The 57,472-nt window shown below is 71.3% G+C and carries 50 protein-coding genes (2 of these 50 only partly in view); 31 read left to right on the top strand and 19 right to left on the bottom strand.

Features of this window, described 5'->3' with window-relative positions; genetic code table 11:
- A protein-coding gene (locus ACIPKM_RS06310; RefSeq protein ID WP_070417631.1) for a type 1 glutamine amidotransferase domain-containing protein crosses the window boundary here: on the top strand, nt 1–467 show its 3' portion. It extends 76 nt beyond the left edge of the window; only the last 467 of its 543 coding nucleotides appear in the window; its start codon lies off the left edge, out of view; it ends in the stop codon at nt 465–467.
- A 162-nt stretch (nt 468–629) separates the two neighbouring features.
- On the opposite strand, the gene ACIPKM_RS06305 is transcribed toward ACIPKM_RS06310, so the two are convergent.
- The gene (locus tag ACIPKM_RS06305) at nt 630–1,199 is read right to left on the bottom strand and encodes a molybdenum cofactor biosysynthesis protein (protein WP_254790790.1); all 570 of its coding nucleotides are present in this window, start codon (nt 1,197–1,199) and stop codon (nt 630–632) included.
- Nucleotides 1,200–1,309: 110 nt separating this feature from the next.
- Here ACIPKM_RS06305 and ACIPKM_RS06300 point away from each other — a divergent pair, with 110 nt between their 5' ends.
- The 5 genes from ACIPKM_RS06300 (at nt 1,310) to ACIPKM_RS06280 (ending at nt 6,875) form a co-directional block, all read left to right on the top strand.
- The gene (locus tag ACIPKM_RS06300) at nt 1,310–2,869 is read left to right on the top strand and encodes an AlkA N-terminal domain-containing protein (protein ID WP_071295227.1); all 1,560 of its coding nucleotides are present in this window, start codon (nt 1,310–1,312) and stop codon (nt 2,867–2,869) included.
- Complete coding sequence (locus ACIPKM_RS06295) at nt 2,866–3,378, top strand: methylated-DNA--[protein]-cysteine S-methyltransferase (protein ID WP_070417632.1); 513 nt, start codon at nt 2,866–2,868, stop codon at nt 3,376–3,378. The genes ACIPKM_RS06300 and ACIPKM_RS06295 overlap by 4 nt, the downstream gene beginning before the upstream one ends.
- A gap of 159 nt (nt 3,379–3,537) precedes the next feature.
- Nucleotides 3,538–4,356, top strand: a complete 819-nt coding sequence (locus tag ACIPKM_RS06290) for an alpha/beta fold hydrolase (protein WP_071295182.1) — start codon at nt 3,538–3,540, stop codon at nt 4,354–4,356.
- Nucleotides 4,357–4,373: 17 nt separating this feature from the next.
- Complete coding sequence (locus tag ACIPKM_RS06285; RefSeq protein ID WP_070417634.1) at nt 4,374–5,255, top strand: hypothetical protein; 882 nt, start codon at nt 4,374–4,376, stop codon at nt 5,253–5,255.
- A gap of 144 nt (nt 5,256–5,399) precedes the next feature.
- The gene (locus ACIPKM_RS06280) at nt 5,400–6,875 is read left to right on the top strand and encodes an amino acid permease (RefSeq protein WP_070417635.1); all 1,476 of its coding nucleotides are present in this window, start codon (nt 5,400–5,402) and stop codon (nt 6,873–6,875) included.
- Nucleotides 6,876–7,018: 143 nt separating this feature from the next.
- Here ACIPKM_RS06280 and ACIPKM_RS06275 read toward each other — a convergent pair whose 3' ends face one another.
- Nucleotides 7,019–7,753, bottom strand: coding sequence for a LysE/ArgO family amino acid transporter (locus tag ACIPKM_RS06275; protein WP_402736377.1), 735 nt, complete (start codon nt 7,751–7,753; stop codon nt 7,019–7,021).
- Nucleotides 7,754–7,822: 69 nt separating this feature from the next.
- Here ACIPKM_RS06275 and ACIPKM_RS06270 point away from each other — a divergent pair, with 69 nt between their 5' ends.
- Nucleotides 7,823–8,746 carry a LysR family transcriptional regulator ArgP gene (locus ACIPKM_RS06270; protein WP_402736376.1) on the top strand — a complete coding sequence of 308 codons (924 nt, stop codon included), beginning with the start codon at nt 7,823–7,825 and terminating at the stop codon, nt 8,744–8,746.
- Here the strand turns inward: ACIPKM_RS06270 and ACIPKM_RS06265 are convergent.
- Entirely contained in the window at nt 8,728–9,273 is a 546-nt protein-coding gene (locus ACIPKM_RS06265) for a TetR/AcrR family transcriptional regulator (protein WP_083295158.1), read from the bottom strand. The genes ACIPKM_RS06270 and ACIPKM_RS06265 overlap by 19 nt on opposite strands.
- Nucleotides 9,274–9,389: 116 nt before the next feature.
- Between ACIPKM_RS06265 and ACIPKM_RS06260 the strand changes: the two genes are divergently transcribed.
- The 4 genes from ACIPKM_RS06260 (at nt 9,390) to ACIPKM_RS06245 (ending at nt 15,388) form a co-directional block, all read left to right on the top strand.
- Nucleotides 9,390–10,424 carry an aldo/keto reductase gene (locus tag ACIPKM_RS06260; protein WP_402736375.1) on the top strand — a complete coding sequence of 345 codons (1,035 nt, stop codon included), beginning with the start codon at nt 9,390–9,392 and terminating at the stop codon, nt 10,422–10,424.
- A gap of 344 nt (nt 10,425–10,768) precedes the next feature.
- Complete coding sequence (locus ACIPKM_RS06255) at nt 10,769–12,529, top strand: glycosyltransferase (RefSeq protein WP_402736374.1); 1,761 nt, start codon at nt 10,769–10,771, stop codon at nt 12,527–12,529.
- Complete coding sequence (locus tag ACIPKM_RS06250; protein ID WP_092385340.1) at nt 12,526–13,266, top strand: HlyD family efflux transporter periplasmic adaptor subunit; 741 nt, start codon at nt 12,526–12,528, stop codon at nt 13,264–13,266. Before ACIPKM_RS06255 ends, ACIPKM_RS06250 begins: the two co-directional genes overlap by 4 nt.
- A 4-nt stretch (nt 13,267–13,270) precedes the next feature.
- Nucleotides 13,271–15,388: a glycosyl hydrolase gene (locus tag ACIPKM_RS06245; protein WP_402736373.1), complete on the top strand. Its 2,118-nt coding sequence runs from the start codon at nt 13,271–13,273 to the stop codon at nt 15,386–15,388.
- Nucleotides 15,389–15,505: 117 nt separating this feature from the next.
- Here the strand turns inward: ACIPKM_RS06245 and ACIPKM_RS06240 are convergent, their stop codons facing one another.
- Entirely contained in the window at nt 15,506–16,309 is an 804-nt protein-coding gene (locus tag ACIPKM_RS06240) for a DNA-formamidopyrimidine glycosylase family protein (RefSeq protein ID WP_261646744.1), read from the bottom strand.
- Nucleotides 16,310–16,329: 20 nt separating this feature from the next.
- Nucleotides 16,330–21,114 (bottom strand): DEAD/DEAH box helicase, encoded by a 4,785-nt coding sequence (locus ACIPKM_RS06235; RefSeq protein ID WP_402736372.1) that lies wholly within the window; start codon nt 21,112–21,114, stop codon nt 16,330–16,332.
- Nucleotides 21,115–21,284: 170 nt separating this feature from the next.
- Here ACIPKM_RS06235 and ACIPKM_RS06230 point away from each other — a divergent pair, with 170 nt between their 5' ends.
- A complete protein-coding gene (locus tag ACIPKM_RS06230) occupies nt 21,285–21,923 on the top strand; it encodes a PadR family transcriptional regulator (protein WP_402736371.1) in 639 nt (212 codons plus the stop codon).
- Nucleotides 21,924–22,060: 137 nt separating this feature from the next.
- On the opposite strand, the gene ACIPKM_RS06225 is transcribed toward ACIPKM_RS06230, so the two are convergent.
- Nucleotides 22,061–22,678, bottom strand: coding sequence for an alpha/beta hydrolase (locus ACIPKM_RS06225; protein ID WP_071295191.1), 618 nt, complete (start codon nt 22,676–22,678; stop codon nt 22,061–22,063).
- An 85-nt stretch (nt 22,679–22,763) separates the two neighbouring features.
- Here ACIPKM_RS06225 and ACIPKM_RS06220 point away from each other — a divergent pair, with 85 nt between their 5' ends.
- Nucleotides 22,764–23,306: an NUDIX hydrolase family protein gene (locus ACIPKM_RS06220; protein ID WP_070417646.1), complete on the top strand. Its 543-nt coding sequence runs from the start codon at nt 22,764–22,766 to the stop codon at nt 23,304–23,306.
- Nucleotides 23,307–23,386: 80 nt separating this feature from the next.
- On the opposite strand, the gene ACIPKM_RS06215 is transcribed toward ACIPKM_RS06220, so the two are convergent.
- Together ACIPKM_RS06215 and ACIPKM_RS06210 are read right to left on the bottom strand one after the other, a co-directional pair.
- Nucleotides 23,387–23,590: a CsbD family protein gene (locus ACIPKM_RS06215; protein ID WP_070417647.1), complete on the bottom strand. Its 204-nt coding sequence runs from the start codon at nt 23,588–23,590 to the stop codon at nt 23,387–23,389.
- A gap of 125 nt (nt 23,591–23,715) precedes the next feature.
- Nucleotides 23,716–25,323 (bottom strand): DEAD/DEAH box helicase, encoded by a 1,608-nt coding sequence (locus ACIPKM_RS06210; RefSeq protein ID WP_071295192.1) that lies wholly within the window; start codon nt 25,321–25,323, stop codon nt 23,716–23,718.
- A gap of 273 nt (nt 25,324–25,596) precedes the next feature.
- Here ACIPKM_RS06210 and ACIPKM_RS06205 point away from each other — a divergent pair, with 273 nt between their 5' ends.
- Nucleotides 25,597–26,421, top strand: a complete 825-nt coding sequence (locus ACIPKM_RS06205) for an endo alpha-1,4 polygalactosaminidase (RefSeq protein WP_071295228.1) — start codon at nt 25,597–25,599, stop codon at nt 26,419–26,421.
- 133 nt (nt 26,422–26,554) lie between these two features.
- Here ACIPKM_RS06205 and ACIPKM_RS06200 read toward each other — a convergent pair whose 3' ends face one another.
- The 4 genes from ACIPKM_RS06200 to ACIPKM_RS06185 form a co-directional block, all read right to left on the bottom strand.
- The gene (locus ACIPKM_RS06200) at nt 26,555–26,914 is read right to left on the bottom strand and encodes a GntR family transcriptional regulator (protein ID WP_071295229.1); all 360 of its coding nucleotides are present in this window, start codon (nt 26,912–26,914) and stop codon (nt 26,555–26,557) included.
- Nucleotides 26,915–26,924: 10 nt separating this feature from the next.
- Nucleotides 26,925–27,494, bottom strand: coding sequence for a DUF1684 domain-containing protein (locus ACIPKM_RS06195; protein WP_071295230.1), 570 nt, complete (start codon nt 27,492–27,494; stop codon nt 26,925–26,927).
- A gap of 118 nt (nt 27,495–27,612) precedes the next feature.
- Nucleotides 27,613–28,104 (bottom strand): hypothetical protein, encoded by a 492-nt coding sequence (locus ACIPKM_RS06190; protein WP_070417649.1) that lies wholly within the window; start codon nt 28,102–28,104, stop codon nt 27,613–27,615.
- A gap of 70 nt (nt 28,105–28,174) precedes the next feature.
- Complete coding sequence (locus ACIPKM_RS06185; protein WP_071295193.1) at nt 28,175–28,807, bottom strand: GNAT family N-acetyltransferase; 633 nt, start codon at nt 28,805–28,807, stop codon at nt 28,175–28,177.
- 96 nt (nt 28,808–28,903) lie between these two features.
- On the opposite strand from ACIPKM_RS06185, the gene ACIPKM_RS06180 reads away from it, so the two are divergent.
- Nucleotides 28,904–29,512: a 2-phosphosulfolactate phosphatase gene (locus tag ACIPKM_RS06180; protein ID WP_139201898.1), complete on the top strand. Its 609-nt coding sequence runs from the start codon at nt 28,904–28,906 to the stop codon at nt 29,510–29,512.
- Nucleotides 29,513–29,566: 54 nt separating this feature from the next.
- Entirely contained in the window at nt 29,567–29,869 is a 303-nt protein-coding gene (locus tag ACIPKM_RS06175; RefSeq protein WP_402736370.1) for a DUF427 domain-containing protein, read from the top strand.
- A gap of 15 nt (nt 29,870–29,884) precedes the next feature.
- Here ACIPKM_RS06175 and ACIPKM_RS06170 read toward each other — a convergent pair whose 3' ends face one another.
- The 6 genes from ACIPKM_RS06170 to ACIPKM_RS06145 form a co-directional block, all read right to left on the bottom strand.
- Entirely contained in the window at nt 29,885–31,135 is a 1,251-nt protein-coding gene (locus tag ACIPKM_RS06170; RefSeq protein ID WP_071295194.1) for an Nramp family divalent metal transporter, read from the bottom strand.
- A 104-nt stretch (nt 31,136–31,239) separates the two neighbouring features.
- Nucleotides 31,240–31,935, bottom strand: coding sequence for a CGNR zinc finger domain-containing protein (locus ACIPKM_RS06165; RefSeq protein ID WP_070417654.1), 696 nt, complete (start codon nt 31,933–31,935; stop codon nt 31,240–31,242).
- Between the two features lie 47 nt (nt 31,936–31,982).
- A complete protein-coding gene (locus tag ACIPKM_RS06160) occupies nt 31,983–32,459 on the bottom strand; it encodes a SprT-like domain-containing protein (protein ID WP_309777405.1) in 477 nt (158 codons plus the stop codon).
- Nucleotides 32,456–33,298 carry a hypothetical protein gene (locus ACIPKM_RS06155; RefSeq protein ID WP_070417655.1) on the bottom strand — a complete coding sequence of 281 codons (843 nt, stop codon included), beginning with the start codon at nt 33,296–33,298 and terminating at the stop codon, nt 32,456–32,458. The genes ACIPKM_RS06160 and ACIPKM_RS06155 overlap by 4 nt, the downstream gene beginning before the upstream one ends.
- 135 nt (nt 33,299–33,433) lie before the next feature.
- The gene (locus tag ACIPKM_RS06150; protein ID WP_071295195.1) at nt 33,434–34,189 is read right to left on the bottom strand and encodes a hypothetical protein; all 756 of its coding nucleotides are present in this window, start codon (nt 34,187–34,189) and stop codon (nt 33,434–33,436) included.
- 126 nt (nt 34,190–34,315) lie between these two features.
- Nucleotides 34,316–35,158 (bottom strand): spermidine synthase, encoded by an 843-nt coding sequence (locus tag ACIPKM_RS06145; RefSeq protein WP_070417657.1) that lies wholly within the window; start codon nt 35,156–35,158, stop codon nt 34,316–34,318.
- 133 nt (nt 35,159–35,291) lie between these two features.
- On the opposite strand from ACIPKM_RS06145, the gene ACIPKM_RS06140 reads away from it, so the two are divergent.
- From ACIPKM_RS06140 to rpoC, 6 genes are all read left to right on the top strand, one after another.
- Nucleotides 35,292–35,801 (top strand): hypothetical protein, encoded by a 510-nt coding sequence (locus tag ACIPKM_RS06140; protein ID WP_402736369.1) that lies wholly within the window; start codon nt 35,292–35,294, stop codon nt 35,799–35,801.
- Nucleotides 35,798–37,009: a sensor histidine kinase gene (locus ACIPKM_RS06135; protein ID WP_071295197.1), complete on the top strand. Its 1,212-nt coding sequence runs from the start codon at nt 35,798–35,800 to the stop codon at nt 37,007–37,009. Before ACIPKM_RS06140 ends, ACIPKM_RS06135 begins: the two co-directional genes overlap by 4 nt.
- A complete protein-coding gene (locus tag ACIPKM_RS06130; RefSeq protein ID WP_071295198.1) occupies nt 37,006–37,665 on the top strand; it encodes a response regulator transcription factor in 660 nt (219 codons plus the stop codon). The genes ACIPKM_RS06135 and ACIPKM_RS06130 overlap by 4 nt, the downstream gene beginning before the upstream one ends.
- Before the next feature lie 348 nt (nt 37,666–38,013).
- Nucleotides 38,014–38,541: a hypothetical protein gene (locus ACIPKM_RS06125; protein WP_071295199.1), complete on the top strand. Its 528-nt coding sequence runs from the start codon at nt 38,014–38,016 to the stop codon at nt 38,539–38,541.
- Between the two features lie 390 nt (nt 38,542–38,931).
- On the top strand, nt 38,932–42,420 hold the full coding sequence (rpoB, locus tag ACIPKM_RS06120) for a DNA-directed RNA polymerase subunit beta (protein ID WP_070417662.1): 3,489 nt from the start codon (nt 38,932–38,934) through the stop codon (nt 42,418–42,420).
- A 42-nt stretch (nt 42,421–42,462) separates the two neighbouring features.
- Entirely contained in the window at nt 42,463–46,344 is a 3,882-nt protein-coding gene (rpoC, locus tag ACIPKM_RS06115; RefSeq protein WP_070417663.1) for a DNA-directed RNA polymerase subunit beta', read from the top strand.
- 70 nt (nt 46,345–46,414) lie between these two features.
- Here the strand turns inward: rpoC and ACIPKM_RS06110 are convergent, their stop codons facing one another.
- Nucleotides 46,415–46,810: a VOC family protein gene (locus tag ACIPKM_RS06110; RefSeq protein WP_071302477.1), complete on the bottom strand. Its 396-nt coding sequence runs from the start codon at nt 46,808–46,810 to the stop codon at nt 46,415–46,417.
- A gap of 79 nt (nt 46,811–46,889) precedes the next feature.
- Between ACIPKM_RS06110 and ACIPKM_RS06105 the strand changes: the two genes are divergently transcribed.
- The 9 genes from ACIPKM_RS06105 to ACIPKM_RS06065 all read left to right on the top strand — a co-directional run.
- Entirely contained in the window at nt 46,890–47,912 is a 1,023-nt protein-coding gene (locus ACIPKM_RS06105) for a GNAT family N-acetyltransferase (protein ID WP_071295201.1), read from the top strand.
- Between the two features lie 208 nt (nt 47,913–48,120).
- A complete protein-coding gene (locus ACIPKM_RS06100; RefSeq protein WP_070417667.1) occupies nt 48,121–49,791 on the top strand; it encodes a GspE/PulE family protein in 1,671 nt (556 codons plus the stop codon).
- A 16-nt stretch (nt 49,792–49,807) separates the two neighbouring features.
- Nucleotides 49,808–51,478 (top strand): PilT/PilU family type 4a pilus ATPase, encoded by a 1,671-nt coding sequence (locus ACIPKM_RS06095; protein WP_402736368.1) that lies wholly within the window; start codon nt 49,808–49,810, stop codon nt 51,476–51,478.
- Complete coding sequence (locus tag ACIPKM_RS06090) at nt 51,478–52,701, top strand: type II secretion system F family protein (protein WP_083295163.1); 1,224 nt, start codon at nt 51,478–51,480, stop codon at nt 52,699–52,701. The genes ACIPKM_RS06095 and ACIPKM_RS06090 overlap by 1 nt, the downstream gene beginning before the upstream one ends.
- A gap of 192 nt (nt 52,702–52,893) precedes the next feature.
- Nucleotides 52,894–53,325 (top strand): type II secretion system protein, encoded by a 432-nt coding sequence (locus ACIPKM_RS06085; RefSeq protein WP_071302478.1) that lies wholly within the window; start codon nt 52,894–52,896, stop codon nt 53,323–53,325.
- Nucleotides 53,326–53,405: 80 nt separating this feature from the next.
- Entirely contained in the window at nt 53,406–54,869 is a 1,464-nt protein-coding gene (locus ACIPKM_RS06080) for a prepilin-type N-terminal cleavage/methylation domain-containing protein (protein WP_139199263.1), read from the top strand.
- Nucleotides 54,866–55,570 carry a type II secretion system protein J gene (locus ACIPKM_RS06075; protein WP_071302480.1) on the top strand — a complete coding sequence of 235 codons (705 nt, stop codon included), beginning with the start codon at nt 54,866–54,868 and terminating at the stop codon, nt 55,568–55,570. The genes ACIPKM_RS06080 and ACIPKM_RS06075 overlap by 4 nt, the downstream gene beginning before the upstream one ends.
- 47 nt (nt 55,571–55,617) lie before the next feature.
- The gene (locus tag ACIPKM_RS06070; RefSeq protein ID WP_402736367.1) at nt 55,618–57,447 is read left to right on the top strand and encodes a hypothetical protein; all 1,830 of its coding nucleotides are present in this window, start codon (nt 55,618–55,620) and stop codon (nt 57,445–57,447) included.
- Nucleotides 57,414–57,472 carry the 5' portion of an A24 family peptidase gene (locus ACIPKM_RS06065; protein ID WP_254789424.1) on the top strand. Its footprint extends 817 nt past the window's final position, so only the first 59 of its 876 coding nucleotides appear in the window; the start codon lies at nt 57,414–57,416; its stop codon lies beyond the right edge, outside the window. Before ACIPKM_RS06070 ends, ACIPKM_RS06065 begins: the two co-directional genes overlap by 34 nt.

The raw sequence follows: 57,472 nt of genomic DNA, 5'->3' as shown, positions 1-57,472 counted from the left end.
CGATCGACCAGCTCCGCGAGCGCGGCGCGACGGTGACGGTGGCGGCGCAGGAGACCGGGGCGATCGCGACCCTCGTCGGCGACAAGGACCCGGGCCAGCACGTCGACCCGGACACCACCATCGCCGGTGTCAACGCCGGCTCGTTCGACGCGCTCGTCGTCCCCGGGGGCACGATCAACGCCGACACCCTCCGCACCGACCAGCAGGCGGTCTCCCTCGTGCAGGCATTCGCGGAGGCCGGCAAGCCCGTCGCCGCGATCTGCCACGGGCCGTGGACCCTCATCGAGGCCGGCGTGGTGTCGGGGAAGACGATCACGTCGTTCCCGTCGCTGCAGACCGACGTGCGGAACGCCGGGGCCGAGTGGGTCGACCAGGAGGTCCAGGTCGACGGCGGGCTCATCACCTCGCGGAACCCGGACGACCTGCCGGCGTTCGTCGACGCGATCGAGTCCGCACTAACCGCCTGACCGGCCCTGCGCCCACTCGCGATCGAGTCCGCACTGACCGCGTAGGAGGCTGGGCCGAGTCTCGGCTCGGCGGACTCGGCGTGGGCTGCGGCAGCGCGAAAGAGTCCGCGGGCCCGAGTCTCGGCGCGCTGGCGCGGCGAGCGCGCCGGGCGCGCCGGCGCGTCAGGGGAGCGCGACGGGGCGGGCCGTGCGGAGCACCGCGGGACCGAGGGCGAGGACGCCGTCGGACTCCGGGTCGCACCGCACCCCGCCCCGCCCGCGCATCGCCCGGAACGCCCCCGGGGCCACCTCGTGGTCCATCCAGGCGCACGGGTTCGCCGGCCGGTACCCGCGGAAGCGGACCACCCCCTGCCCGGAGTCGAGCGTGAACGGCTGGCCCCGGAGCGCCTCGACGTCCGCCCCGCGGAGGAACACGTTCCGCCGGGTCGCGACCGGGTCGACGGCCGCACCGAGTTCGGCGGCGACGGCGTCGAGCCCCTCGAGACCGATCACGGTCACCGAGGCGTGCACATGCGCCCGCGACGCGAAGTACCGGTCGCCGACGATCCCGAGTCCCGCGCGCAGCTCGACGCGATCGCGCAGGTCGTCCGGCTCGCCGTCCACGGCGGGCAGCGCCCCGTCCGCCGGTCGCCCCTCGTACCGGTGCCGCCGGGACACCAGCAGCAGCGCGATCTCGACGTCGGTCCGGAAGGGCAGGTCGCCGGAGCCGGCCACGTCGTCCACGTCGGTCACCCACCCCACGCTAGCCGCGCCTCCAGGCCGCCGTTCCCGCACTGACGGACGTCCGCTGCCCTGTCTGATTTCCGCCAGTCGATGTCGGTGAGCCGTGTCAGGCTGTGGGCATGTCCACCGCACCAGACGCACTGCACGCCGAGCGCTACCGGGTCGTCGCCTCCCGCGATGCCCGGTTCGACGGGCAGTTCGTCACCGCCGTGCACTCCACCGGCATCTACTGCCGCCCCTCGTGCCCGGCCCGGACGCCCCGGGAGTCCGGCGTCACCTTCTACCGCACCAGTGCCGCCGCGCACCTCGCCGGCTTCCGCGCCTGCAAGCGCTGCCTGCCCGAGGCGACACCGGGCAGCCCCGAGTGGGACCTCCGCGAGGACGTCGCCGGACGCGCCATGCGCCTCGTCCTCGACGGCGTCGTCGAACGCGACGGCGTGCCCGGTCTCGCCGCCCGCGTCGGGTACTCCGAGCGGCAGCTCAACCGCATCATGACCGCCGAGCTCGGTGCCGGGCCCAAGGCGCTCAGCCGGGCGCACCGCGCACAGACCGCGCGGACGCTGCTCACCTCGTCCGACCTGCCCGTCGCGGACGTCGCGTTCGCCGCCGGGTTCGCGAGCGTCCGCCAGTTCAACGAGACCGTGCGCGAGGTCTTCGCGGTCACGCCGACCGAGCTCCGCGCACGCCGTACGCTCCGACCGGTCGCGGACGGGGCGCTGCACGTGCACCTGCCGGCGCGCGCGCCGTTCGACGCGCAGGGGCTCCTCGACTGGCACGCGCTGCACGCCCTGGCGGGCACGGAGCAGGTGGAGGTCGACGACACCGGGCGGGTCACGTCGTACGGACGGGTGCTCGACCTGCCAGGAGGCGCGGCCTGGTTCAGCGCCTCGGCTTCCGTCCCCGGGGTGGCCGGGCGGGGGACCGGGATCGACCTGCGCGTGCGGGTCACGGACCTCTCCGACCTCCCGACGCTCGTGGCGCGGGTGCGCTCGTACTTCGACCTCGACGCCGATCCGGAAGCCGTCGACGCCGTGCTCGGCGCGGTGCCCGAGCTGGCCGACGCCGTCGCCCGGGTCCCCGGCATCCGGCTGCCCGGCGCCGTGGACCCGCACGAGATCGTCTTCCGGACCCTCATCGGCCAGCAGGTGTCCGTCGCGGCGGCCCGGACGGCGCAGACACGGCTGGTCGCGGCGCTCGGTGCGCCCGTGCCGTCCGCGATCGCGCCGGACGGCCTGCTGTTCCCGTCCGCCGCCGTCATCGCGGCCCGCGGGCACGAGGTGCTCCGTGGCCCGGCTGCCCGCGTCGACACGATCCTCCGGGTGGCCGCCGCGCTCGCCGACGGGTCGCTCGTGGTCGACGGCGGGCAGTCGCTCGACGAGCTGCGCGCCGGACTCCTCGCGGTGAAGGGCATCGGGCCCTGGACGGCCGACTACGTGGCGCTCCGGGTCCGCCACCACCCGGACGTCTTCCTCCACAGCGACCTCGCCGTGCGCAACGGTGCACAGGAACTCGGGCTGCCCGGTTCGGCGCGCGAGCTCTCCCTATGGTCGGAGCAGGTGGCGCCGTGGCGGAGCTACCTCACGATGCACTGCTGGCGACCGATCATCGACCGCGCGACGGCGACGACCGGTGCGACCCACACGACCGCGGCTCCGGCCGCCCGGAAGGACGAACGATGACCGATGCGACGATCCAGACGCTGGACACCCCCGACGGCCCCTTCACCGTGCTCGAGGACACCGAGGGCCGTGTCCTCGCCTCGGGCTGGACGGACGACGCGGAGCGCATCCTCGCGCGCCTCGCCGACCGGCACCGGCCGGAACGCGTGGTCGACGGGCGTGTGGCCTCGGCGGACGCCGTCGACGCGTTCTATGCGGGCGAGGTCGAGCACGCGATGCAGGTGCCGGTGCGTCAGTTCGGCACCGAGCTCTTCGCCGAGGGCTGGCGGCAGCTCCGACTGATCCCCGCCGGCGGGACGTTGACCTACACCGGGTTCGCCGCCGCGATGGGGCGACCCGACGCCGTCCGGGCCGCGGCGAGCGTGTGTGCGCGGAACGCCCCGGCGCTGTTCGTGCCGTGCCACCGCGTGCTGCGGACCGACGGCACGCTCGGCGGCTTCGCGTGGGGGCTCGACGTGAAGCGGTCCCTGCTCGAACGGGAGTCGGTGGGCACGACGGCCCTGGTCTGAGTCGAGAGCGGCCGGACCGGCGTTCTCCCCCTGGTTGCGGGTGTCGACGCGGGGGCACGGGGCTGTCATGCTCGACACAACCGACCCGCCAAGGACCAGACCCGAAGGACCCCACGCGCGCCAGCGGCGCACCGCGGTCGACCCACCTTCGAGGACCCCATGGACCAGCACGTCGACCGCACGGTCGTCTCCGCGGACGGCACGGTGCTCGCCGTGTCCGACGCCGGGACCGGCCCCGCGCTCGTCGTCGTCGGCGGAGCGTTCGACCACCACGGCACCCCGTTCGTCACCGGCCTGACCGCGGCCCTGCACGACCGCTACCGGGTCATCACCTACGACCGACGCGGCCGCGGCGCGAGCGGCGACACCGACCCGTGGGCGATCGAGCGCGAGGTCGAGGACCTCGCGGCCGTCGTCGCCGACGTCGAGGGTCCCGTCACGGCGGTCGGCCTCTGCGTGGGCGCGGGCGTGGTGCTGCACGGCCTCGCGGGCGGGGTCCGACTCGACGCCGCCGTGCTCTGGGAACCGCCCTACCGCGCCACCGTCGACCCGCACGCCGACGACGTCGTCTTCGCGGACGTCCTCGACGAGCACGTCGCGGTCGGACGTCGTGCCCAGGCCGTCCGGGCGTTCCTCGCGCACGTCCTCGGCGTCCCCATGGGCCAGATCACCGCACTCCGGCTGAAGGGTGCGCTGTGGCGGTCCCTCGTGGTCGACGCGCACGTGCTGAGCCGTGACGTCCGGGTCCTCAACGGTCTCGCGATCCCCGAGCGGGTGGCTGCAGCCGTGGGCGTGCCCGTCCTCGTCGCGGCCGGTGGCGACGGCCTCGAGTGGATGCGGCAGGCGGCCCGGGCGGTCGTCGAGGCCGTCCCGGGTTCGGAGTACGCCGAGGTGCCGGGGCAGGGACACGTGCCCGCACCCGAGGCCCTCGGCCAGCTGCTCGACCGCTTCACCGCGCGGACGGCCGCACGGCGCTGACCACCGGGGCTGCAAGGATGGTCGTCGTGAACGCACCTCGCCTCGGACTCCTGCTCGACGTCGACGGGCCCATCGCCAGCCCCGTCTCGCGCACCATCGCGATCCCGAGCATCATCGAGGACCTCGTCGCGCTCGCGGCCGAGGGCATCCCCGTCGTGTTCAACACGGGGCGGAGCGACGCCTTCATCCGGCAGGAGGTCGTCGGACCGCTGCTCGCCGGCGGTCTCGCCGCGGGCGGCCGCGTGCACGCCGTGTGCGAGAAGGGCGCCGTCTGGTGCTCGATCGGCCCGCAGTACGAGGGCGGCATGGGCGAGCTGACCGTCGCCGAGGACCTGGCGCTGCCGCGGGACTACGCCGACGAGATGCGCGAGCTCGTCCGCGACGAGTACGCCGACCTGGTCTTCTTCGACGAGACGAAGCGCGCGATGGTCTCGATCGAGCAGCGCGTCGAGGTGCCGAACGCCACGTACCTCGCCCGCCAGCCGGAGTTCGACGCGAAGGCCATGGCCGCACTCCAGCGCCGCGGGCTCGGGGTCCGCCGGCTCGACGACGTCCGCCCCGACGCGGACGGTGCCGTGCAGTGGCGGATCGACCCGACCATCATCTCGACCGACGTCGAGTCCGACCGCAGCGGCAAGGACATGGGCGCCGAGCGGTCGCTCGAGCTCCTCGCGCAGGACGGCGAGCTGCCCCTCGCGTGGCGGACGATGGGCGACTCCCGGAGCGACTACGCGATGGCGGACTGGCTGCACGCGAACGGCCACGAGGTGGCGCACGTCGACGTCCGCCCGTCCGACGGGGTCCCGGCGACGCCCTACCCGGTGCTCACGGCACCCGACGGCGTGATCCACGACGACGCCGGAGCGCGGTTCCTGTCGGACTGGCGCCGGTCCGTCTGAGCCGAGCCGCGCCTCCCGGGCCCCGGACCACGCGCTGTCGCAGGCCGCGCTGCCGGGCCACGCCCGTCCGCGGTGTTTGCGTGTCGGGGTGGTACACCAGTAATGTCGCGGGGTCCGCCGCCAGCCGATGACGGGATCCACCCCATGGCACAGAAGCTCCGCATCAAGTCGATCGAGGCCTCACTGGCCGACTCCGAGGAGCAGGGCCGGTCCCTGAAACGCTCCCTGAAGACGTTCGACATCGCCGCGATGGGGATCGCGGTCGCCGTCGGCGCCGGCATCTTCTCGGTCGGTGCGAACGCCGCCGCGAACTTCGCCGGGCCCGGCGTCATCATCTCGTTCCTGCTCGCCGCCGTCACCTGCGGCCTCGCGATCATGTGCTACGCCGAGTTCGCCTCGACGATCCCCGTCGCCGGCTCCGCGTACACGTTCACCTACGCCACGATGGGCGAGCTGCTCGCCTGGATCGTCGGGTGGGACCTCATCCTCGAGACCCTCACCGCCAGCGCCGTCATCGCGAAGTACTGGGGCATCTACCTCAGCACCGCGTTCGAGGTGTTCGGCGTCGACCTGCCGAGTACGATCCAGCTCGGTCCGATCCCGTTCACCTGGGGCCCGGTCCTGATCGTCGGCATCTTCACGGTGCTGCTCGCGTTCGGCACCCGCCTGTCGTCGCGGGTCTCGGCCGTCATCACGGTCATCAAGGTCGCCATCGTCGTGTTCGTCATCGTCGCCGGAGCGTTCTTCGTCAAGGCCGCGAACTTCACCCCCTTCATCCCGCCGGCGTCGCCCGCCCGCGGTTCGGAGGGGAGTGTCTGGACCCAGTCGCTCGTGTCCTGGTTCACCGGCTCGGAGCCCGCCCAGTACGGCGTCTTCGGCCTGCTCGCCGCGGCCTCCCTCGTGTTCTTCGCGTTCATCGGCTTCGACGTCGTCGCGACCAGCGCCGAGGAGACCGAGAACCCGCAGAAGACCCTGCCGCGCGGCATCTTCATCGGCCTCGGCATCGTGACGCTGCTCTACGTCGGCGTCAGCGTCGTCATCACGGGCATGGTGTCGTACCAGCGCCTGGCCGAGGAGAAGACGCCGTCGCTGGCATCGGCCTTCGACATCGTCGGACTGCCGTGGGCCGCCGGCATCATCGCGATCGGCTCCCTGATCGGTCTGACCACGGTCGTCATGGTGCTGCTGCTCGGCCTGTCCCGCATCGTCTTCGCGATGAGCCGCGACGGCTTGCTGCCGCGCTGGTTCTCGAAGACGAACGAGAAGACGCAGACGCCGGTGCGCGTCCAGGTCGTCGCGGGTGTCGTCGTCGCGCTGCTCGCCGGCTTCACCGCGGTCGACAAGCTCGAGGGCATGATCAACATCGGCACCCTGTCCGCGTTCGTGCTCGTGTCGATCGGGATCATCGTGCTCCGTCGTTCGCGGCCGGACGCGCCGCGTGCCTTCCGGGTGCCGTGGTCGCCGGTGCTGCCGATCGTCTCGGCGGTGCTGTGCTTCTGGTTGATGCTGAACCTCGAGGTCGAGACGTGGCTCCGGTTCGTCATCTGGCTCGTCGTCGGGTTCGCGATCTACTTCGGGTACAGCCGTCGCAACAGCCGGGTGGGCAAGGGCCTGCAGTAGGGCGCGCGCGGGCGCGCTCTGGCGCCGGCGCTGGCGGGCGGGTCGAACCACGTTTCCGACACCGAACCACGCGCGGGGGCTGGTTCGGTGTCGGAAACGTGGTTCCACGCGGTCGTGGGCGCGGCCACCCGCCGTGCGCCGCGTCAGGCGCCCAGTGCGAGCGCCGCGCCGAACCCGAGCATGACGAGCGCGACGAGCCCGTCGAACACGCGCCACGTCAGCGGCTTCGCGAACAACGGTCGCAGCAGCCGTCCGCCGAACCCGAGCGCGCCGAACCACAGGCAACTCGCGAGGACCGCCCCCACCGTCCACCACCACCGCTCCGCCGGCCCCTGCTGGTTCGCGACGGACCCGAGGAACACGAGCGTGTCCAGGTAGACGTGCGGGTTGGCCCACGTGAACAGGAGCATCGTCACGACGGCCGTCCGCATGGTGACGGCGCGGTCGGTTCGTCGGGGTCCTGGAGGCGCGGTGCGCGTCCGTCCCGCACCCACCGTCGCCGAGGTGGCCGGTCCCACCGCCGCGGTCGCCACCGGCACGCCGTCGTCCGCCGCCGCCGACTCCACCCGCATCGCCGCGCCGGACGGCCACAGCGCCCGCCGAGCCGCGAGCACCCCGTAGGTCACCAGGAACGCCGCACCGACGAAGCGGATCACCACGAGCGCCACCGGGAATCGCTCCACCACGACCCCGACACCGAGCACCCCCGCGAGGATCAGCACGGCATCCGAGAGCGCGCAGACCACCACCGCTGCTGTGACGACCCGCACCGACGAGGTCACCGCGAGCCGGAGCAGGTACGTGTTCTGCACACCGATCGCCACGATGAGCGCGAGCCCGGTACCGAGGCCGGCGAGCAGGGGGAGGAGTGTGGTCACGGTCCGACCGTACGGCCGCGTCCAGGTGCAGTACAGCTCACGTTCCTGATGCTGCGTAAGCTCAGCTGCATGCCACGACTGCAGCGCGAACACCTCGAGACCCTGCTCGCCGCGGTCGACCACGGGACGCTCGACGCCGCGGCCAGAGCGCTGTCGATCACGCCGTCGGCGGTGTCGCAGCGCATCAAGTCGATGGAGCAGCAGGTGGGCCGGGTGCTCCTGCAGCGGACGACGCCCGTCCGCCCGACCCCCGACGGCGAGGTAGTCCTCCGTCACGCACGGCAGGCCCGGCTGCTCGACGAGGAGACCACCCGGGCGCTCGGCGGCGGCGACTCGGTCGTCCCGTCGATCCCGCTCGCGGTGAACGCCGACTCGCTGGGCACCTGGTTCCTGGACGCGCTCGCCCGCGTGCGTGCCGACACCGAGGTCGTGTTCGACCTCCACCGCGAGGACCAGGACCGCACCGCCGAACTCCTCCGCGCGGGCACGGTGATGGCGGCGGTCACGGCCGAGGCCGAGCCGGTGCAGGGGTGCTCCTCGGTGCCGCTGGGGATCGACCGGTACCGGGCCGTCGCCTCCCCGTCGTTCGTCGCCCGGTACCTGCCGGGTGTCGACAGCGAGCAGCGGATGACACGGCTCCTCGACCGGGTGCCCCTCGTGGACTACGACCGCGACGACGACCTGCAGCAGGGGTACCTGCGGCGGGTGCTCGGCCACGCGCCGTCCGGGCCGCGGCACTTCGTCCCGACCTCGGCGGACTTCGCCCGTGCGGTGTCGCTCGGCTTCGGCTGGGGGATGCTGCCGGAGGCCCAGTGCCTCGATGCCCTCGACCGGGGTGACCTCGTCGAGCTCACTCCCGGTCGTCGGGCGGACGTGGCGCTCTGGTGGCAGCGCTGGAACCTGGCCTCCCCGCTGCTCGAGCGCGTGACCGAGGCCGTCCGGGCGACCGCGGCCGAGCGGCTCCACCCCGCCGGTCAGGCCGTCGCGCGGTAGCGGAGCCCGTCCACGAGCAGCCCGACGAGCAGCTGGCTCTGCTCGATCGTCGGAGCGCCGTGGCACAGGTCGGCCACCGCGTGCAGGAGCTGCTGCGCGTCGACGTCGGGGCGGATCGTCCCGGCGGCCGCCGCGGCGTCGAGGAGCCCACCGAGGGCGCCACCGAGCCGCGCGAGGAAGTAGTCCGGCAGCGCCTCGAACGCCGGGTCGCCCGAGTGCAGGGCGGCGGCGAGCCCGCGCTTCGTCGCGACGAACTCGGTGAACCGCTGCAGCCACAGGGCGAGCGCCTCGTCGGGAGCGTGCGCGGCGGCGAGCTCGTCCGCGGCGGCCGCCGTCGACTCGACCGCCCGCTGGAACACCGCGACGACGAGGTCCGAGCGCTGCGGGAACCGCCGGTACAGCGTGCCGACGCCGACCCCGGCCCGGTCCGCGATCAGCTTCGCGGGGGCGTCCACCCCGTCGGTCGCGAAGACGGCCTTGGCGGCGTCGGTCAGGGCGTCGGCATTGCGTCGGGCGTCGGCGCGCACGGAGTCCTCCTCTTGCGTAAACGGAAAGCCGTTCCGTATAGTTCCGGAAGAGCGTTCCACTTCGGGCCACGATACGGCACCGACACCCGGAACGCCATCGACAGGAGGAACCGCACATGCAGTACCGCACCCTCGGCCGCACCGGCATCCAGGTCAGCCCCTTCGCCCTCGGCGCCATGATGCTCGGCACCGACGGCAGCATCGGCAACGGCGACGAGCAGGACTCGATCCGCATCGTCCACCGCGCACTCGACGCGGGCATCAACGTCATCGACACCGCCGACCGCTACTCGCAGGGCGGCTCGGAGGAACTGCTCGGCAAGGCGCTCGCCGGCCGCCGGGACGACGTCGTCATCGCCACCAAGTTCAACGGCCCGATGGGCGACGACCCGAACCGGCGCGGCAACTCCCGGCGGTGGATCACGCAGGCCGTCGAGGGGTCGCTGCGGCGCCTCCGGACCGACCACATCGACCTGTACCAGGCGCACCGACCCGACGACACGGTCGACCTCGAGGAGACCCTGTCCGCCCTGACCGACCTGATCAGCAGCGGCAAGGTCCGGGCGATCGGCAGCTCGGACTTCCCCGCGTCGATGCAGGTCGAGGCGCAGTGGACGTCGGAGCGCCGCGGGCTCGAGCGCTTCCGGACGGAGCAGCCCACGTACTCGATCCTCAACCGCGGCATCGAGCGCGAGGTCCTCCCGGTCGTCCAGCGGTACGGCATGGGGTCCCTCGTGTGGAGTCCCCTCGCCGGCGGCATGCTGACCGGCCGCTTCCGGAAGGGCCAGGACACCGACCTCGCCCGCGCGACCATGTTCCGGCACAACCGCGACGAGCGACGGATCGACGCCGTGGAACAGGTGGTCGCACTGTCCGAGGAGACCGGCATCCGGATGACCCACCTCGCGATGGCCTTCGCGATCGCGCACCCCGGCGTCACGAGCGCCCTGATCGGCCCGCGCTCCGTGGAGCAACTCGACGACCTGCTCGCCGGCGCCGACGTGGTGCTCTCCGACGAGGTCCTCGACCGCATCGACGCGATCGTCCCGCCGGGCACCGACGTCGGACGGCTCGACCAGCAGTACCAGCCGCCGGCCGTGCTCGACGCCACCCTGCGCCGACGCCCCGCCGCGGGACGCTCCGCGGCCTGACGTCGCGTCGGGGGCGGCCGCTTGCGGGAAACCGCACGATCGCCGCCCCCGAGACTTGTTCACACGTTCGTCACGAACCAGCACCACCGTCGGACCTACGCTCGCAACACCGACGGCGACGGGCCGTCGACAGCACGACCGCACCACGACACGACACACCGAACACCGCGACCGCACCCACGGTCGCGAGCACCGCCGGCGCAGGATCCCTAGTCCCTCGCCGGCCGGACCTCCCGAGGGTCCGGATCCATGTCGCCGCAGCCGCCGACGCCCGTCTCACGATGCGTCGGCGCCTGCGCTCGACCACGCGTGAGTCCTCTCCGAACCCGACAGGAGACCACGCCATGTCCGCACCACCCGACGTTCGTCGTACCCAGACGCCACTCCGAGCACCAGAGGCGACCGACGAGCTGCAGTCCTTCGACTTCCAGCTCCCGGCACCGCTCACGCCGCGCGACCGCGAGCGCGCCCGACGCCGCCGGCAGACCGAGCCGGTGCCCTACGTCCGACCGCGTGCCGAGAGCCGGGCGCACAGCCCCGTGATGGTCCTCATCGTGCTCGTCGCCACGCTCGGCGTGATGGCGTACGCGGTGTTCCTCCTCGACCCGGCGAACCGGGGCGACTTCCTGCCGTACGGGCTCGTGATCGTCGCCGAGAGCGTGCTCGTGGGGCAGGCGCTCCTGTCCATGTGGACGATCCTGTCCGGCGGCTCCGACCCCCGGGACTTCGCGTTCCACCACACCCAGGACACCCTGTTCGACCGCGACACCATCGCCCGCAGCGGCGCCGCCGACCAGCCCCACCGCTGGCCGATGCACGTGCGCGGACGCCGGGTGGACGTCGACGTCTTCATCACCGTCTACGGCGAGGAGCTCACCAAGGTGGCCGCGACCGTGCAGGCCGCGGTGGCCATGCGCGGCGAGCACCGCACGTGGGTACTCGACGACGGGCGGAGCGACGAGGTGCGGGCGCTCGCCGAGGAGCTCGGCGCCCGGTACGTCCGTCGGCTCTCGTCGCACGGCGCGAAGGCGGGCAACATCAACCACGCGCTGACGCTCGCCAAGGGCGACTACTTCGCGGTCTTCGACGCGGACTTCGTGCCGAAGCCGGACTTCCTGTTCGAGACCGTGCCGTTCTTCGCCGACGACGGGATCGCCTTCGTGCAGACCCCGCAGTCGTACGGCAACCTCCACAACCTCGTCTCGCGGGGTGCCGGGTACATGCAGACGGTGTTCTACCGGTTCATCCAGCCCGGCCGGAACCGGTTCAACGCGGCGTTCTGCGTCGGGACGAACGTCATCTTCCGCCGCGAGGCCATCGACGAGATCGGCGGCATGTACACCGACTCGAAGTCCGAGGACGTCTGGACGAGCCTGATGCTCCACGAGCGCGGCTGGAAGACCGTCTTCATCCCGATGACCCTCGCCGTCGGCGACGCCCCGGAGACCATCGAGGGCTTCACCAAGCAGCAGCTCCGGTGGGCCACGGGCGGCTTCGAGATCCTGCTCACGCACTTCCCGTTCCGCCCGAAGCACCGGCTGACGATGGACCAGCGGCTGCAGTACCTCGTCACCGCGAGCTTCTACCTGACGGGCATCGTCCCCGGGCTCCTCCTGCTCGTCCCGCCGCTCGAGATCTACTTCGACCTGCGCCCGATGAACCTGACGATCGGGGCCGGCGAGTGGGTGCTGTTCTACCTCGGCTTCTACGGTGCGCAGGTGCTCCTCGCGTTCTACGCCCTCGGGTCGTTCCGGTACGAGACGCTCCTGCTCGCCGCGGTCTCGTTCCCGATCTACGCGAGCGCGCTCTGGAACGTCGTCTGCTGCAAGGAGCAGGCGTGGCACGTCACCGGCGCCTCCCGTGGTCGGACGCCCTCCCCGTTCAACTTCATCGTCCCGCAGGTGCTCGTGTTCGTGTTCCTGGCGTTGACGAGCGTCGTGGCGGTCTGGCGTGACCTCGACAACGGGCAGCTGACGCTCGCGACGGCCTGGAACACCACGAACACCCTCGTGTTCCTCGCGTTCATCATCGCCGCGTTCCGCGAACAGGCCCGGAACCGCGTGACGGACCGGCTGACCGCGATGCTGGACGGGGTGACGGCATGACCTGGACGAACCGACTCCGGCTGTTCGCGGGACTCATCGTGGTGCTCGTCGTCGTGGCGGCGTGCACGCTCGTCTTCAACCAGCGGCAGAGCGCCGTGGCGAGCACCTCGGCGGCGATCGCCGCGCAGGAGTACGCCGTCGGCACCGACTACGGCGGGACCGTCACCGAGGAGTACGTCGAGGAGGGCGACACCGTCCGGAAGGGCGACCAGCTCCTGCAGGTGCAGAGCCTCCAGCTCGCGCAGGACATCCGGAAGGGCGTCGTGGGCGCGAACACGCAGACGAGCGCCTACGACATCGGCGCCGACGGCTTCATCACGTTCAAGGCCGAGGTCTCCGGCACCGTCGCCAAGGTCGACGTGAAGACCGGCGGATACGTGCAGGCCGGCTCCGAGCTCGGCACGATCCACAAGGAGGACAGCCTCTTCGTCACCTCGAGCTTCATCGTGACGGCCCGGGACTACGGGCGCATCCGGAACGGCGCCGCGGTCGACCTGGTGCTCCCGAACGACACGACGATCCGGGGCACCGTGAAGAGCGTCAGCGTCGAGACCAACGACCAGGGACAGGCGAAGACCACGGTCGACGTCGAGAGCCCCGAGCTCTCCGCGTCGCCGTCGAGCGGGATCACGAGCCCCGGGACGCCGGTGGACGCCACCCTGCACCTGCGGGACGACGGCCGGCTCGCGGGCGTCACGGACCTCGTCCGTGACTTCGCGCGGCAGATCGGACTGTAGCCCCATGCTCCGGCTGCCTCGGTCTGCCCGTCGCGACCAGGCGCCGGACGCGCGCCGTCGGGTCGGCGTGCGCCGTGCCTCCAGGCTGTCCACCAGCGTCACCGTCGTGACGGCCGTCGCGATGCTCGTGACCGCGTGCACCGGTCCTGGAGGCACGGATCACCCCGGCGAGACCACCTCGCCCACCACGAACGGTGCGGCACAGGCGCGCGCGGTCGCCGCTCTCGGCGACGTCGCGTCGTCGAAGGCGGGCGCGATGCGCCTCGCCGACGGCCTGCTGCCGCCGACGAACCGCTGGTTCTCGGGACTCGTCTTCGGCGCGGCACCGCAGCCGGTGTTCCCCAGCCCGATCTCGTGGCAGGTGACCGACGACGGCTTCGCGGCCGGGCTCCCCACCATCACGGCCACCGAGAAGACCATCGCCGGCGGCGCGACGCAGCAGGTCGGACTCGACCTCGGTGCGACTTCGACCCTGGTGTCCGCCTACGACTCGGTGTCCGTGACCGTCGAGCACCGTGACGGCTCCACCGTCCTCGGGCACACGGTGGTCGCCGAGGGCTCGCCGCTCGTGACGTACACCGCCGCGCGTGCCGGCACCGTCACCGCGACCTCGCCGATCGACGGCACCGGGGACGGTACCGGGACCGTCACCAGCGGCGGCCGGACCTGGCAGCTCGTCGTCCGCGACGGGACGATCGACGGCGACGCGATCGACCTGCGGTCCGGCGGCAGCGTCGTGCTCCTGCCGGTCCCGGACGGCGCGACCAAGGCGCAGACGACCCGGCTCGTCGCCGCCGCCCGTCCGCTCACGGGGGTCGCGCTCGACCGCAGCGCCTCGCGGGGGAAGCAGCGCACGACGCTGACGTACGACTTCGGCTCCGGCGACCGGGGCGTGCTCGTCCCGCAGCCGGGGCAGGGCACGACCGGCCTGGAGTGCACCGGCCTGCACTACGAGACCGTCCAGGGACCGGCCCCGGTCTGCACCGGCACCGCCCTGCGGTTCGCGGTCGACACGGTCCGGCCATCGGACACCCTCGACCTGTCGGGGCTGTCGTCCGCGGAGCGAGCGGCGCTCGTCACCCAGGTCCGCGCCGACGCGTCCACGGTGGATGCCTCGTCGTACGCCGCGGACAGCTACGGCGGTGGGAAGGACCTCTACCGCGTCGCGAACCTGTACCGGCTCGCGACGCAGCTCGACCTCGCGTCGGTGGCGGACGTGCTGAAGACCTCGGTCGTCGACGAGCTCGACCAGTGGTTCGACCCCGCCGGGTGCGGAACCCGCACGGCGCGGTGCTTCGCCTACGACCCCACGCTGCACGGGCTCGTCGGGCAGGAGGCCTCGTTCGGCTCCGACGAGTTCAACGACCACCACTTCCACTACGGCTACGTGCTGTCCGCAGCCGCCGTCCTCGCCGCCGACGACCCGGCGCTCGTGCGGCGGTGGCGGACCGTGGCCGACCTCGTCGCGGCGGACATCGCCTCGCCGGAGGCCACCGCCTCGTTCCCGGCGCTCCGCGTCTACGACCCGTACGCGCAGCACTCGTGGGCGTCCGGGTTCTCGCCGTTCGCCGACGGCAACAACCAGGAGTCGTCGTCCGAGGCCGTCTCGGCGTGGAACGGCGTCGCGCTGTGGGGAGCGGTGTCCGGCTCGTCGTCGGGGTCGTCGTCGGGGTCGTCGTCGCTCCGGTCCGTCGCGACCTGGCTGCTCTCGAACGAGGCGGCCTCGGCCGCGCGGGACGTGCTCGACCCGGACCTGTCCGCGTTCCCGGAGTTCCGGCACCGGGTGGTCTCGCTGACCTGGGGCGGCAAGCGCGACCACGCGACCTGGTTCAGCGCCGCGGCGGCCGCGCCCGCGGGCATCGAGCTCATCCCGATGCCGGCCGTGGCCGCCTCGTACGTCGATGCCGGCGGGGCGGCGCAGATCCGCCGGGTGCTGGCCGAGGCGGTGCCGGACGGCAGGTACGACGTGCAGTTCGGCGACTACCTGCTCATGTACCGGGCGCTGGCGTCACGGGCCGATGCGGCCACGGCGCTGCGGGAGGCGCGGGCGTTGCCGGACGCGGTGGTCGACTCGGCGAACTCGCGGTCGTACATGCTGGCGTGGATCATGTCGCGCGCGTAGCGCCGGCGCGTTCCACGACAGCGTGCGAGGTTCCGCGCACCGTGCGGCCCTGCTCGCGTCCCACAGTGGTCGGAACCTCGCACAGAGCGCCGGCGCGGTGGCCGCGGCCGCGCCCCGTCAGGTCTGGCAGCGCGGACACCAGTACGTGTCCCGCAGGGTCAGCTCCGACTCACCGAGCTCCCCGTACCGGATCGGCGTCCCGCAGCGCAGGCACGGCTTCCCCGCTCGGCCGTACACCCAGAAGCGCCGACCGGGCCGATCGACCCCGGTGGTCACACGGGCGCTGCGGTCACGGTTGGCGAGGATGAGCCGGCTCGCCAGGGCGATCATCCGCGCTGGGTGGTGCACCTCGCGCACCGGACGGGTCGGCAGGACACCGCGCAGGAAACACAGCTCGTTGCGGTAGACGTTCCCGAGGCCGGCGAGTACCCGCTGGTCGAGCAGCGCGAGGCCGACCGGACGATCAGGGTCCCGCGTCAGGTTCGCCAGCGCGAGGTCGGCGTCCCAGTCGGGACCGAGCAGGTCGGGGCCGAGGTACCCGACGATCTCGGACTCCTGGTCGCGGGGGACGACCTCGAGCACCCCGAGCGCGAAGCCGACCGTCGAGACGTCGGCGGCGCTGCCGGGTCCGCCGCCGGTCGCGTCGAGCACCACCCGCGCCTGGTGCGCCGGGCGACGCCAGCGGTCCCCGGGCGCGTAGACGTCCCACCGCCCCTCCATCTTGAGGTGCGAGTGCACGGTCAGGTCGCCGATCCGGTGCAGCAGGTGCTTGCCACGCGGGACGACCTCGTCCACCGTGCGGCCGACGAGGTCGAGCGTGGCGAACGCCGGCACCCGGAAGTCGCTGCGGGTGAGGACCTTCCCCGCCAGTGCGGCGTGGAGCCGACGGGCGGCGCGGAAGACGGTGTCGCCCTCAGGCACCGGGCACCCCCGTCGTGCGCTCAGACACGGAGACGCAGCCCCTGCGGCGTGGCGGTGAACCCGGCTTCGCGCAGCGCCGAACCGAGCGGGGTCTCGAGGACGAAGTCGCCGTCCACTCGCTCGACCGAGAGCTTCCGCAGGCCGCTCCGCACGGTCGCGGCGATCGACGCCGCAGCCACGGCGAGGTCCGCCGGGTCGTCGGTGAAGGTCAGCACCGACTTGCCACCGCGTTCGACGTACACCGCGAGGTGCCCGTCGACCGTCGTGACGAGCGCACCCGCCTTGCGCCCGGGCCGGTGCCCGCGGCCCGTCGTCTTCACGGGAGCGGAGTCGGCGGCCCCACTGGGACGACCAGCGGTACCGTCGGCGCTGCCCGCACCGTCGTCGTCAGGCCCGGCGGCGGTGTCGGACGGCCACGGCAGCGATGCCCCGTACGCGTTCGCCGGGTCGGTCGCCGCGAGGGTCAGGGCATCACGCGACCGGTCCGGATCGGCCCGTTCGTCGTCGTCGATGTCGCGCGCGTACGTGCGGAGCCGGTCGACGGTGGGCCCCGTCGCGAACTGCGCGGCGCCGAGGCCCTCGACGAAGTAGCCCCGGCGGGCCCGGCCGGACTCCTCGAAGCGGGAGAGCACCCGGTACACGCCGGCGAACCCGCCCCGGACGCCCTCGACCTGCACCGCGCCGCGGGTGACGACGCCGTACCGCTCGAGCAGCTGTTCGGCGGTCGCGGCGGCCCGGACGGTCGCGTCGGACTCGGCGAGGGGGAGCAGGGACCACCGGCCGCCGACGGACGGCGGACCGGACTGGGTCGGCATCGTCGGCCGACGACGGCCGCGGTACGCCCGTGCGCGGGGTGCGCTCGAGCTCTTCGCCTTCCCGCCGAGCATCGCGCGCAACGGCGCGAAGGTGTCGTTCGTGATCTGCCCGGCCCACACCAGGTCCCACAGCGCGGTCGACAGGGCGGTGTCGTCGGTGCTGCCGACGGCCTGCCCGAGCTGCCGGAAGAAGTACGCGCCGCCGCCCGCGAGCGCACCGAGCACGTCCCGCTGGAGCTCGGTCGTCTCGTCACCGGAGGGCTCCGCCAGGGTCGTGGCCGCGGTGTCGGCGAGGTGCAGGCGGATCCAGCCGTCGTTGCCCGGCAGGGTGCCGCCGCCGGACCAGAGGACCTCGCCCGTGGCGGTGAGCTCGTCGAGCATGCTCGGCGCGTAGTCGCCGACGCGTGCCGGCAGCACGAGGGTCTCCCACGCGCTCGCGGGCAGTGCCACCCCGGCGAGCTGGTCGACGACCTGGAGCACCCCGTCGACGCCGCGCAGTCCACCGCGGGTACCGGCGGTCCGGACGTGCTGCCACGCGGGCAGGAACCGCGCGAGGGCGTCCGGCGCGACGGGCTCGACCTCGTGCCGGAGCGCCGCGAGCGACTTCGTGCGGATGCGGCGGAGCACCTCGGCGTCGCACCACTCCGCACCCTGGCGATCGGGACGGAACTCGCCCTCGACCACGCGACGGTCGGCGACGAGGCGGCGCAGGGTGTCCTGCACGACGGCGATCCCGAGCCCCAGCCGTCCGGCGGCGTCCTGCGCGGAGAACGGCCCGTGCGACCGGGCGTACCGGCCGACCAGGTCGCCGAGCGGGTCGGCCACCGGTTCGACGAACGCCGTCGGCACGCCGATCGGCAGGGGCACCCCGAGGGCGTCGCGCAGGCGGGAGGCGTCCTCGATCACGGCCCAGCGGGTCGCGCCGGCGTGCGAGAACGCGAGCACGCGGCGGTCTCGCTCGAGCGCGGCGAGCACGGTCTGCGCCTCGGTCGTCGCTGCGGCGCGGTCGTCCGCCTCCGCCAGCCAGCTCCGGTCCACGATCTCGTCGAGGTCGAGCGCGCCCACGAGCCGCAGGACGTCGACGATCCCCTCGGCGTCGCGCGCCCGGCGGTCCGGCGAGAGCCGCTGCAGGTCACGCTCGACCGAGGCGATGACCGCCGGGTCGAGCAGCTCGCGGAGCTCGGCACGACCGAGCAGCTCGCCGAGCAGCGTCGAGTCGAGGGACAGTGCGGCCGCCCGACGCTCGGCGAGCGGGGAGTCCCCCTCGTACATGAACGCGGCGACGTACCCGAAGAGCAGCGAGCGCGCGAACGGCGACGGCGTCTCCGTCTCGGTCTCGACCAACCGGATGCGCCGGCCCGCGATGTCGTCAGCGATCCCCAGCAGGGCGGGCACGTCGTACACGTCCTGGAGGACCTCGCGCACGGTCTCGAGCACGATCGGGAAGGTCGGGTACTTCTGGGCGACCTCGAGCAGCTGCGAGGCCCGCTGCCGTTGCTGCCAGAGCGGGGAGCGCTGCCCGGGGTTCCGGCGGGGCAGCAGGAGCGCCCGCGCGGCGCACTCACGGAAGCGCGCGGCGAACAGCGCCGACGCCCCGACCTCGTCCGTCACGAGCGCTTCGAGGTCGTCCCGCTCGAACACGAACAGGTCGGCGCCGGGAGGCTCGGCATCGGTCTCGGGGATGCGCACGACGATCCCGTCGTCGGCGGCCATGGCGTCGCCGTCGATCCCGTGGCGCTCACGGAGTCGTGCGGCGACCGCCAGGGCCCACGGCGCGTGCACCTGCATGCCGTACGGCGAGTGCAGGATGAGCCGCCAGTCGCCGAGCTCGTCACGGAAGCGTTCGATCACGAGGGTCGTGTCGTTCGGCACGTGTCCGGTCGCGGCGCGCTGGTCGCGGAGGAAGGTGAGCAGGTTCGTCACGGCCCGTTCGTCGAGCCCGCCGGCGGCGACCCTGGCGCGTGCGTCGTCGTCGGAAGCCCCCTCGACCTCGCGCACGAAGGCCCCGGTGGCACGGCCGAGTTCCGCGGGGCGACCGATGCCGTCGCCCTTCCAGAACGGCACGCGGCCCGGCTGCCCGAACGCGGGGCTGACGATCACCCGGTCGTGGGTGATCTCCTCGATGCGCCAGCTCGTCGCACCCAGCGCGAAGACGTCGCCGACGCGGGACTCGTAGACCATCTCCTCGTCGAGCTCGCCGACGCGCGAGGCCTTCTCGCCGACCATGAACACGCCGAACATGCCGCGGTCGGGGATCGTCCCGCCGCTGGTGACCGCGAGCCGCTGGGCACCCGGACGCCCGGTCAGGGTGCCGTGCACGCGGTCCCACACCAGGCGCGGTCGGAGCTCGGCGAACTCGTCGCTCGGGTAGCGCCCGGTCACGAGGTCGAGCGTGGCCTCGAACGCGGAGCGGGGCAGACCGCTGAACGGGGCGCTCCGCCGCACGAGCTCGAACCAGTGCTCGACGTCGACCGTGTCGATCGCCCCCGCTGCCACGGTGTGCTGCGCGAGGACGTCGAGCGGGTTCGCCGGCACCGAGATCGACTCGATCTGCCCGGCCACCATCCGCTCGACCGTCACGGCGCTGTTCACCAGGTCGGCGCGGTGCTTCGGGAACAGCACGCCGCGCGAGATCTCGCCGACCTGGTGCCCGGCGCGACCGACGCGCTGGAGACCGCTCGCGACCGAGGGCGGCGCCTCGACCTGCACGACGAGGTCGACCTCGCCCATGTCGATGCCGAGCTCGAGCGAACTCGTCGCGACGACGCAGCGCAGTCGACCGGACTTCAGGTCGTCCTCGATGATGGCGCGCTGGTCCTTCGAGACGGAACCGTGGTGGGCGCGGGCGAGCACCGGCACGGCGGCGTCGGAGCCCCCGCCACCGGTCTGCCCGGACGCGCCGATCACCTGCGCCGGGGGCCGCTTCGTGCCCTGCGGGGCGACGGCGTGCGCCGAGGTCCGTGCCGGCGACTGCGGACGCCCGCGCGCGACCGGCAGCCCGTCGTCGGCGGGGGAGGCGCCGGCCGGCACCAGCGCCCCGTCGCCGACCGAGCCCGCCGCCGCGAGCACGCGTTCTTCGTGGATCTCGTTCAGCCGTGCCGTCAACCGCTCGGCCAAGCGGCGGGAGTTCGCGAACACGATGGTCGACCGGTGTTCCTCGACCAGGTCGACCACGCGTTCCTCGACGTGGGGCCAGATCGACCCGTTCGTCGGTGACTCGGTCGCGTCCGCACCGACGGGCGGTGCACCGAGCTCGGCCATGTCGTCGACCGGAACGACGACCCGCAGGTCGAACGTCTTCTGCGCCGGCGGGGCGATGATCGACACCGGTGCGCGTCCGCCGAGGAACCGCGCCACCTCTTCCGGGGGGCGCACCGTCGCCGAGAGCCCGATGCGCTGCACGGGCTTCTCGAGCAGGTCGTCGAGCCGTTCGAGCGAGACCGCCAGGTGGGCGCCGCGCTTGGTGGACGCGACGGCGTGCACCTCGTCCACGATGACGGTGTCGACGTTCACCAGGGTCTCGCGCGCCTGCGAGGTGAGCATGAGGTACAGCGACTCCGGCGTCGTGATGAGGATGTCCGGCGGCTGCCGCAGCAGCTTCTGCCGATCGGACGACGGGGTGTCACCGCTGCGGACCCCGACCGTGACGTCGGGTGGTTCGAGCCCGAGGCGCCGTGCGGTCTGGGTGATGCCGACGAGCGGGCTGCGCAGGTTCCGTTCGACGTCGACGCCGAGGGCCTTCAGCGGGGACACGTAGAGCACCCGGGTGCGCTGCTTCGCGGGCGGACGGTCGGTCGAGCTGATGAGTCGGTCGATCGACCACAGGAACGATGCCAGCGTCTTGCCGGACCCCGTCGGGGCGATCACGAGCGCGTGCTTCCCGGTGGAGACGGCGTCCCACGCACCGGCCTGCGCCGGGGTCGGTGCGGCGAAGGCGCCGCGGAACCACTCCGCGGTGGCGGGGGAGAAGCGCTCGAGGACGTCCGTCATGGTCCGTCCCATCCTGCCCGCCACCACCGACAGCGGCCCGTGCGGACGTACCCCTTGACAGAGCGATAGTTACCGATCTATCGTTAACACATCGCGATACGACGAAGACGATTCCGGTCAGACCGTTCGCGAGCCGACTCAGCACGACGGAAGGACGCATCATGCGACCCATGCACAACGACTTCGACACCACCCAGCACCCGCGCGGCCCCCGCTTCGGCGGCGCGCGGCAGCACCACGGCGCCGGCTTCCCCGGCCGCGACCGCGGTGACCACGACCACGGCGGACGCGGCGGTTTCGGCCCCGGCTTCGGTCGCGGCTTCGGACCCGGCTTCGGCGGTCCGGGGTTCGGCGGTCCCGGCTTCGGCCGCGAACGCCGTCGCCGCGGCGACGTCCGCCTCGCGATCCTCGGCCTGCTGGCCGAGGGCCCGCAGAACGGCTACGCCGTCATCAAGACCATCGCCGAACGCACCGGCGGCGCCTGGAAGCCGAGCCCCGGTTCGGTCTACCCGACGCTCCAGCAGCTCGTGGACGAGGACCTCGTCGTCTCCACGGGTGACGGCCGGAAGACGCTCTTCGAGCTCACCGACGCCGGCAAGGCCGAGGCAGAGGCGAAGGCGGACGAGATCGCCGCGGCCTTCGACGCGCCGGGTCTCCCGGACTCGTCCCGCGAGTTCATCGAGTCGCTCCGGAAGACCATGGGCGTCCTGCACATGTACCGCACCAGCGCGACGGAGGAGCAGGCGAAGGCGGCCACCGCCAAGATCGACCAGCTCCGCAAGGACCTCCTGCAGATCCTCGCCGACTGACGTCGGAACCCGTGACGGGAGGCGCGGTGCCAGCTGGCACCGTGCCTCCCGTCCGCATCGTGAGCAGCAATGGTCGAGTCCGCACGTCGGACCCGACCATTTCTGCTCACCAAGCGGGGCGAGCCCGCTGAGTGCGCCTACGCGCCGATGAACGCGGCCACGTCCGCCAGCTCCGCTGCGGACACCGCGTGGGGCAGGCCCTCGTACGTGCGATCCGTCACGGCGGTGTTCGTCGCCGCCCACGCCTGCGTCCGGGCGGTGGCCTCGCCGGGGATCACCGGGTCGAGGTCGCCGTGCCCGAGGAACACCCGGGGCCGGACGGCGGCGACGGCCTCGTCACGCGAGTCCGTCACTCCCGGCACGACGAACCCGGACAGCGACACCGCGAACGCGAACGCAGCGGGCCGTGCCCGGAGCAGTTGCAGCGCCATCGACCCGCCCTGCGAGAACCCGAGCAGTCCGATCCGCGGGTGCTCGGCCGCGACCGAGTCGATCCACTCGAGGACACCCGCGACGGACTCGTCGACGGGCCCGAGTGCCGGGGAGCCCGGCGTGCCGAGCGGGTACCAGCTGTACCCCTGCCCGAACGGCATCGGCGCACGCAGCGACGCCATGGTCCACGACGGCGGCAGCGCCGGGGCGAGTCCGAGCAGGTCGCGCTCGTTCGACCCCACCCCGTGCATCGTCACGAGCAGCGGGGTCCCCGCGCGCTCGGAGGGGCTCCGGGTCCACTGCACGGCATCGCGATCGATCATGTGGACGACAGTAGTTGACGCATCAACCATCCCCAACCCCCGCGCCTTCCGCCGAACTCGCCACGGTGACTGGTAGACACGGTGCATGGCCTCGCTGCGCACCCCCGACCCCGACTCCGGCTGGCTGTCCGACGAGGAGCTCGCGAACGTCCGCCGTCGACTGCCGATCTGCTACGTCGAGGCGGTGCCCGTCCGCACCGACGGCCTCGGCGTCGTCACCGAGGTGGGCGTGCTGCTGCGCGTCGCCCCGAGCGGTTCCATCGCCCGCACGCTCGTGTCCGGGCGCGTGATGTTCGGCGAGTCGATCCGGACCGCATTGTTCCGGCACCTCGAGAAGGACCTCGGGCCGATGGCGTTCCCGCAGCTGCCGTCGAGCCCCACCCCGTTCACCGTGGCCGAGTACTTCCCGCTGCCCGGCGCGTCCGTCTACACGGACGAACGGCAGCACGCGATCTCCCTCGCGTACGTCGTCCCCGTGACCGGCACGTGCGAGCCCCGGCAGGACGCCCTCGAGCTGACCTGGATGAGCCCGATGGAGGCGGCCTCCGACGCCGTCGCCGACGAGATGGAGGGCGGTCGCGGAGCGCTCCTCCGCGCCGGACTCGCATCAGTCGGCGCCCTCATGTAGCAGCCGACGCCACCCGCATACGACGAAGCCCCCGGATCCGAATCGGACCCGGGGGCTTCGCAGCGCGGTACTGGACCGGCTTACTTGTTGTCGTTCTTGAGGCTGTCGGCCACGCCTGAAGCGGCGTCCTTGACGTTCGTACCTGCCTGCTTGGTGTCGGCCTTGACCTGATCGGTCTTGCCTTCAGCCTTGAGGCGGTCGTTGTCCGTCACGTTCCCGACGGCTTCCTTGGCCTTGCCAGCTGCCTTCGCAGCGGCGTTCTTGACGTCTTCGATCCCAGCCATAGGCTCTCCTTCCGACAGCGGACAGTTCCCCGTCAGCCGCTCGCGCGGCATCCGGTGAAGGAGAACCTACGCCCGTGGAGTGCGTCCGTGCTCAGGCGGCGTGGAGGTTCCCCACGCCGACAGGATCAGCGCGCGGACCCCGCCGGACGGGAGGCGCGGCGCGAGCCACCACGACGGTTGCCGCCCGACTCGGCGCCGGACCCACGACCGGCGGCGTAGCCGCCCTCCGAGGACCAGACCGGAGCGGACCCACCGCGGACGGTGTCGCTCGACGCACGACGGCTGCCACCACTGCGGCGACCGCCGGACGCGGCACCCGAGCGCTGCCCACCGGCGGAGCCGGTCGACGCGCCGGCGCCGGCCTCGGCGGGACGACCGCCGCGACGCCCTGCACCGGACGACCCGGAAGCCGAGCCGGTGCGCGCGGGCTGCGCCGCGCCTCCGGGACGACCGCCGCGACCACGGCGACGACCGCCGCCCGCGTTGTCGGACTCGGCGGTGCGCTGCTTGGGCTGGCGCTGCTGCTGTGCCGGCTGCTCCGGGGCGACGTGGCGGACCGGAGCGACCTCGCCGACGAGCTCCGTGACGGCGGGGGAGTTCGCCGTGACCTGCTGCGGCGTGACCTTGATCGCGGCCGCACGCATCATCTGCGCGACGTCGCGACGCTCGGCGGGCATCGTCACGGTGACGACGTCGCCGGACGAACCGGCGCGGGCGGTGCGGCCCGAGCGGTGCAGGTACGCCTTGTGCTCGGTCGGCGGGTCGACGTGGACGACGAGCTCGACGTGGTCGACGTGCACACCGCGGGCGGCGACGTCGGTGGCGACGAGCACGAGGGCCTCGCCGGAGGAGAACTTCGCGAGGTTCCGCTCACGGGCACCCTGCGACAGGTTGCCCTGCAGGTCGACGGCCGGGATGCCCTGGCTGCTGAGCTGCTTGGCGAGGCGCTTGGCGTGGTGCTTCGTGCGCATGAAGAGGATGCGACGACCGGTGCCGCTCGCGAGCGTCCGGACGAGGTCCTTCTTCGCGTCGGCGTCGGCGACCTCGAACAGGTGGTGGGTCATCGCCTCGACGGGGCTGTTCGCCTCGTCGACCGAGTGCATGACCGGGTTGTGCAGGAACTTCTTGACGAGCTTGTCCACGCCGTTGTCGAGCGTGGCGGAGAACAGCAGACGCTGCCCCTGCTCGGGCGTGGCCTGCATGATCTTGGTCACACCGGGGAGGAAGCCCATGTCGGCCATGTGGTCGGCCTCGTCGAGGACGGTCACCTCGATGTCGCCGAGGTTGACGTGGCCCTGCTGCATGAGGTCGGCGAGACGGCCGGGGCACGCCACGACCACGTCGACGCCGCCGCGCAGGGCGTCGACCTGACGACCCTGCCCGACGCCGCCGAAGACGGTCGTGGTGTTCAGGCCCATGGCCTTGGCGAGCGGGGCGAGGGCGACGTCGATCTGGGTCGCGAGCTCACGGGTGGGGGCGAGCACCAGGGCACGGGGCCGGCCGGCGCGGCGCTTGCGGCCACTGGCGGCGAGGCGGGCGACGAGCGGGATCGCGAACGCGATCGTCTTGCCGGAGCCGGTGCGGCCACGGCCGAGCACGTCCTTGCCCTGCAGGGAGTCGGGGAGCGTGTCCTCCTGGATGGGGAACGCGGTCTCCTTGCCCTGGTCGGCGAGGACGGCGACCATCGGCGCGGGGACGCCGAGGTCGGAGAAACGGATGTCTTCGTTGGTCATGGTGACCTTTCCAACCGGAGTGCTCCGGCTGTGGTCGCGCTTGCGAGGCAGCGCGCGGGCGGGATGCGCGCCAACGGGTGTGGCTGGCGCAGTCGCCGCAGCAGAGAAGCCTGGCACCTTCGGGAGGTGCTCGATCATCGGTCCGTGGACCGGGAGTTCGGGGGCGTCCGTACGACGCACGAGGCGATCGGCGCCTCGAGTACGTCCAGCATAGCGTGCGCGGGTCGGATCCCCCAGGCCGAGGTGTCCGCCGGCTCGTGCGAGGATGCACCGGTGCGCACCAGAACCGTCCTGCTGACCGTCGCGACGGCCCTCGTCGCCGTCCTGGGGACGGCGTCCTGCGCCGCCGCGGTGCCCACCGCGTCGTACCGGAACCTGCCCACCTCGGGCGTCCCCGACTACCAGCTGGGCGGCTCGTACGCGCCGCCGGCAGGTGTCACGATCGTCGAGCGCGACAGCACCGCACGACCAGCGACGGGGAAGTACTCGATCTGCTACGTCAACGGCTTCCAGACCCAGCCGGAGGACGCCGCGATGTGGAAGCGGGACCACCCGACGGCGATCCTCCGCGACCGATCGGGCAAGCCGGTGTCCGACCCGGGCTGGCCGGACGAGATGTTGCTCGACACGACGACCGCTGCGAAGCGCGCGACGATCGTGCGGGTCCTCACGAAGTCCGTCGCCCGGTGCGCCGATCGCGGGTTCGCCGCCGTCGAGTTCGACAACCTCGACTCGTGGACGCGCTCGAAGGGGAAGCTGACGCGGTCCGGGAACCTCGCACTCGCCGCCGCGCTCGTCCGTCTCGGGCACGGCGAGGGGCTCGCGGTCGGGCAGAAGAACACGCCGCAGCTCGGGGCGTCCGGGCGGAAGCAGACCGGCTTCGACTTCGTGGTCGCCGAGGAGTGCTTCGTCTACCAGGAGTGCGGCGAGTACACGAAGGCGTACGGCAAGCGGGTCATCGACGTCGAGTACTCGGACAACAGCGAGCAGCCGTGGTCGTCGGTGTGTGCCTCGGCGAAGCGGCCGGCGATGACCATCCTGCGCGACCGGGACCTCGTGACGCCGTCGAGCGACGACTACGTGTTCGAGCGCTGCTGACGCAGCGCGCCGGACGCGGAAGGCCGCGGCACTGTGCGAGGTTCCGCGCGCTGTGGGACGCGCGCGGCATCGCACGCCGCGCGGAACCTCGCACACTGCGCCGCGGCGCGCCCCGGCGCAGCCCGCGCCCGCGTCAGGCGGGCCAGGCGTCCCGCAGGGCGGCAGCGGCCTGGTCGGCGGACAGCCCCGCGGCCCGTGCGGCGGCAGCGAGGGCACGGGCGGCATCGGTCACCGACGACGGCACCTCGGCCGGTCGGATCACCCGGGTTCCGGCGCCGCGTGCGGTCTGCACGAGCCCGGCCTCTTCCAGCAACTGGTACGCCCGCGCCACCGTCCCGGCGGCGAGCCCGAGCTCGTCCGCGAGTCCGCGGACGCTCGGCAGCCGTTCACCGTCCACGAGGTACCCGGCGCTGATCTGCGCGGCGATCTGGGACCGGACCTGCTCGAACGGCGGGATGCGCCCTCCGGCGTCGATCGCGACGAGACCCGACATGTGCTCCACCCTAGAAGTCGTACTGCTCGCCGACGGGGATCGGGACCGCGACGGTGTTGCCCGGAGGCGCGAGCGGGCACGCCCACGCCGGGTCGTACGCGCACGACGGGTTGTAGGCGAAGTTGAAGTCGAGGACGAGCTCGCCGTCGTCGCCCCCGAGGTCCGCGCCCTTGATCGTGTCGACGAGGTAGCGTCCGCCGCCGTAGGTCCCGCGGGCCTTGCCGGCGCTCGAGTCCTTGACCGGGATGAACACGCCGCCCGCGTAGCCGCCGTGCGACCACACGTCGAGCGAACCGATGCCGGCCAGGGTCACGACGCCGAGCCGGTCGAAGTGCACGATGCCGTCGGTGCCCGTCTCGACGTCCATCGCGAGGGGCTCCGCCGGCTCGATCCGGGCACGGAAGCGCCACGACGGGTCGTAGTCCGGGACGGGCAGGGACTCGAAGTCGCGGGCGTCCTCGTCGAGGAGCGGGCTGGCCGGGTGCTCGCCGAACATCGCGTCACGGGTCTCGCGCCACAGCGCGTGGGCGGTCTCCGGGTCGTTCGTCGCCCGCACCCGTCGGTACAGGTCGAAGGTCATCCGCCGCCAGTCCACGGTGGCGAGCGTGCTGTGCACGCGATCGTCGGTTGCCGGCTCATGCGTCTGGCTCACGGTACGAGCGTACGCCCTGCCTGGAGGAACGGCGCGGGTCCGGCGGTCAGGCCGCAGCTCGTCGGGCGCGCCGCCAACCGGGCGCGAGGGCGCGCATCCGCAGCGCGCGCCACTGCCAGATCACCCACATCCCCGGCCAGAGCAGGACTCCGAGCACCGCGGGCCGCATCCGGTACGAGAGCCGGTCGACGAGGAGCGTCCGACCGTCCCCGAGGTCGACGGTCGCCATCCGGTGCTGCATCGACATCCGTCCGAACAGCCCGCTCGTGCCACCGCCGTTGTCGCGTTGCACGGGCACACCGCGCACCTCGTACAGGTCGAGGTCGACGTGCGTGTCGCCGCTCGGGACCACGCCGAAGGCGCTCGCGGTGATCGGGTGCGGCTCACCCGGCACCCAGCGCACCGGGAACCCCTGCGGATCGCGCGACCGGTAGACCAGGAACGGCTTCGTCACGGCGACCATCACCGCCGGGGACAGCAGGGCGTCACGCACGGCCTCGACCGGTGCGTCGAGGGTGATCCGGATGCCCACGTGCATGCCGCGAACGCTACTCGTGCGCGGTGGACGACCGGCGGGCCCGGCGGCAGGCGTGCCGGACGGAACCGGGTCAGGCGTGTCGAGCGGATCGGCGTCGAGCACCCTCGGCGCGGTCGTGCCGACGGAGCCGTTCGGCGAGGGACAACCGCACGGTCGGCCACTCCGACGCGATCACGGAGAACACCACGGTGTCCCGCAGCGTGCCGTCACGGCCGATCGAGTGGTTCCGGAGCACGCCGTCCTGCTTCGCACCGAGTGCCGCGATGGCCGTGCGGGACTGGAGGTTGTGCCAGTGGGTCCGGAACTCGACCGCGATGCACTGCCAGACGTCGAACGCGTGCGAGAGCATGAGCAGCTTCGCCTCGGTGTTGATGCCCGTGCGCTGCGTCGACCGCGACAGGAACGTCGCACCGATCTCGACCCGGCGGTTGCCCGTGTCGGGGTTGAGGAACGTCGTCGACCCCACGACCCGGCCGGTTGGGCGGTCGCGCACCGCGAACGGCACCATCCGTCCCGCTGCCTGCTCGGCGAGCCGCCGGTCGATCTCGTCGTCGACCTGTGCCGGAGCGGGGATCGAGGTGTACCAGGTGCGCCACAGATCGCCGTCCGCGACCGCCGCCCGCAGGTCGTCCGCGTGCTCGGAGCCGAGGGGCTCGAGCGTCACGCGGTCGCCGGTCAGGGTGGGTGCGGGGGCGATCTCCATGGCAACAGATCCTACGGTCGCCGACCCTGACGAACCCCGGACGGCGGAGCACCTGTGGAAAGGATCAGGGACCCGCCGACGGCTATCGTGTCGCAGGTGGCAGCACGCACGCAGGAGAAGTACCAGGTCCGCTTCGCATGGGGGACCGGCGGCGCCGCGCGGATCGCCCCGGGGACGCACCTGGTCGTCTGGGTCGACGTCCTCCCGGCGTCCGCGGCGCACGACGGACCCGCCCGCCGACGGGCGCTCCGCGCGGTCGCCGCGCAGGTGCCGGACGGTCCGGAGGTCGTGCTCGGCCACCTCGGCAACGCGACGGCGGTCGCGGAACGCGTGACGCGCCTCCAGGCCGAACGCGGTGACCGCTGCGTCGTCGCGATCGTCGCCGCCGGACGCCACCACGCACCCGGTGACGACGCCGCGGAAGCGGCGGGCGAGGCCGCGGACGTGCCGGACGCACCGGACTTCGCGGTCGAGGACCTGCTCGCGGCCGGTGCCGTCGTCGACGCGCTCGCCGAGGTCGGGATCGACCACACCTCGCCCGAGGCGGCGGCCGCCTGTGCGGCGTACACGGGACTGCGGCGGGCGGTGAAGCACCTGGTCAGCGCCTCCGAGGCGGCCGCGGCGCTCGAGCCCGCCGACGTGCACGCGGCGCTCGCGGTGGACGGCCAGCTGGAGACCCTGCGGGAATCGAGTTCGCGCGCGTAGCGTTCGACCTCCACATCCGGTACCCCGCCGGACCGCAGAGCGAAGGAGCGTGCCGTGAAGGCAGTCGTCGGAGACACCGTGATCGCCGAGGCCCCGCAGGAGGACCTCATCCAGATCGAGGGCAACTGGTACTTCCCGCCGTCGAGCGTGAAGAGCGAGCTGTTCACCGAGAGCCCCACCCAGTACCACTGCCCGTGGAAGGGCGACACGCAGTACTACACGGTGAACGTCGACGGGCAGGCGCCGCAGGACAACGCCTGGTCGTACCCGACGCCCATCCCGTCGTCGTTCGACCGCGTCGGCAAGGACTACTCGGGCTACGTGGCGTTCTGGAAGGGCGTGCGCGTCGTCGACTAACCGGCGCCGACCCGCTCAGCCGGCCAGCGTCAGCGCGATGAGCGCCACGTTGAGCGCGACGATCACCAACGCGATGACCCCCGCGACGACGCGGGTGGTCATCGCGTTGACGTCCGCACCCATCACGCTGCGACGGGACGTGTAGACGACCAGCGGCACGATCGCGAAGGCGATCCCGAAGCTCAGCACGACCTGGCTCACCACGAGCAGCATCGTCGCGTCGGCGTTCACCGCGAGCAGGACGATGGCGGGCACGAGCGTGACCAGCCGTCGGGCCAGCAGCGGGATCCGCACGTGCAGCAGTCCCTTCATGATCTCGGCGCCGGCCATGCAGCCCACCGAGGTCGAGGCGAGCCCCGACGCCAGCAGCCCCACCGCGAACAGCACGCCCACGACCGGTCCGACGTGCTCGGCGATCGCCCGCTGCGCTCCGGGGATCGAGTCCGTGTCGGCGACCCCGGGCAGCGTCGCCGCCGCGAGGACGAGCATGCAGATGTTCACCCCGCCGGCCACCAGGAGCGCCAGCCCCACGTCCCAGCGCGTCGCGACGAGCACCCGACGACGCTCCGGGCCCGCCGGGACGTCGCCGTGCCGGTCGCGCGCCAGGGCGGAGTGCAGGTAGACCGCGTGCGGCATCACCGTCGCGCCGAGCATCGAGGCGGCGAGCATCACCGACTCGGACCCCTCGAACCGCGGGACGAGCCCCGAGACGAGCTCGCCCGGTGACACCTGCGCGAACAGCAGCCCGGCGCAGAACCCCACCGTGAGGATCGCGAGCATCGCCGTCACCACGGCCTCGAACGTCCGGGTGCCGCGGTGGCTCTGCAGGGTGAGGATCGCCATCGAGACCACGCCGGTGATCACCCCGCCGGCGACCAGCGGCAGCCCGAAGAGCAGGTGCAGCGCGAGTGCGCCGCCGATGACCTCGGCGATGTCGGTCGCGGCGGCCACGACCTCGGCCTGCGCCCAGAACAGCAGTCGGGGCGTGCGCTTCATCCGCAGGCCGAGGTGCTCCGGCAGGGACTTGCCGGTGACGACGCCGAGCTTGGCGGAGAGGTACTGCACGACGACCGCGCTGGCGTTCGCGGCGACGAGGACCCAGAGCAGCAGGTAGCCGTACTTCGCGCCCGCGGTGAGGTTCGCGGCGACGTTGCCGGGGTCGACGTAGGCGATGGCGGCCACGAACGCGGGGCCGAGCAGGGTCAGGCCGGCCGCGCGCTTCCGAGGCGTGGTCGTCTCGGCGGGACGGGCAGCGGTGTCGGTCATGCACACAGCATGCCAGAGGATTCGGCGCGCCGAATCCTTGTTTTCGTGACACATGCGATCGGCCCGGGCCGGAGTCACGAGCAGGCCAGGAGGCGCGGGTCGGCTCAGACCGCCGCGCGTCGGGCCCGGTGCGCCCGCACCTTCGCCCGGTTGCCGCACCGCTGCATCGAGCACCACCGGCGTGTGCCCCCGCGCGACGAGTCGTAGAAGACGAGGCCGCAGTCGTCTGCCGAGCAGCGGCTCAACCGCGTCGGCTGTCCGTCCGCGGCGACGTCGTCGAAGCCGACCTCGGTGAACAGGGCCACGGCGTCCCGTGCGACGCTCGACAGCGCCTGGGCGAGCCGCACCCGGTTCGCGCCCGCACGACGACGGCCACCGGGCAGGCTCGGCGGCACGTCCGGCAGCGCGGCGAACAGGTTGACCGTGTCGATGTCGTCCGGCGCCGGGCGCGTGCGACCCGTCCCGGCGCGGAGGCCGGCAGCCACCGCGGTCCGTTCCGCCGCGGTCGAGGCCGGACCCGGAGCCGCGGCGACGGCCAGTCGAGCGATCGCTGCACGGAGGGCCCGCGCGTCCTGCAGCTCGCGGGCGGTCGCGCCGACGTCGATCGGCTCGGTGTGGTCGCTCAGCCACTCGTCGAGGTCGGCCGGTGTCGCGAGCAGTTCGCCGAGCTGCGCCCGCGGACGTCGACCGTCCGGGTCGTCGGCGAACCCGCCGGTGTGCGCGAAGTCGAGGGCGATCCGTCCGGCGTCGAAGAACCACGTGGAACCGGTGTCCGTGCGGATGTGCTGCCCCGTGTGCATCCGCCCAGGCTAACGGGTTACCGGCGCGCCTCCGCATGCGATCGGCATCATGCGGTAGCTCGGCTGGCCTCCGCCGCTCGGCGCTCCCACGCGATGACGTTCCGGGCGTCGAACCGGCGGGAGCACTTCGCGCACGCCAGCGGCCGGGTCGGGGTGCGGTAGCGGAAGTGCTCGTGCCCGGCCGGACACGTGCCGATCCACGGTGCGAGCTCGCTCGCCACGGGGCCGTCGTACAGGCGCGAGCCCGTGTAGCCGAGTGCCTTCGCCGTCCGGCGCCACGTGGGTCCGTGGCCGGCGCGGGCCCCGGCCACCGCGTGCGCGATCTCGTGCAGGAGCACCTGGTCGACGTCGTCCTCGGAGAACCGCACGGCGAGGTGGCGGCTCACCGTGATGCGCTTGCGGGCGAAGTCGCACTGGCCCGCCCGGGTCTTGGCGTGGTCGAACCCGAACGACCAGCTGCCCGCCCCGAGGTGTGCCGTCATCAGGTGTTCGGCGCGGGACCGGACGGCCTCGAGCGTCGTCACCGTTCGTCGTCGCCGGGTTCGTCGCGCCCGGCCTGGCCCTTCTGCGCGGCACGTGCGGCGATGCGGCCCCAGAGTTCGTCCGCCTCGGTCCGGGCGGCGTCCGGCGCACCGAGGACCCGGCGGCGCACCGTCGGGGTCTGCTGCACGGGCTCCGGAGCGCGGGGTGCGGCCGGTTCGTCCTCGTCCGCGCGGCGTGCGGCGACGTCGCGGGCGGTGCGCGGCTTGTCCTCGGCCGGGGGCTGCGCGACCGAGGCCCGGAGCGCTGCCTCGACCGCCGTCCGGAGCGCCTCGGTGCGCTCCGACGGCGCACCGGCCTGGCGGAACGCCTGGTACGCCCGGGACAGCGCGGCACGGGCCTCGTCGAAGCGGGAGAGCTCGAACAGCGACCAGCCCTCGAGCTCGGCCGCTGCGCCCTCGAGCTCCGGCCACTCCTCGGTCCGGGCGGTGTCCCGTGCCAGGGCCGACTCGGTCGCGGCACGCTCGTACCGCCCCAGGTCGTGCAGGACGTGCGCGCGACGGATCCGTGCGGAGACCTTGTCCGAGCGCTCCCCCGTGAACATCGTCAGGCGGAAGACCTCCTCGGCGATGACGAGCGACTCGTCGAGCCGACCGAGCAGGCGGAGGAGCTCGGCACGCTCCGCGAGCGCGTCGGTGCTGCGGCTCTGCCCGAGGTCGCGCAGCCGCTGCTGGACGGCGTCGGCGTCGACCGCGGGGCGCAGGCTGATCGGAGCGAAGGTGCTGCCGGGGCTCACGCCGGCCGTCACGGGCGCCGCATGACGCGGTTCCCGGGCGCGGTCGGTGCGGTCGGGCTGCTGGCGGTCGTCGGGCGGGAGGGACATCGGTTCGAGGGTAACCGCGCCGCCCCGAGAGCGAGCGGTGCCACGCGCACGGGGGTCACGCTCGTGTCGCCCGCGGGGACGAGGACGGCCCGCCGTGCGGGTGCACGACGGGCCGTCCGGGACGATCTGGTCGGGTCAGGACATCCCGCTGGCCGAGACGGCCGAGATGAGGATGGCCACCACGAACGCGATCGCCGCGACGACCGCGAGGATGATCGCGAAGACACCCCAGCCGCGTCCGCGCTTCGTGACCGCGGCGACGATGCCCTGCACGATCGCCCACAGGCCGAGCGCCGAGCCGAGGTAGAACAGCAGCGACCCGGTGACGGCGCTCGACGACGTGGTGAGCGCCATGATGTCGGAGTCGCTCGGGGTCGCCCCGCCGTTCTGCACGGACTCGCGGAACGCCTCGGAGCCGCCGAAGACGCCACCGAACAGTGCACCGCCGATGATGCCGACCACGAGCGCGGCGACGGCCACGACGAACGCGATGACACCGACGGTCTTCTTCTTGGCCTTCGGCTCCTCGTAGCCCTGCCACGAGGGGGCACCGGCGCTCGCCGGAGCCGCCGCGTAGGGCTGCTGGCCGTACTGGGGCTGCCCGTGCTGCGGCTGCCCGTACTGGCCCTGCTGCTCGGCGTACTGCGTCGACCCGTACTGCGGGGTCTCGCCCTGCGGGGCCTGGTGCTGCTGGGCCTGTTCGCCCCAGCGCGGCGCGTCGGCCTGCGGGGCCGGCTCGCCGTACTGCGGCGTGGAGGCGGGAGCGGGGTCGACCCGCTCGCCGTAGCGCGGCTCGTCGGCCGAGGGAGCGGGCTGCTGCGGCGCTCCGCCCCAGCTCGGCGCCTGGCCGTCGCCCGTCCGGTCCTCGTTGCTCCGGTCGTCGTTCGTCATCAGGGATCCCCTTGCTCGGTCGCGCACCTGCGCGGTCGTTCAGACCCATCCTGGCAGGCGGACCCTCCGCGTGCGCGGCATCCGCCCGATCGCACGGCGACCGTCGGCCCGACCCGCGGTCGCGCGTCAGCCGCCGAAGACGCTCCGGTTCGGCTCCGGCGACGCCACGGCGGTCTGGTCCGTGACGATCGGCGCCCCGGCGATGAACGCCCGCAGCTCCGCCCCGTGCACGACCTTCGCCGGCATCGGGTCGGAGGAGTACCGACGAGGCATCTCCGCCACGGGCAGGTCCGTCGGCGACCCGAGCAGCACGATGTTCCCGAACCGCCGGCCCTTGAGCATCCCGGTGTCCGCGACGGCCGCCACCGACGGCAGCACCGCCTGCAGCGTCGACGCCTGCCCCCGGGCGAACGCGAGCCCGGCCCCGTCCGCCACGTTCACGGCCACGATGCCGGTGGGCGACAGGAACTCCGCGACCTCGCGGTAGAACTCGATGCTCGTCACGTGCGCGGGGATCTGCGAGCCGCCGAACACGTCCACCACGGCCAGGTCCACCGTGCCCCGCAGTCCGGCGGGGAGCTTGCCGAGGACCTCGCGGGCGTCGCCGTACCGCACCCGGATCGAGGCCCCGCGGGGGAAGGGCAGCGCGTCCCGCACGTGGTCGACGAGGTCCCGCTCCAGCTCGATGACCTGCTGCCGGGAGCCCGGCCGCGTGACCGCGACGTACCGGGGGAGCGTCAGGGCCCCGGCGCCGAGGTGCAGCGCCGTGACCGGGCCGTCCGGGAGCAGGTCGATGGCGTGCCCGATCCGCCGGATGTACTCGAACGCCAGGTGCGTCGGGTCCTCGAGGTCGACGTGCGACTGCGGCGTGCCGTCCACCACGAGCGTGAACGACCCCGGGCGGTGCCGGTCCGGCTCGACCACCGCGTACCCCGCACCGATCCGGAACCCGTCGAACGCATCAGCCATGGCACCAATCGAACACCACCGCGATCACCACCCGCGTCCCCACCCCTGGTTGGTGTGCCCGCCGACGCCGTCGAACGAGGCTGGTACCACCGGCCGGGAGACGCCCGCCGGACCTCCTCGGAAGGCGGACACCATGTCGGTCCAGCTCCTCGTGAACATCCTCGTCGGCATCGCCCTGGTCGCGTTCCTCGGGTACCGCCAGGCGACCTGGCAGTACCTCGACCCGGCGCGCATCTGGCGCACGCCGCTCATCATGGCGATCGTCGGCGTGGTCGTCCTCGCCCAGACGAAGGCGACGATCACGACCACCGACGTCGTGTTCCTCGGGATCGAGGCGCTCATCACGATCGGGGTCGGCCTGACCATGGGCAGCATCACCCGCTTCCGCACGGTCGGCACCCCGGACGCCAATGGCCGCACGATCCAGTCCCGCACGGGTGCGCTCGGCGCGGTGCTGTGGATCGTCCTCATCGCCGTCCGCATCGGTCTCGACGTGCTCGGCGGCCACCTCGGCGCGCACCTGCTCACGTCGACCGGCACGATCCTGCTCGTCCTCGCACTGAACCGCGCCGCACGCGCCGTCGTCATCGACGGCCGCATCCCCCGCGGCGACCGCCAGCCGCGCGGCATGATGGTCCGGTGACCCTGCTGACCGGCCAGGACGAGACCGACCTCCCCGGAGGCCGGTCCCGTTCGGGCGCCGCCTGGGGGCTCAACGCCCTCGGCATCGCGATCGTCGCGTTCTGGTTCGTGAAGAACGGCATCGCCCTGCAGCACCCCGCGTGGGTGTGGGTGCTCGGCGCGGTGGCGCTCGCCGCGTGGGCGCTCCGCGAGTTCGGTCGCACACCCCGGCTCCTCGTCGTCGCCGGGGTCCTGATGATCGCCGCGGGCACCCTGACGGTGGTGCCGACGGACTCGCTCATGATCGTCCCCGTGATCGTCGGGATCGTCCTGCTCGGCGCGAACCTCCGCGTCCCGGTCTGGGCGGCATCCGTCGCCGCACTCGCCGCGATCGTGGTCGTCGCGGTGTCCGCCTCGATCGAGCACGCCTCGGTCCAGTTCGTCCTCGGGACGAGCGGTGGCATGCTCCTGGGCGTCCTCATCGGCTTCAGCCGTCGGCAGTTCCGCATCGCGGCGGAACGGGCGCGCGAGGCCGAGCGGGACCAGCAGCGCGCCGAACTCCTCGCGGACCGGTCCCGCGCCGCCCGGGACATCCACGACGTGCTCGCGCACTCCCTCGGCGGCCTGGTGCTCCAGCTCGACGCGGTCGAGGCCCTGCTCGAGGCCGGCCGGGTCGACGACGCCACGAAGCGCGCCGCCGAGGCCCGCGCGCTCGCCGCGGACGGCCTGGCCGAGGCGCGACGTGCGGTGCACGCCCTGCGGGACGACGCCGAGACCGAGACCGACGCCGAGGCGGACGCGGGCCGGTCTACGGTCCCGCACCGTGCCTCCCGTCCGACCACCGACCCCGCGACGGGCCTGGCGGCCCTCGTCGACGCGCACCGGTCGTTCGGCGGCGAGATCGTGACGCAGGGCGACACAGCGCTCACCGACCTCGATGCGGCCCACCGCGCCGCCGTGGTCCAGGTGGTCCGGGAGGCGCTCAGCAACGCCCGCAGGCACGCCCCCGGCCGCCCCGTGTCCCTGTCCGTCATCCGGGACGGCGACGCCGTGGACGTGGTCGTCGCGAACCCGCTGTCCGGCGGCGGCCACGGTCTGCTCGGGATGCGCGAACGCTTCGCGGAGCTCGGCAGCGGCGCCGCGGTCGAGGCGGACCGGTCGGACGACGAGTTCGTCGTGGCGATGCACCTGCCGGTCGACGAGCTGGCCGCCGAGGGGGACCGCCCGTGACCATCCGCGTCCTCGTCGTCGACGACCAGGCCATCGTGCGCGACGGGCTGGTGACGGTGCTCTCGCTCGTGGACGACCTCGAGGTCGTCGGCGAGGCGTCGGACGGGGCCGAGGCGGTCGCCGCGGTCGAGCGGGAGTCCCCGGACGTCGTGCTCATGGACCTCCGGATGCCCGGCGTCGACGGCCCGACGGCGACGGCACGCATCACCGAGGGACACCCCGGGGTCGCCGTGCTCGTCCTCACCACGTTCGCCGACGACGAGTCGATCCTGACCGCGCTGCGGGCCGGCGCGCGCGGGTACCTCACCAAGGACGCCGGTCGCGGCGAGATCGCGACGGCGATCCGTGCGGTGGCGTCGGGGCAGTCGACGTTCGACGCCACCGTGGGCGCCCGGCTCGTCGCCCAGCTGGCCGGCGGCACCGGGCCCGCGCCCGTCGCGACGCCGGACCCGACCGAGTCGCTCCGCGCACGCTTCCCGACGCTCACCCCGCGCGAGGCGGACGTGCTCGGGCGCATCGCCGAGGGCCGGTCGAACCCGCAGATCGCCGCCGAGCTCTTCCTCACCGTGCCCACCGTGAAGTCCTACGTGAACCAGGTGTTCACGAAGCTCGGCGTCCGCACCCGCGCGGAGGCCGTCGCCCTCGTCCTGCGCTGACCCGGGTCCGCGGTCCCGACCGGCCGGTCCACCCGGCGCAGGTGAATGCGTGCACATGCACCACCAGCGGACGCCAAGGGTCGTCGCCTACCGTTCACCGGGTCGTCACCTCGGTGCGTCGATCCGCGCAGTGCCCCACACCTCGCGCGCTTCCGCACCCCGCTCGTGACCGCGGCGCGACCGTCCGGCACCCCCACTGCCCCTCGTGTGCGCGCCGTCGGCGTGCGCCGGGCTCCCCGCTCTCCTGCGCGCCGCCCGTGGTCCGCCCGCCGTGACCATTGAACACATTGCGTGCGCTATGTAAAATATGAGCACGAACGGACCCGATCCCACGAGGAGTCGACCCGCATGACCGACACCATGAGCGTGCCCACGTACCGCCGCGCCACCGCGAGCCGTCCCGCGGTCGCCACCCGCGCCTCCCGTCCGTCCACCCACACCGAGCGCGAGCACGCGCCGACCTGGATGCGTGCGGTGGGTGCGGTCCTGCTGGTGGGCGGGCTCGGGCTGACCGCAGCGGTGCTCGGATGGCCGGGCGACGCTCCGGAGACGGCGCTGCTGGTGCCGGCGCTCGTCGGCGTCGCGGTCGGGTTCCTGCTCCTCGTCGCCCGCTCGGGGTGGACGGTGACGGACACCCACGTCGTCCTGCGCTTCCGGCCGCTGCCCGCGCGACGGATCGCCCGCGACCGGATCACCGACGTGCGACTCGTCGAGGCGGACGCGTCGACGTACGGCGGCATCGGGCTCCGGATCGGACGCGGCGTCCGCGCGCTCATCCTCACGCCGGGCCTCGGGATCGAGTTCACCGACGACCGCGGACGTGTCACGTTCGTGCGGACGCGGCAGCCCGAGGCGGCGTTCCGCGCCCTGCGCTGACGGGGGAGGCGCGTCCTGCGCTGGCGGGCGTGGCCGGGCTGCGGAGCAGGGAATACCCACGCTGTCCACCGGCTTATACACGGCACTGCCGAATTCGGTCAAGCCAGGACTGGACATCCGCGACGAGCCCGACCTATGATGGCAGTTCGCGCTCCCTGGCATCCGTGTCGTCATATTGCGGTCGACGCAGCGTTCTTCCAGAACGTGCCCTGGTGGTGCCGGTCCCGTATATGTCGGCGGGTCCCGTCCACCCAGATCATCGCACACGTGCACAGCTCACCGGCCGTCGCGTGATCGCGTGTCTTCGAGGGGTGCGCTGAAGCGTCAATCCACTCACCTACGTGCTGCTCGTCAGTACCGGCCCGACGGGGCCTACCGGAGGTCAAACCCTTGGCTGCTGCGCCCAACGCATCCACCAACCCCAAGAACGGTCGCAACCACTCGCGACTCTCGTTCGCCAAGATCACGGACACCCTCACGGTTCCTGATCTGCTCGCACTCCAGACGGAGAGCTTCGACTGGCTCGTCGGCAACGACGTCTGGAAGGCCCGCCTCGCCGAAGGCCAGGAGCAGGGTCGCACCGACCTCGCACTGCACTCCGGGCTCGAGGAGATCTTCGAGGAGATCTCCCCGATCGAGGACCTCGGCGAGACCATGCAGCTCGGCTTCACGTCGCCCGAGCTCGAGGACCCGAAGTACTCGATCGACGAGTGCAAGGAGCGTGGCAAGACCTACGCCGCCCCGCTCTACGTCAACGCCGAGTTCATGAACCACATGACCGGTGAGATCAAGACGCAGACCGTCTTCATGGGCGACTTCCCGCTCATGACCGAGCGCGGCACGTTCATCATCAACGGCACCGAGCGTGTCGTGGTCTCGCAGCTCGTCCGCTCGCCGGGCGTGTACTTCGAGCGCCAGCAGGAGAAGACCTCCGACAAGGACATCTACTCCGCCCGCGTGATCCCGTCGCGTGGTGCCTGGCTCGAGTTCGAGATCGACAAGCGCGACCAGGTGGGCGTGCGCATCGACCGCAAGCGCAAGCAGTCGGTCACCGTGTTCCTCAAGGCGCTCGGCATGACGAGCGAAGAGATCATGGACGAGTTCCAGGGCTTCGCCTCGATCGAGTCGACCCTCGAGAAGGACGCCATCCTCACCAAGGAAGAGGCGCTCAAGGACATCTACCGCAAGCTGCGTCCGGGCGAGCAGGTCGCCGCCGAGGCCGCGCGTGCGCTCCTCGACAACTTCTACTTCAACCCGAAGCGCTACGACCTCGCGAAGGTCGGCCGCTACAAGGTCAACCGCAAGCTCGGCATCGACGCGCCGCTCAGCGACTCGGTCCTGACCGTGCAGGACATCGTCCGCACGATCAAGTACCTGGTCTCGCTGCACGCCGAGAAGACCACGCTCGACGGTGTCCGTGACGGCGAGCCGGTGCAGCTGCGCCTCGACGTGGACGACATCGACCACTTCGGCAACCGTCGCATCCGCGCCGTCGGCGAGCTCATCCAGAACCAGGTCCGCACCGGTCTGTCCCGCATGGAGCGCGTCGTCCGCGAGCGCATGACCACGCAGGACATCGAGGCGATCACGCCGCAGACCCTGATCAACGTGCGCCCCGTCGTCGCCGCGATCAAGGAGTTCTTCGGGACGTCCCAGCTGTCGCAGTTCATGGACCAGAACAACCCGCTCGCGGGCCTGACGCACAAGCGTCGCCTCTCGGCCCTCGGCCCGGGTGGTCTGTCCCGTGAGCGTGCCGGCGTCGAGGTCCGTGACGTCCACCCGTCGCACTACGGCCGCATGTGCCCGATCGAGACCCCGGAAGGCCCGAACATCGGCCTGATCGGCTCGCTCGCGTCGTTCGGTCGGATCAACTCCTTCGGCTTCATCGAGACGCCGTACCGTCGCGTCGTGAACGGTCAGGTCACCACGACCATCGACTACCTCACGGCCTCGGAAGAGGACGACTTCGTCGTCGCGCAGGCGAACGCCCCGCTCACCGACTCCTTCCACTTCCAGGACGACAAGGTGCTCGTCCGGAAGAAGGGCGGCGAGGTCGAGCTCGTCGGCAAGGACGAGGTCGACTACATGGACGTCTCCCCGCGCCAGATGGTGTCGGTCGCGACGTCGCTCATCCCGTTCCTCGAGCACGACGACGCGAACCGCGCCCTCATGGGTGCGAACATGCAGCGTCAGGCTGTCCCGCTGCTCCGCTCCGAGTCGCCGCTCGTCGGCACCGGCATGGAGGGCTACACCGCCATCGACGCCGGCGACGTCGTCACCGCCGACAAGGCCGGTGTCGTCTCCGAGGTCTCGGCCGACGCCGTGACCCTGCAGCTCGACGAGGGCGGCACGCAGACCTACTACCTGCGCAAGTTCGACCGCTCGAACCAGGGCACGAGCTACAACCACCGCGTGGTCGTCTCGGCCGGTGAGCGTGTGGAGCAGGGCGAGGTGATCGCCGACGGTCCCGCGACGGAGAACGGCGAGCTCGCGCTCGGCAAGAACCTCCTCGTCGCGTTCATGCCGTGGGAGGGCTACAACTACGAGGACGCGATGATCCTGTCGCAGAACCTCGTGAAGGACGACACGCTCTCCTCGATCCACATCGAGGAGTACGAGGTCGACGCCCGCGACACGAAGCTCGGCAAGGAAGAGATCACCCGCGACCTCCCGAACGTCAGCCCGGACCTCCTGGCCGACCTCGACGAGCGCGGCATCATCCGCATCGGTGCCGAGGTCCGCCCCGGCGACATCCTGGTCGGCAAGGTCACGCCGAAGGGCGAGACCGAGCTCAGCGCCGAAGAGCGCCTCCTCCGCGCCATCTTCAACGAGAAGTCGCGCGAAGTCCGCGACACCTCGCTCAAGGTGCCCCACGGTGAAGAGGGCACGATCATCGGCGTCAAGGTGTTCGACTCGCAGGACGGCGACGACGAGCTCGGCTCGGGCGTCAACCAGCGCGTGGTCGTGTACATCGCCCAGAAGCGCAAGATCACCGCGGGCGACAAGCTCGCCGGTCGTCACGGCAACAAGGGCGTCATCTCGACCATCCTCCCGGTCGAGGACATGCCGTTCCTCGCCGACGGCACCCCCGTCGACATCGTGCTCAACCCGCTCGGCGTCCCCGGCCGCATGAACTTCGGCCAGGTCCTCGAGATCCACCTCGGGTGGCTCGCGAAGCAGGGCTGGAACGTCGAGGGCATCCAGGAGTGGGCTTCTGCCCTCCCCGAGGCAGCCCGCAGCGCAGAGCCCGGCACGAAGGTCGCCACCCCGGTGTTCGACGGTGCCTACGAGCGCGAGATCGAGGGCCTCCTCGACTCGACCCTCCCGAACCGCGACGGCGAGCGCCTGATCGGTTCGTCCGGCAAGGCGCAGCTCTTCGACGGTCGCTCCGGCGAGCCGTTCCCGGAGCCCGTGTCGGTCGGCTACATGTACATCCTCAAGCTGCACCACCTGGTCGACGACAAGATCCACGCCCGTTCGACCGGTCCGTACTCGATGATCACGCAGCAGCCGCTGGGTGGTAAGGCGCAGTTCGGTGGACAGCGCTTCGGCGAGATGGAGGTGTGGGCGCTCGAGGCGTACGGCGCCGCCTACGCCCTCCAGGAGCTCCTGACGATCAAGTCCGACGACATCCTCGGCCGCGTGAAGGTCTACGAGGCGATCGTCAAGGGCGAGAACATCCAGGAGCCGGGTATCCCGGAGTCGTTCAAGGTCCTCATGAAGGAGATGCAGTCGCTCTGCCTGAACGTCGAGGTCCTCTCGGCCGACGGCCAGGCGGTCAGCCTCCGCGACACGGACGACGAGGTCTTCCGTGCCGCTGAAGAGCTCGGCATCAACATCTCCTCGCGGTTCGAGTCGTCGTCCGTCGACGACATCTGATCCCGCCCGTACTCGTAACGAATCCAGCTAGAGAGAAGAACATTGCTCGAAGCAACTTCATTTGACGCACTGCGGATCGGTCTCGCCACGGCCGAGGACATCCGCCAGTGGTCGTACGGCGAGGTCAAGAAGCCGGAGACCATCAACTACCGCACCCTCAAGCCCGAGAAGGACGGTCTGTTCGGCGAGCAGATCTTCGGTCCGTCCCGCGACTGGGAGTGCGCCTGCGGCAAGTACAAGCGTGTCCGGTTCAAGGGCATCGTCTGCGAGCGCTGCGGCGTCGAGGTCACCAAGTCCTCGGTCCGCCGTGAGCGCATGGGCCACATCGAGCTCGCCGCGCCCGTCACGCACATCTGGTACTTCAAGGGCGTCCCGTCGCGCCTCGGTTACCTCCTCGACATGGCGCCGAAGGACCTCGAGAAGGTCATCTACTTCGCGGCGTACATGATCATCGACATCGATGAAGAGGGCCGTCACGCCGACATGCCGGGTCTCGAGAACGAGATGCGCCTCGAGATCAAGAACCTCGAGGGGCAGCGCGACTCGATCATCGCCGACCGCCTCAAGAAGCTCGAGGACGACCTCGCAGCGCTCGAGGAAGAGGGCGCCAAGGCCGACGTCAAGCGCCGCACCAAGGACACCGCCGAGAAGGAGATGTCCCAGGTCCGCAAGTCGTTCGACGAGGACATCACCCGCCTCGAGCGCGTGTGGGAGGACTTCCGCAACCTCAAGGTGGGCGACCTCAAGCCCGAGGACGCCGTCTTCCACGAGCTCCAGGACCGCTTCGGGATCTACTTCGACGCCTACATGGGCGCCGAGGCGATCAAGCTGCGGCTCGAGGCGTTCGACCTGGCCGCCGAGGCCGAGGCGCTGCGCCTGCAGATCGCCGAGGGCAAGGGCCAGAAGAAGATCCGCGCGATCAAGCGTCTGCGCGTCGTCAGCTCCTTCCTCGCCACCGGCAACTCGCCGGCCGCGATGGTGCTCGACGTCGTGCCGGTCATCCCGCCGGAGCTGCGCCCGATGGTGCAGCTCGACGGTGGCCGCTTCGCCACGAGTGACCTCAACGACCTCTACCGTCGTGTGATCAACCGCAACAACCGTCTCCGCCGCCTGCTCGACCTCGGTGCCCCCGAGATCATCGTGAACAACGAGAAGCGCATGCTGCAGGAAGCGGTCGACGCGCTGTTCGACAACGGTCGTCGTGGTCGTCCGGTCACGGGTACCGGCAACCGCGCCCTCAAGTCCCTGAGCGACATGCTCAAGGGCAAGCAGGGTCGTTTCCGCCAGAACCTGCTCGGCAAGCGCGTCGACTACTCGGGCCGTTCGGTCATCATCGTCGGCCCGCAGCTGAAGCTCCACCAGTGCGGTCTGCCCAAGCAGATGGCGCTCGAGCTCTTCAAGCCGTTCGTGATCAAGCGCCTGATCGACCTGTCGCACGCGCAGAACATCAAGTCGGCCAAGCGCATGGTCGAGCGTTCGCGTCCGCAGGTGTGGGACGTGCTCGAGGAGATCATCCGCGAGCGCCCCGTGCTGCTGAACCGTGCGCCGACGCTGCACCGTCTGGGCATCCAGGCGTTCGAGCCGCAGCTCGTCGAGGGCAAGGCCATCCAGCTCCACCCGCTCGTGTGTGCTGCGTTCAACGCGGACTTCGACGGTGACCAGATGGCAGTGCACCTGCCGCTGTCGGTCGAGGCCCAGGCCGAGGCCCGCATCCTGATGCTCGCCTCGAACAACATCCTGAAGCCGTCCGACGGCCGTCCGGTGACCCTGCCCGCACAGGACATGATCATCGGTCTGCACCACCTCACGACCGTCCGCGAGGGCGCCGTGGGTGAAGGCCGTGCGTTCTCCTCCGTCGCCGAGGCCATCCTCGCGAAGGACCAGGGCACGCTGCACCTCAACGCGCTCGTGAAGATCCGCATGGCGGACGTCCACTTCGCCGAGGGTGAAGCTCCCGAGGGCTACGAGCAGGGCGACACCGTGCTGCTCGAGACGACCCTGGGCCGTGCGCTCTTCAACGAGACCCTCCCGGCGAACTACCCGTTCGTCCAGAAGGTCACCGACAAGGGCGTGCTCTCCGCGATCGTCAACGACCTCGCCGAGCGCTACTCCAAGACCGAGACGGCCGCCGCGCTCGACCGGATCAAGGACGCGGGCTTCTACTGGGGCACGCGCTCCGGTGTGACCGTGGCGCTCTCCGACGTCGTGACGCCTCCTCGCAAGAAGGAGATCATCGCGGGCTACGAGGTCCAGGCCGCCAAGGTGCAGGGCGAGTTCGACAAGGGTCTGATCACCGACGCCGAGCGTCGCGCCGACCTGATCAAGATCTGGACCGAGGCCACGAACGAGATCGCGCAGGAGATGCGCGACAACTTCCCGGTCGACAACACCATCAACCGCATGGTGTCGTCCGGTGCTCGTGGTAACTGGCTCCAGGTCCGCAACATCGCCGGTATGCGCGGTCTGGTGAACAACCCGAAGGGCGAGATCATCGCCCGCCCGATCATCAACTCGTACCGCGAGGGCCTGACCGTGGCGGAGTACTTCATCGCCACGCACGGTGCTCGCAAGGGTCTTGCCGACACCGCGCTCCGTACCGCGGACTCCGGGTACCTCACCCGTCGTCTCGTGGACGTCTCGCAGGACGTCATCATCCGCGAGGACGACTGCGGCACGACTCGGGGCCTCGAGCTCCCGATCGCGACCGTGGGCGCCGACGGCAAGCTCGTGCGCGACCCGCGCGTCGAGAACACCGTGTACTCCCGCACCCTGGCCACCCCGGCCGTGGACGCGAAGGGCACGGTCGTCGCCGAGGCCGGCGAGGACGTCGGTGACGTCCTCATCGACAAGCTGCTCGCGGCCGGTGTCGAGAGCATCAAGGTGCGCTCGGTCCTGACCTGCGAGTCGAGCGTCGGTGTCTGCGCGAAGTGCTACGGCCGTTCGCTCGCCACGGGCAACCTCGTCGACATCGGCGAGGCGGTCGGCATCATCGCCGCCCAGTCCATCGGTGAGCCCGGTACCCAGCTGACGATGCGTACCTTCCACACGGGTGGTTCGGCCTCGGCCGACGACATCACCCAGGGTCTGCCGCGTGTCACGGAGCTCTTCGAGGCGCGTACCCCGAAGGGCGCGTCCCCGATCGCCGAGGCCCCCGGCCGCGCCACGATCGAGGACACCGACAAGGGTCGTCGCATCATCCTCACGCCGGACAACGGTGACGAGCCGTTCATCTACCCGGTGCTGAAGCGTGCGACGCTCCTCATCGAGGACGGCCAGCACGTCGAGCTCGGCGAGCAGTTCATCGCCGGCACCGTCGACCCGAAGGAAGTCCTCCGCGTCAAGGGTGTCCGTGAGGTCCAGAAGCACCTCGTCAACGGTGTGCAGGACGTGTACGGCTCGCAGGGCGTGCCGATCCACGACAAGCACATCGAGGTCATCGTGCGCCAGATGCTCCGCAAGGTCACCGTCGTCGACCACGGCGACACCGACCTGCTCCCGGGCGAGCTCGTGGACCGTTCGCGGTACAACGAGCTCAACCGTGCGGCGCTGCAGGAGGGTCGCAAGACCGCTTCCGCTCGCCAGGAGGTCATGGGCATCACGAAGGCGTCCCTCGCGACCGAGTCGTGGCTGTCCGCCGCGTCCTTCCAGGAGACCACCCGCGTGCTCACGCAGGCGGCCATGGAGGGCAAGCAGGACCACCTCGTCGGCCTCAAGGAGAACGTCATCATCGGTAAGCTCATCCCCGCCGGGACGGGCCTCAGCCGGTACCGCGACGTGGACGTGAACGCGACGGAAGAAGCGAAGGCGGAGCGGTACCCGAACCGCATCTTCGCGGACGACTCGTCGTTCTCGGACGCCGACCTGAGCTTCGTCGACTTCGACAGCTTCTCGTCGGACGACTTCACGCCGGGCACCTACAACTGAGCCTGAGCTCCACCGGAACGGCCCCCGCATCCTCGGATGCGGGGGCCGTTCCCGTTGGTGGCGTGACGGCTCAGACCGCGCGGTCCGCCCCGTTGTCGCGTCCGGAGCCCCGGCCGGTCTCGTCGACGAGGGAGAACAGGCTCAGGACGTTGCCGTCGGGATCGCGGACGTCGAACCAGTCGACGGCTCCGTCGACGCACTCGACCGGGCCGATGTCGATCCCGAGTGCGCCGATGCGTGCGTGCTGGGCGGCGACGTCGTCGACGCCGAAGCGGACGCTCACGCGGTTCTCCTCGGCGTCGGCGTCCTCGTAGAGCTGGATCCAGATGCCGCCGACCTCGTACTCGGCGATGCCCTCGTCGGGCTCGAGGTCCGGTTCGGCACGTTCGAACACGGCGCCGTACCAGAGGCAGGACGCCTCGATGTCGGTGACGGGCAGCCCCACGGTCACGCTCGTGATGTCCATGACTCATCATGTCCCGGAGCAGGGCTGCACGTCGAGCACTTTCCGCCGTCGCGCCCGTGACCGCTGGCAGGCTGGGCGGATGGCAACGCTGCGCGAACGGATCACCGCCCCGGCCCACCTCGAGCTCCCGGTCCCGATCGCCGGGCTGACCTTCCGGTCTGCGACCCGGGACGACCTGGCGGCCGTGCACGCCCTCGCCGTGGCGGCTGCCGCGGTGGACGACCCACACGCTCGTCCCTCCACAGCGAGCCTGGAGCGGACGTTCTCCACCGAAGGGCTCGACCTCGCTCGGGACACCCTCGTCGGCGTCGATGCTGATGGGCATGTGCAGGCGTACGGCATCGTCATCGACGTCCCCTCTCGCGTCACCGCTGCTCGCGTGGTGCTCGAGGGGGCGGTCCATCCCGCGCTGCGCGGCCGGGGGATCGGCCGTCGTGTGCTCGCGTGGCTCATCGGGCGCGCGCGGCAGCGACTCGCCGCGCTCGACCTCGACCTGCCGGCGACGATCGAGGTCGGCGCCGCGCAGGGGACCGGTGCGCTCCGTCTGGCGGCCCACTTCGAGTTTGAGCCGGTCCGCCACTGGGTCGACATGCAGGTCGTGCTCGGCGACCGCGCCGAGATCGTGGTCCCGCCGGTGCCGGACGGGTACGTCGTGCGTGCGACGAGGTCCGACGACATCGAGCCGCTGCGGATCGCGAAGAACGACGCCTTCCGCGACCACTGGGGATCGCAACCGATGGTCGAGTCCGACTGGCGCGGGTTCCTCACCGCGGCGACGGCCCGGCTCGACCTCGGCCGGGTCGTCGTCGACCCCTCGGGCCGGATCGTGGCGTTCGCACTCGTCGAGGTGGATCCGGACGGCTTCGCCGCTCGCGGCCGGTCGTTCGGGTACGTGCACTGGGTCGGTGTCGTGCGGGCGGCACGAGGGACGGGACTCGCGCCGATCGTCCTCGACGCCGCGCTGCAGGGGATGCGTGCCGAGGGGCTGTCCGCCGCGGTCCTGCACGTCGACGCCGAGAACCCGACCGGCGCCGGACGCATCTACGAGCGGCTCGGGTTCGTCCCGGGGCCGGTGCACGTCACCGCGTCGACGACCCTCTGACGGGGGTCGTCGCGGCCCTCGGCGCGCACGCCGTCGGCGGTGTCGATACCCGCGGGTACCCCTGCACTGGGGCCACCGAACACCCCCTCGCCCCCTCGTTGTGGGACTGCGGTGGCCGTTCCGTGCGGACGTAGCGTGGTCGGGCGTCGAACCCCTGCGGCGCTCGTCCCCACGAACCGCGCGCGACCCGAAGGAGGCTCCGCAGCTCATGGCCACGCTGTCCGAGATCCTCATCCTCAACGGAGCCCTGCCGATCGAGCACCTCGACTCGATGACCGGCGACGAGGAGATCGACGACCGTTCGATCCGCTCGCTCGTCGACCAGGGCCTCGTCAGCGAGGCGCAGTACATCACCGCGCGCGCTGCGTCGAACAACTCCAAGACCGTCCCGCTGACGGACTACCCGGTCGACGGCACCGCGGTGTCGATGCTGCCGGCGGCCCTCTGCCGTCGGCACGGCGTGCTCGGCGTCGGGTTCGAGGGCGACGTCCTCGTCCTCGCGATGGTGAACCCGACGAACGTGCTGGCGATCGACGACGCCCGGACCGCTTCCGGACGCCCCGTGAAGCCGCTGCAGGTCGACGAGCGCGACCTCGCCGCAGCACTCGACCGCTACCTGCGTGCCGACGACGAGCTGAACGACCTGACCTCCTCGCTCGAGGAAGAGGCATCGGCGCAGACCCAGCAGCAGGTCGACCTCACCGACGGCGCGCTCGACGACGTCCCGATCGTCCGGTTCGTCAACCTGCTCGTGTCCCAGGCCATCCAGGACCACGCGTCGGACATCCACATCGAGCCCGGCGAGCACGAGGTCCGGGTGCGCTACCGCATCGACGGCGTGCTCCACGAGATGGCCCCGGCGCCGAAGAACATCCAGAACGGCGTCATCAGCCGGCTCAAGATCATGAGCGACATCGACATCGCCGAGCGTCGGAAGCCGCAGGACGGCCGCATGTCGGTGCGCCACGGTGGCCGGCAGATCGACCTCCGCGTCGCGACGCTCCCCACCGTGTGGGGCGAGAAGGTCGTCATGCGGATCCTCGACAACACGAACACGTCGATGTCCCTCAAGGACCTCAACCTGCTCGAGCAGAACTTCCAGGCGTACCAGCGCTCCTACTCGAAGCCGTACGGCATGATCCTCGTCACCGGTCCCACCGGGTCCGGCAAGTCGACGACGCTCTACACGACCCTCAACGCGGTCGCTCGTCCCGAGATCAACGTCATCACCGTCGAGGACCCGGTCGAGTACCGGATGGCCGGCATCAACCAGGTGCAGGTCAACCCGAAGGCCGGACTCACGTTCGCGTCGGCCCTGCGGTCGATCCTCCGGTCCGACCCCGACGTCGTGCTCCTCGGCGAGATCCGCGACCACGAGACCGCGCAGATCGCGATCGAGGCCTCGCTCACCGGCCACCTCGTGCTGTCCACGCTGCACACGAACGACGCCCCGTCGGCCGTCACGCGACTGACGGAGATGGACATCGAGCCGTTCCTCGTCGGGTCCGCACTCGACTCCGTGGTCGCCCAGCGTCTGGCACGACGGCTCTGCGACCGCTGCAAGGCCCCGGCGCAGTACACGCCGGCGCAGCTCGTGGCGCTCGGCTTCGTGGGCACCGAGGACGCCGCCGTGCCGGAGTTCTTCGGCCCGGTCGGCTGCGCCGTCTGCTCGAACACCGGGTACCGCGGCCGCATCGCCCTGCACGAGGTCATGACCGTGACCGAGGAGATCGAGCGCCTCGCCGTCTCGCGTGCCTCGAGCGCCGAGATCGGCCGCGTCGCCCAGCAGCAGGGCATGCTCACCCTCCGCCAGGACGGGTGGGAGAAGGTCAAGCTCGGCATGACGAGCATCGACGAGATCCTGCGCGTGGTCGCGTAGGCGTGGGAGTGGAACGATGACCGATTCCGTCTACGACATCTCCGTGCCCGGCGACGAGCCGGTCGCGGGGTGGCACCCGGGCCGTCCCGGCCACGAGGTCGGTGGTCGCCGCGCCGCCCGGCTCGCGGCCGCAGCGGCGCAGCAGCCGACGTCGCCGGCCGTGGAGGCGCAGATCGCCCCCGCCTCGGCCGCGCCGGTCTACGACCTGTCGGGTGACACCGCCTGGCCGGCTCCGGCTGCGCCCGTCGCCGGTGCCGCCGCGCCCTCCGCGAACGTCCCGAGCGGGTCCTGGCCGGCGCCGTCCGGCGACCCCGTCGCCGTGCCGGTCGCGCAGCCGCACGCCCGCCCCGCGACGCCGTCCGCAGCCGTCCCGCCGTCGACCGCGTCCTACGGCTACGCCGACGCGGTGACCCAGCACCTGCCGGTCGTGCCTGCGGAACCGACCACGATCCTCCCGACCGTCGCCCACGTCGCGGCCACCCACGTGCCCGCGCCCGCCGGCCACGACGAGATCAACTTCACCCGCCACGCGCGTGAGGTCGCCGACCCCGACCTCATCACCGCGCTCGCCCAGGTCGTCTACCAGGGTGCGTCGGACCTCCACCTCACCGCGGACGCGGCGCCGACCGTGCGCGTCGACGGATCCCTGCGACCGGCGGTCCCCGGTGGGCCGTGGGCGCGGAACAAGGTGATCGCCGCCCTCAAGACCCTGCTCTCGGTGGAGCAGGCCGGGCAGTTCGACCACGAGCAGGAACTCGACTTCGCGTACTCGCTGTCGCCCGAGTACCGCTTCCGCGTGAACTACTACCAGCAGCGCGGGAACTGGGGCGCGGCCTTCCGCATCATCCCGACCAAGATCAAGACCCTCAAGCAGCTCGGCATCCCCGAGCACGTGGGGGAGTTCGCCAAGCTGCCGCGCGGACTCGTGCTCGTGACCGGGCCGACCGGTTCCGGCAAGTCGACCACGCTCGCCGCGCTCATCGACCTCGTCAACGAGACCCGGGCCGACCACATCGTGACGGTCGAGGACCCGATCGAGTTCATGCACGACCACAAGAAGGCGATCATCAACCAGCGCGAGGTCGGGGCCGACACGCACTCGTTCGCCGCTGCCCTGAAGCACGTGCTGCGCCAGGACCCGGACGTCATCCTGATCGGCGAGCTCCGCGACCTCGAGACGATCTCCGTCGCCCTCACCGCGGCCGAGACCGGTCACCTCGTGTTCGCCACCCTGCACACCCAAAGCGCTCCCGGCACGATCGACCGCGTCATCGACGTCTTCCCGCCGCACCAGCAGGGGCAGATCCGGACGCAGCTCGCCTCGACGCTCGAGGGTGTCGTCTGCCAGACGCTCGTGCCGAAGGCCAACGGTGCCGGCCGGGTCGTCGCCACCGAGATCATGAGGACCACCCCGGCCATCGGGAACCTCGTGCGCGAGGGCAAGACGTACCAGATCACCTCCGCCATGCAGGCCGGGCGTGACATGGGGATGCACACGATGGACCAGGACCTCGCCGAGCTCGTCAACGTCGGCACCGTCACGCGGGCTGCCGCGATGGAGAAGGTGCACGACCACGAGGGCTTCGACCGGCTCGTGCAGCGCGTCGAGTCCCCGTCCGACTCCTCGGCCGCCGCGATCGCCGCGTCCGAGATCGACTTCGGCGACAAGTACTCAGGAGGCCACTGATGTCGCTCGCCTACGACTACCGGGGGCGCGACGGCGCCGGGAAGCTCGTCAAGGGACGGCTCGACGCGTCCTCCGAAGGAGCGGTCGTCCAGCGTCTGCGGGGCATGGGCGTCTCGCCGATCGCCATCACCGAGGCGAAGCCCGGCACCGGGTTGCAGACCGAGATCAAGATCCCGGGGTTCGAGAAGGGTGTGGGGCTCAAGGACCTGGCGATCATGTCGCGTCAGGCGTCGACCATGCTGACGTCGGGGCTCTCGCTGCTCCGCGCGCTGTCGATCCTCGCCGACCAGACGGAGAACAAGAAGCTCAAGGTGATCCTCGGCAAGGTCCGGGACGACGTCGAGCGCGGTGTCTCCTTCTCCGACGCCGTGGCGAAGTACCCGGTCGACTTCCCGCCGATCATGATCAACATGATCCGGGCGGGTGAGACCGGCGGCTTCCTCGACCAGGCGATGGACTCCATCGCGACGAACTTCGAGAAGGAGCACAAGCTCCGGTCGACCATCAAGTCGGCGATGACCTACCCGGTCGTCGTGCTGGTGATGTCGCTGCTCGCGGTCGTCATCATGCTCATCTTCATCGTGCCGATCTTCCAGGACATGTTCTCGAGCCTCGGCGGGCAGCTGCCGGTGCCGACGCAGATCCTCGTGACGATGTCCCACGCGATGCGGTGGCTCGGACCCGTGCTGGCCGTCGCGGTCGTCGTCGGGTGGCTCTGGTTCCGCGCCAACAAGAACACCGATCGCTTCCGCGCCGTCCGTGACCCACTGATGATGCGTCTGCCGGTGTTCGGCCCGCTGACGAAGAAGATCGTCATCGCACGGTTCGCACGCAATTTCTCGAACATGATCGGGGCCGGCGTCCCCATTCTGCAGGCATTGCAGATCGTCGGTGAAGTCTCGAACAACTTCGTCGTGCAGAAAGCACTCGAACGGGTTGCGGAAAGCGTTCGGAAAGGTGAATCGATTTCCGCACCGCTCGCAAACGAGAAAGTATTCCCGAGCATGGTCTCGCAGATGATGGCGGTCGGTGAGGACGCGGGTTCGCTCGAGGTCATGCTCGAGAAGATCGCGATCTTCTACGATGCCGAGGTCGAGGCGACCACAGAATCCCTGACCGCCCTCATCGAGCCGTTGCTCATCGCGTTCCTGGGTGTGGTGGTCGGCGGGATGATCGTGGCGCTCTACCTGCCGATCTTCCAGATCACGTCGCTCGTCAAGTAGGAGCGGCTTTTCGCTACCCCTCGTGCGGGGGAGGAAGTACCCCCACTGCCCCCGGGAGTGGGGGTATTTCGTTCCCCACTTGCCCCCCGTTCTCGGGATTCCGCCCGGAATTGGCCCTGAATACTCTTGTCAGCGGCGGCGAGCACGCCCCGAACAATCTTCCCATCGCATTCCCGAAAGAATGGAAACACCATGTACTTCGCTCTCATGGGCAAGCTCGAGGCTCGCCGCAAGGGACTCCTCGAAGAGGACGAGAAGGGCTTCACGCTCATCGAGCTCCTCGTCGTCGTGATCATCATCGGCATCCTCGCCGCGATCGCCATCCCGGTGTACCTCAACGTGCAGAACAACGCGAAGGACGCCTCCGTGAAGTCGGACCTCGCCAACGCGAAGACCGCGGTGATCGCGTACCAGACCGACAAGAACGGCGCGCTGCCGGCCGCGACCGACTTCAACTCGTCGACGCTCGGCCAGTACGGCTGGACGCAGAGCACGGACAACACCATGGTCTACAAGACCACCGGCTCGGGAACGACCGCCGGCTTCTGCATCAACGGCACCGGCGCGACGAAGAACCCGTTCAACATCACGGACAAGACGTCTGCAGCCACCGGGTCCTGCTGATCCAGTTGATCGCGTGAAGGGCGGTCCGTCGTCGGACGGACCGCCCTTTCGCTCACCCGAACACCGACCAGGAGGTGACCATGATCCAACGACTGCGGAACGCCCTCAGCCCGCGCGACGAGCGCGACGCCGAGGCCGGCTTCTCGATCATCGAGGTCATGGTCGCGATGATGGTGTTCGCGGTGATGTCGGTGGGCATCGCCTACGGCATCGCGAACACCCTGCAGCTCACCCAGACGACCCGCGGCCGTGAGACCGCGGTGGCGCTGGCCTCGCAGGACATCGACACGCTCCGGCAGACCGCCGCGGCGTCGACCGCCGGGATCTTCAAGGTGATCAGCAAGGCGGGGGCCGACAACACGAAGACGGTCGGCAACGTCGAGTACAAGATCGACCGAGCAGTCTCTTGGGTGCAGAGCGACGGTGCGACCGGCGCGTGCGGGTCGTCGACCGGCAAGCTCGCATACAAGAGCATCGTCGAAACCGTGAGCTGGCCCAGCCCGCGCAGCGGCGGGACGAGTTCCACCTCGGTGACCTCCGCCATCGCGCCGAGCGACGCCGTGACCGACCCCGGGTACGGCACGCTGATCATCTCGGTCGCGACGGCGGCCGGCGCCCCGTACGCGGGCGTCGGCATCACGGTCACGCCGGTCTCCGGCGGCGGTGGCTCCGCGCTCACCACAGCGGTCCAGCCGACCGACGCACAGGGCTGCTCCTACGCGGTCAACGTGGCGCCCGGCGACTACACGGTCACCGCGAACACCACCGGTGGCATCGACACGAACCAGGCGCAGCCGTCCTCCCAGTCGCCGATCACCGTCTCCGCCGGTGCGAGCTCACCGGTACCGTTCGTGTACGACCGCGCGAGCCAGCTGACGCTGCAGTACGCGAAGGGCTACAACGCGACGCTCCCCACGAACATGGTGACGGTGCTCTCCTCGACGGTCGGCGGCCTCGACACGGTCAAGCCGTGGGACGTCACCAGCACGTCGCTCGCCGTCACGTCCGCCTCGACGCCGAGCCTGCCGGTGTTCCCGTTCACCTCGGGCTACACCGTCTACGCGGGTCCGTACTCGAACAGTTCGGCGTCGTCCTCGAGCTGTCTCAGCCCGAACCCGTCGGCATGGTCGACACCGAATCCCTCTGGGGCAGTCGGCTCGGCACCGGGGACGATCGAGACGTCACCGGGGGTGCCGTCCTCGGCGTCCGTGATGATGGGCGTCGCGACGGTGAAGGGGGTCAAGAGCCGCTACGTGACCGCGGTGTCGTCCTCGAACCCCGCTGCCGGTGACCCGGGGTGCTCCGCCGGCATGACGATGAAGTTCCCGCTCTCGTCAGCGGACACGGCGACGATCGCCCTGCCCTTCGGGACCTGGACCCTCTACTCGGGGACGTCCTTCGGCGCGACGACCAAGAACGAGATCGCCTCGAACGCCTCGAACGTGAACGCGGTCACGAGCGGCCGCGTGAACCAGAAGAGCGCGCTCGTGGTCATCAGCTACGACAACACGCTCACGCTCGACCCACGAGGGCAGACGTCGTGACCGGGGCCCTCCGTCGGCTGCACGCCGACCAGTCGGGCGTCACGCTCTCCGAGCTGCTGGTCGCGGTGAGCGTGGCGATGGTCATCCTCGTCGCCGTCGGCGGCTTCTTCACCGCCACGCTCCGGGCCGGTTCGACGAACACGACGTCCGACCAGAACGCACGGTCGGCGTCGATCGTGATGAACTCGCTGACCCGGTACGTCCACGCGGCGAGCCTGTTGCCGAAGGCGGACGGCAGCTACGCCGCGGCGCTGACGGAAGCCGCGCCGACGCGGACGACCTTCTACGCCTACATCAACCTGGACGGCAACAGCACCGACAAGCCCGTCCAGATCCGGTACTCGGTCAACGCTGCGAAGCGGATCGTCCTGGACCAGTGGGACGGCACCGCCAACAACGGCTTCTGGACGTTCCCCGCGACCACGCAGACCCCGACGCGCAGCGTCGTCGTGGGTGGACCCGTCGCGTCCCCCACGGTCGACGGCGACCCGCTGTTCGAGTACCTCGGGGCCAACGGCACCACCGTCCCGACGCAGTCGGACGGCACGCTCGCCGCGACGCAGCTCGGGAACGTCCGTGCCGTGCGCGTGAACCTCGAGCTCGGCTCGTCGACGGCCGGCCTGTCCGGGAACACCCACATCCAGAACACCCTGTACCTCTTCAACGTGGTCTACGGGACGAACACCGGAGGGACCCCGTGAGGCGGATCCACGCACTCCTGGACCGGGCCCAGCGCGACGAGCGGGGCATGATCCTCGCCAACGTGCTCATCTTCGGCACCGTCATGATGCTGCTCGTCGCGACCATGATCGCCGTGTCGACGTCCGGCGCCGTGAAGTCGGCGACCGACCGCAACTTCCAGAACGCGATCGCCGCCGCGTACGCGGGGCTCGCCGACTACCAGTCGAAGCTCTCGAACGACAACGGGTACGCCCTCTACGGCAACGCAGCCGCGCAGTTCAGCAAGGACAGCGGATCGACCTTCAGCGGACAGAACGGCAACGACGCCTTCTCGAAGTGGGCCGGGGTCGTCGGGTCGACGGACCAGTGGTACCGGTACGAGGTCGACAACTCGAACTACTCCTCGAAGGGCGTCCTGAAGGTCCGCGTGACCGGCAAGTCGGGCGGCAGCGTGCGGTCCCTGGTCGCCAACCTCAAGGGCGACGGCTTCATCAACTACCTCTACTTCACGAACTACGAATCGTCGAACCCGGCGATCTCCGGCAGCTCCTGCACCACCACGTACCAGTGGCAGAGCGGGACGAAGTGCCAGGCGGTGCAGTTCGCCGGGACCGACGTCCTGAACGGTCCCATCCGGACGAACGACGTGTTCACCGCGGCCTGCTCGACGGTGTTCAACGGCACCGTCGAGCAGCACGACACGAGCGTCCGCCCGTCCAGCGGGACGTGCAGCGGCGTGTTCAACGGCGGCGCCGCGACCGCGGTGCCCTACCTCGGGCTCCCCGCGCTGAACTCGAACATGTCGCAGGAGACCCGCACGGACACCCCGACCACGGTCCCTCGTCCCGGCTGCCTCTACACCGGGCCGACGCGGGTGTCGTTCCTCGGCAACGGCAAGATGACCGTCTGGTCACCGTGGTCCAAGGCGACGCAGATCCAGGTGGTCGCGTCGACCGGTGAGGTCAAGGCGGGAGCCGACCTCGCGAAGTCCGCCGCACTGTGCGGGACCATCTCGGACCTGCAGAGCGCTGCCGGTGCCACCATCACGACCCTCCCGGCGAACCTCATGTACGTCCAGGATGTGCCGACCGCCTCGAACAACGCCAACTCCTGGGCGGCGAACACGTTCCCCTCGAAGTACACGAACACGTACTGCACGACGACGGTCACCGTGCGATCGAACGGGACCACGACGACCACGACGAACCAGCCCTTCAGCAACGGGCAGGGCTTCCCGGCCGCCGGCGAGTGGATCAACGGCGGCACGTCGGGTTCGTACGCACAGACCGGGTCGGCGTCGGACACGTACAGCTGCTCGGCGGGGGACGTGTTCGTCAGCGGCGCGTTCGCCGGTGCCATGACCATCGCGTCGTCCGGCACGATCTGGGTGACGGACGACATCACCTACGTCAGCGCGACGAACGACATCCTCGGACTGGTCGGGCAGAACGCCGTCGAGGTCTACAACCCCGCACGCTGCACCTCCTACCCGACCGTCTACCAGTGGGGCGTCGGCAACGTCACCGACACCACACGCTGCAACCAGAGCGGCGTCCGACTCCTCAACCGGACCGGCGGCGAGTCCCTGACGATCAGCGCGGCGATCGCGAGCAACGCGGGGACGTTCTGGAACCAGAACTACGACATCGGGTCGAAGCTGGGTGTGCTCAAGGTCATCGGCTCCATCGCGCAGAACTGGCGTGGACCCGTCGCGACCACGGGCAGCACGGGGTTCTCGAAGAACTACGTCTACGACCAGCGCCTGCTGACCACTGCGCCGCCGAAGTTCCTCCAACCCGTGTCGACCTCCTACGGCGTGACCACGCAGGTGGAGGTGCAGGCGGCGTTCAATGCGGACGGCTCGTGCGCGACGACCAGCACGGGGGCGTGCAGGTGATCGGCGTGGGCGAGGTCCTGCCGAT

Source organism: Curtobacterium sp. NPDC086286, assembly GCF_044746255.1.
In the GTDB taxonomy this organism is placed as follows: Bacteria; Actinomycetota; Actinomycetes; order Actinomycetales; family Microbacteriaceae; genus Curtobacterium.
Note: the sequence above shows the minus strand (reverse complement) of the source record. Positions and strands in the feature narration are given on the sequence as shown.

Coding starts and splice junctions, on each gene's coding strand:
- ACIPKM_RS06210 (WP_071295192.1), bottom strand. CDS start 25,323: ATGACCAACGAAGACATCCGTTTCTCCGACCTCGGCGTCCCCGCGCCG.
- ACIPKM_RS06090 (WP_083295163.1), top strand. CDS start 51,478: ATGTCGCTCGCCTACGACTACCGGGGGCGCGACGGCGCCGGGAAGCTC.
- ACIPKM_RS06195 (WP_071295230.1), bottom strand. CDS start 27,494: ATGACCTTCGACCTGTACCGACGGGTGCGGGCGACGAACGACCCGGAG.
- ACIPKM_RS06200 (WP_071295229.1), bottom strand. CDS start 26,914: ATGTCGGGTCTCGTCGCGATCGACGCCGGAGGGCGCATCCCGCCGTTC.
- ACIPKM_RS06190 (WP_070417649.1), bottom strand. CDS start 28,104: ATGCACGTGGGCATCCGGATCACCCTCGACGCACCGGTCGAGGCCGTG.
- ACIPKM_RS06170 (WP_071295194.1), bottom strand. CDS start 31,135: ATGACCGACACCGCTGCCCGTCCCGCCGAGACGACCACGCCTCGGAAG.
- ACIPKM_RS06280 (WP_070417635.1), top strand. CDS start 5,400: ATGGCACAGAAGCTCCGCATCAAGTCGATCGAGGCCTCACTGGCCGAC.
- ACIPKM_RS06150 (WP_071295195.1), bottom strand. CDS start 34,189: ATGACGAACGACGACCGGAGCAACGAGGACCGGACGGGCGACGGCCAG.
- ACIPKM_RS06270 (WP_402736376.1), top strand. CDS start 7,823: ATGCCACGACTGCAGCGCGAACACCTCGAGACCCTGCTCGCCGCGGTC.
- ACIPKM_RS06085 (WP_071302478.1), top strand. CDS start 52,894: ATGTACTTCGCTCTCATGGGCAAGCTCGAGGCTCGCCGCAAGGGACTC.
- ACIPKM_RS06220 (WP_070417646.1), top strand. CDS start 22,764: ATGGCCTCGCTGCGCACCCCCGACCCCGACTCCGGCTGGCTGTCCGAC.
- ACIPKM_RS06100 (WP_070417667.1), top strand. CDS start 48,121: ATGGCCACGCTGTCCGAGATCCTCATCCTCAACGGAGCCCTGCCGATC.
- ACIPKM_RS06080 (WP_139199263.1), top strand. CDS start 53,406: ATGATCCAACGACTGCGGAACGCCCTCAGCCCGCGCGACGAGCGCGAC.
- ACIPKM_RS06255 (WP_402736374.1), top strand. CDS start 10,769: ATGTCCGCACCACCCGACGTTCGTCGTACCCAGACGCCACTCCGAGCA.
- ACIPKM_RS06230 (WP_402736371.1), top strand. CDS start 21,285: ATGCACAACGACTTCGACACCACCCAGCACCCGCGCGGCCCCCGCTTC.
- ACIPKM_RS06140 (WP_402736369.1), top strand. CDS start 35,292: ATGTCGGTCCAGCTCCTCGTGAACATCCTCGTCGGCATCGCCCTGGTC.
- ACIPKM_RS06105 (WP_071295201.1), top strand. CDS start 46,890: ATGGCAACGCTGCGCGAACGGATCACCGCCCCGGCCCACCTCGAGCTC.
- ACIPKM_RS06290 (WP_071295182.1), top strand. CDS start 3,538: ATGGACCAGCACGTCGACCGCACGGTCGTCTCCGCGGACGGCACGGTG.
- ACIPKM_RS06145 (WP_070417657.1), bottom strand. CDS start 35,158: ATGGCTGATGCGTTCGACGGGTTCCGGATCGGTGCGGGGTACGCGGTG.
- ACIPKM_RS06235 (WP_402736372.1), bottom strand. CDS start 21,114: ATGACGGACGTCCTCGAGCGCTTCTCCCCCGCCACCGCGGAGTGGTTC.
- ACIPKM_RS06165 (WP_070417654.1), bottom strand. CDS start 31,935: ATGCACACGGGGCAGCACATCCGCACGGACACCGGTTCCACGTGGTTC.
- ACIPKM_RS06295 (WP_070417632.1), top strand. CDS start 2,866: ATGACCGATGCGACGATCCAGACGCTGGACACCCCCGACGGCCCCTTC.
- ACIPKM_RS06285 (WP_070417634.1), top strand. CDS start 4,374: ATGGTCGTCGTGAACGCACCTCGCCTCGGACTCCTGCTCGACGTCGAC.
- ACIPKM_RS06070 (WP_402736367.1), top strand. CDS start 55,618: ATGATCCTCGCCAACGTGCTCATCTTCGGCACCGTCATGATGCTGCTC.
- ACIPKM_RS06260 (WP_402736375.1), top strand. CDS start 9,390: ATGCAGTACCGCACCCTCGGCCGCACCGGCATCCAGGTCAGCCCCTTC.
- ACIPKM_RS06095 (WP_402736368.1), top strand. CDS start 49,808: ATGACCGATTCCGTCTACGACATCTCCGTGCCCGGCGACGAGCCGGTC.
- ACIPKM_RS06125 (WP_071295199.1), top strand. CDS start 38,014: ATGACCGACACCATGAGCGTGCCCACGTACCGCCGCGCCACCGCGAGC.
- ACIPKM_RS06155 (WP_070417655.1), bottom strand. CDS start 33,298: ATGTCCCTCCCGCCCGACGACCGCCAGCAGCCCGACCGCACCGACCGC.
- ACIPKM_RS06300 (WP_071295227.1), top strand. CDS start 1,310: ATGTCCACCGCACCAGACGCACTGCACGCCGAGCGCTACCGGGTCGTC.
- ACIPKM_RS06215 (WP_070417647.1), bottom strand. CDS start 23,590: ATGGCTGGGATCGAAGACGTCAAGAACGCCGCTGCGAAGGCAGCTGGC.
- ACIPKM_RS06185 (WP_071295193.1), bottom strand. CDS start 28,807: ATGGAGATCGCCCCCGCACCCACCCTGACCGGCGACCGCGTGACGCTC.
- ACIPKM_RS06245 (WP_402736373.1), top strand. CDS start 13,271: ATGCTCCGGCTGCCTCGGTCTGCCCGTCGCGACCAGGCGCCGGACGCG.
- ACIPKM_RS06250 (WP_092385340.1), top strand. CDS start 12,526: ATGACCTGGACGAACCGACTCCGGCTGTTCGCGGGACTCATCGTGGTG.
- ACIPKM_RS06225 (WP_071295191.1), bottom strand. CDS start 22,678: ATGATCGATCGCGATGCCGTGCAGTGGACCCGGAGCCCCTCCGAGCGC.
- ACIPKM_RS06110 (WP_071302477.1), bottom strand. CDS start 46,810: ATGGACATCACGAGCGTGACCGTGGGGCTGCCCGTCACCGACATCGAG.